Below are 52,370 nucleotides of genomic sequence, written 5' to 3' on the forward strand. Positions count from 1 at the left end.
AGCATCACTTGCGGAAACGCCCGTGACCTTGGCCGTCACCGTAATGGTCTTGCCCTCGTTCGGGTTGTCGAGCCCCGTCGTTCCCTTGACGTTTACCGTCGCAGAAACATCCAAGCCGGCAAGCACCGCGTAGTCCGAATTGTCGGGATAGCGCTCGGCATAACGGGCAAAACGCTCACTCTTCAGACGGCCGCTAATTGTGACTTTCGTGTTGTATTCGGGCTGAGTGAAGATAAGGTTCTCATGCGCGATAACCCTCGGTTTGCTCGACTTGAGCAAACGATAGGTGTTCTCCGTGCCGCCGGGGAGCTCACTGAACACGAAGCCGTAGTGGCCTGCAGCCTCTTCGGAGGAATAGCACCAGTTAACTGCATATCCCTGACCGTACACCTTCAACGGCGCATGCAAGTTCCCCGTTACATTGGACGCATCCTGCCCGTCAAGAATACCCTGAGAGAATGTTGACTTTGCAAGGCTCAGGTGGAACAGCTCGGCATCGAGCTCGTTCTGGTCCTGCGGGGCAATCGCAAAATCGAGGGTCTTACTAGCCGTGACCTCGGCGTTAGACTTATCGGTCACCGTGAGGGTGATCTTGGTCTTCGCTGCCTCGGTGCCAGGCAGCGGCTGATAGACCGTGCCCTTGTAACCGTTGAACGTGATGTCATCGGTGCTGGCGGAGTACTTGACCTCGTAATACTTGCCGTCGATTTTGAGCGTGCTCGTGCGCGGCATCTGCAGGTCGGCGGTCAAGCCGTCCTTGTTGGCGGGCGCGTCGGTGCCGGAGTACTTGATGTTGCCGTAGGTAAAGGCCGCATCGACCTTCTCCTGCAGCGCCTTCTTGTCGGCAGCGACCTTCTCGGGATCGCCCTTGACGGTCACGGTGAAGTCGCGCGAGCCGGCAAGCTTGATGTCGCCGCTCGTAACCGTAACCTTGGCGGTCAGCGTCACGTCGCGATCGCTCGATGCGCGCGAAACCTTACCCGTCTTATCTTCCCAGCTATACCCAGAAACAAACAGGCGCTCGGTGTCGGAGCTTGTCCATTCAACAGAGAATTTCTTTGCGGAACCCGCCTTGTACGGAAGCGTGACATTTTGGGTCACGCCATCGGCGGACTCGCCCGCCGCGTAGCCAATCTGCAGGGATTCGGCAGCACTGTCAAGAAGGTCTTGCAGTTTAGCCTCGTCCCAAGCAACCTGCACCGACTTGTTGGGCAGGTAATACTCGGTCTTGCCATCACGTGACAGTTCAAACGCCACATCGGCGCTACGCAGACCGTCGATGTTGTAACCGGTGTAGTCGTTGGGGTCAATGAAGAAGAACGTCACATCGCCGTTGGTCTTATCCTGGGCGTCGGAGATGCCGACCGTGGCCTTGGCGTCCTCTGCCTTAAAGGCAACGCCGTCCTCGGAGACCTTGACGTCAATATCGGTGAAGCCCAAATCGGCAAGCTGCGCCTTCAGCGCATCATTGACGTTGCCGCCCTTGGCGCTGTAATCAACAGCGATCTGCTTATTGGCATCGTTGAGCTTTTGGACTGCAGCCTCAAGCGAGCCCGCGGCGATAACCTTGTTGGTGGAGACGAGCTCGACCGTCGAGCCTCCGCTCGTGGCGACAGCCTTCAGATACTTGCCCGTGGCTGAAGCCGAAACCGTCGCCTCGGCGCCCGACATATCGGGCAGCAGCGTCCAGTCAGCCGCCGGAGCCTTCGCATCGTCTGCCGCATACCAGGCAACAGTCGCCTGGTCGGTGACATCGATGCCATTGGTGGCCGAACCGTCGGCGCGCTTGGCCTGCGCCGTCGCCTTAACGCTATCGCCCGAGACGAGATGGGTCGATTCGCTATTGATCTGCGGCGTAGTGGTCACGCGCAACAGGTTATACTCCCCCGCCGCGGTAACGCTATCGGACGAAACCCATTCAACCGTGTTGTCGAGAGCGCTCGCCGTAACTTTGATGCGCTTGCCAACAAGCGCGTCCGAAATGGTCAGGCTGCCATCGGTCGTATCGATGCCGTCGGAGAGCTCGGTCCATTCGGCATCGCCCTCGCCCTTGGCATACCACGCCATGGTGAGCTCGGCATCGTCGGGCACGTCCTTGGTCGAGCCCGACCAGCTACCCGGAACCTGCACGCTCGGTGTGATCTTTGAGCCCACGCTGAGCGTAACGTTCTTATCGGCAAGCTCAATGCCCGCCAGCTTGTACTGGCCCTTAAGCGTCACGGGGCCGAGCGGGGCAACGGACTGCGTGCCGCCGTAGGAGCTCTTCTTCTGCGTGCTGGAGACAGTATTTTCGCTCGTCACCTTCACGCGCAGGTACTTGCCGGCATAGGCGGCGTCAACGGTATAGGCGGTCTCGGTAGCACCGGGGATATCGGTATAGGCGGAGTCGTAGCTCGAGCTGCTGTTTGCATACTGCCACTGGTAGGTCACGTTATCGGTGCGGTCGATATAGTGATAGTTGGAGCCGTCCTTTTTGCGCACCTTAGTCTTGAGCGTATCGCCTACGCGCACGCCATTGGTAGCGGGAGAACCCTCGAACTGCACGTCGTAAAGCTCAACTTGGCCAGCGACGGAAACGGGACCCACCGCATAGTACGGCTTCTGCTCGCCATAGCCGCCGTTGGCCTTGGCCACGACGTAGTAGCCCTTAAGGGCGGCGGTCACCGTCAGGGTGTTACCGGTCTCACCCTTGATAGGCGTGTCGCACTTGCTTGCGGTGTTCGAGGTGCCCTTATACCACTGCCACGTGACATGCGAATCGGCGGTAACGTCGGTGGAACCCGCCTTGGCGGTCGCCGTAATCGTAGAACCAACCTCGACTTTGCCCGAAGTCGGGCTCATAGTCACGCTCGTAACATTAATTGAACCGGTAGCCGCAACGAGAGCGCCCGTGTTGTTGGCCATGCTCGAAGAGCCGATCTTCGAGGACACCTTGCACTTGAGGTACTTGCCACCTAAAGCGTCGGTAAGCTCGAGGGTCTCACCCGTGGCACCCGCAATGTCGGTATACGTGCCACTCTTGGTGTCAGAGCTCTGCCACTGATAGTTGAGCTTGCTCGCGTCGACGAACGCGCCGTACGCGCCGCCCTTCTCCTTAGCGCGGGCCTTAGCGGTATCCCCCACCGCAAAGACGCTCGTATCGTCCTTGGTATTGATGATGGACACGGCCGAAATCTCGACCGCACCGGCCTGTTTGACCTTGCTGGAAGTGGTCTTGTTCACCGTGTTGACGCCAGCGTTGGCCTCGACCCTGATGTACTTGCCCTCAAGGTCGTCGCCCACCACGAGCGAAGCACCCGTCTTGCCCTCGATCTTGGTAAAGCCCGAGTACTGCGAGGTGGATGCGGACCACGTGTAGGTAACCTTGGCGTCGGCGGGGGCTTGCTGATAATAGCTTATGTACGGAGTCGCCGTCAGGGTGTCGCCTATGCTCGGCGTGTCGCTACTCAGCTTGACGTTGTTAAGCTCCATCTGCCCGGCACCCAGCACGGGACCGGGGATGTTGTTGGCATTGATACCCGAGCCGGAAGAAACGGACGGACCATAGTAGTCCTTGCCATCAACCGTTACCCTGCAGATGAAGTATTTGCCTTCCATCGCGGCGGTGACGGTGAGCGACTGCTCGTGGCCTACGACCTCGGTGTAGTCGGCGACATTGCTGCTGGCCCTGGTCGTGCCGGCGAGCCAGGTGTAAGTCCAGGTGCCGGGATTGGCAACGGACTCAGTCGAAGTGCCGTACCAGTCGTCCTCGACCTCATCGTACATATTTGCCCAAAGCGTCTCACCGGCCTTGAGCGCGCCCGACTTCGTGGAATAGGAGCTGTCCTTATCCTTGGTATCCTGGATGAAGACCTTGGCCTCGCTCGAAAGCGTTGTGGCAGACGCGGCGGCAACGGCGTTCTTCTGCTCCGAAGCAGCAGGCGTCGCAGCAGAGTTCTCGGACTCAGTCGCGTTGCCTGCGGCGGTGTCGGCACCATTCGCGGCACTCGCAGTTGCGCCCTGATCTGCGCCGGCGTCATCGGCAGCAGCGCTCGCCGCCGCACTGTTCGCGCCGGTGTCGGCAGCGGTGCCATCGTCGGCCGCCGCGCCCTCGCCGCCCGTCGCAGCCTGCGCCACGGCCTCGGCAATGCCCTCGGCGGCCTCGGCCCAAAGTTGCGCCGGCGTGGTGCCAAAAGCCATGGCAAAAGCCAGGAACGCCACCAGACCGCGCTTGGCTACGCCACGGGCAATCGCTCCATACGGACGCCACGAGGCGCGCTGGCACTCGTCCTCAAACATATCCATTTGTCTCCTACTGTCTGCACTTGGAGCATTGCCCAGCGGCTGCCCCACGTCATCGCGCACATTGTGCTCGAGTACCCCCATCGGGGTCCCCCTTCCCTCCAGAGCCCAACGCGTACCGGCGGCTTGCGCCGCGGCCGCGTACAAGATGGGAGGCGATCCGACTTAACCTTACCGACCCGGGCGCGCCGTCCGATCTGCAACGCGACCATCCCGGGCCAAGAGGAATTACGGTTACTGGTACAGCCGGGGACTTGCACCCCGATTCTCCCAAACGCACAGGAAAACCGCGCATTCGTGCGTCTCCGCACCACCATCTAGGCCATCGATTATTACTGTCGATATGGTAGCACGCAAAAGGGGCCCGCACACAGGCGAAGCCCAAGGTAAAAGCTATGGTTTGCGATAGAAAAGGGCGGGGATGGAGTGCCGAGCAAAATAACCCGTTTCCCCGACCCCGGGAAATCGTTAATGCTTGCCGCCGTGACTGTTGCGCCAGATCTCGCGGCCCAGCATCAGCGCCAGCACCAACGCACTCACGTAGCCCATAAAGCCAATGACCGGGATACCAAACACAACCGGCTCGATGCGCGCGTAGTACACCACCGACGAACCGATAAACAGACCGGCGACCACAATTGCCATCGACATGCGGTCGATAATTCCACCCAGCTGCCGCAGTGCCTTGTCGCTGCTCATGATCTGCGTGTTCACCTTAAGCTGGCCGCGCGTGAGCATGCGCGACGCCAAGCCCAGATACTCGGCCGCCTCGAGTGAGCCTTTTGCCGCGCGATAGCTGCTGGCGGCAAGATCGCGCCCCATTTCGCGGACGCGCGCATAGGTGCTCTTCTCGTTTTTGATGTGCGTCTGGATAATCTGGATCATGTTGACGTTGGGCATGTACTCGGTCAGCAGGCCCTCGAGCGTCACCATGCCGCGCGCGAACATCGTCACCACACTCGGCAGCTCAACGTCGTTTTTGCGCGCCAGATTGAGCAGCGAGGTCAAAAACTCGCCGATATCCAGGTCCTTAAGATCGAGCCCCGCAAAGTCGGCGACAATAAAGTCCAAGTCGGACAAAAAGGCCGAATGGTCGAGCTCGGCAGAATCGCCGCGCGTCACGGCAAAGCGCATAAGCGAATCCTTGAGCTTGGGGACGTCACCCTCGGCCACGGCGAAAATCATGTCCTTGACGATACCGCGGTCGTGACTCGACATGCGCCCGACCATGCCCAGGTCGATAAAGTAGACGATGCCGTCCTTGAGGATAATGTTTCCCGCATGCGGGTCCGCATGGAAAAAGCCGTCGTCGAGCACCTGCGTCGAGTAGTCCTCGACGATCGCGGCGCCGATCTTTTCCAGGTCATAGCCCTCGGCCACCAGGCGCTCGGGATCGGCAATCGAGATGCCGTCAATGTAGTCCATAACCACGACGTGTTCGGTGCAAAGGTCCAAGTAGGATTTGGGACACGACACGCCATGCACGCTCTTATGGAACTCATAGAAATCGTTGAGGTTTTTGGCCTCGGCCAAAAAGTTGGTTTCCTCGCGAAACGAGGTCCACAGTTCCTCGACCACGCCGTGCAGGTCAACAAACTGGTCGGTGTTGACGAACTTGGAAACGATGCGCACCACCGAGCGAATGATGTCGATGTCCTGAGCCATCACCTGCTGCGCGCCGGGGCGCTGCACCTTAACGGCCACGTCCTCGCCGGTCACCAGGCGGGCGCGGTGCACCTGCGCGAGCGACGCGCTTCCGAGCGGGTTGGGGTCGATCGCGTCGAACATCTGCCCCAGGCGCTGGCCGTATTCCTCTTCTAGACACCGGAGCACTACCTCATACGGCACCGGCTCTACGTCGGAGCGCAGGCGACGCAGCTCGTCGCAAAACCGCTGCGGCAAAATCTCGGAGCGGTTCGCCAGGATCTGCCCCATCTTGACGAACATGGGGCCGAGCTCTTCGAGCAGACGACGCAGGCGCACCGGCGTGAGGTTATCCCACACGCGATACTTTTTGATCAGGCGAACGATCTGACCGATGCGTTCGCGGCGGCCCGCCGGCGTGAGCTGATACTCCTCGTCCGGCGCCATCGCGTCGGGCTCCTCGGGGACCATATCGACAGCGCGCGGCTTCTTGCGAGCGCCCGAGACGGCGGCATCGACCTCGTCGACAACCGCCGCCTCGTCACCTAAGGGATCTAGATTGTTGTAATCGGTGGTGGAATCTGCCATCTGCGCTACTACTCGGCCTCTTCGGCGTCCTCTGCATCGTCGGGCTCAACAGACTCGACGGGCACCGAAGTCACGTTGTCCTCGACCGAATCGACGATGTCGCGCACATGGGCCAGGAAGGCCGTGCGCTCGGGGGCAGTCATAACACGGACGCGGGCCAGGATGAGCTCGTCGAGCACACGCTGTGCCGCAGTCTCGCCCTGCATGCCCAGGCGCTCGGTCAGGTCGGAGATGGTGCCACCCGCCTGCTCGAACATATCGGACACGCTGCGGGCGATATCGGGGGTGCCGGCGTCCTTGCGGACCTGCTCGCCCTTGGTACCGAGGTCGTCGAGAACCTTCTTGCCGCCCTCGACGGCAACGGCGGCGGCGCCGAAGCCCACGTTGATGGCACCGTTAACAAGCTGATCGAGTTTCATAACCATGGTTGGCTCCAATCATGAACAACTGCATTGGACTTCTTGTACCCAAGATTGAGTGAACGACACAAAATCGTTTTACCGCCAAGATAGAAATCGAGCGGGCCAAAGCCTTTGACGGCGTTTGCCCCGCTCGTTCGCTGCAAGGTTGCCTTTACCTTACGTTGTCGTTCATCGCGAAGGAGTTCTTCATGGCACAGCTCGTGGTGTAGAGCACCTTGCCCAACAGAGCATCGGTCTCCACCCGCACGCGCTCGGCAAACTCCTCGTTGGCGCGGGCGAGCTCGGCGGGCGCCTCGGCTTCGGGCAGCGCGGCCACGGCGGCATCGACGTCGTGAATCTGCTTGTGGCCCATGCCGCCGACCTTCTCCTGGTAGTCCTCGACCGCACGACCGCACTCGTGGAAACGGACATCGGACAGGGCGCCGATCAGGCGGTTGGCCCAGTAGAAGTTCTCGGACGTCACACGCGCCTGGGTGTCGGCGTAGTACTCGGGCATGGTCTCGACGTTGGCATACAGCGGCACGAGCGCGTTAAACGAGTTGGAGCCAAACGCCATCCACTGCACGGCGCGATACGCCGGCTGCGCATAGGGGCGCAGCTGCAACACGGCAAGCTGGCTGTTGCGGTTGATGCCGATGGGGCGATAGGCGCCGCGCGTGGCGGGCGTGCCCTTGCTGCCATAGCAGTCGTACTCCGTGCCCTGGTAGTGGCTCGAAAGCACGTACTTAATGTCCTCGATGGTCACCTTGCGCTCGGGCACGCGGCTCCAGGGGATATCGTCGCTCTCGGGCGTGTAGTCGGCGTCGGGGCCGTCCCACACATCGCTGGGGTTGAGGCAGCGCTGCATGTACCAGGCGCGCGGCGTGTTGTAGACGTGGTCGCTGTCGCTGTGCGAGCCAAAGGCCTCGCGCGGGTTGAAGATCGCAGCCGGGCCGTCGCCATCGACGCCCAGCGTCAGGTCCAGATGCCACTCGGCCATCCAGGCACGCAGGTCGGCGGAGCACATGTGGTCGGCCTGGGCGCCCTCGGCGTCATCCAGGTCAAAGCTGTCGATACCCAGCTGGTTGGGCATGGTCACATAGGCGTCATCGGGCACGCGCTTGGCGATCCAGTGGTGGCCGCCGATGGTCTCGAGCCACCAGATCTCGTCCACGTCGCTAAAGGCGATGCCGTTGTTCTCGTAGGTGCCATAACGCTCGAGCAGGTCACCCAGAATGCGTACGCCGTCGCGGGCGGATTTGGCATATGGCAGCACCAGGGTCACCATGTCCTCCTCGCCCAGACCGCCGGGCTGCGCCGGAACATAGCCGTCCTCGTCCTCGTTGCCCTTGGCGGGCACGTAGTCGACGAGCGGGTCGGCGCCGCAAACGCGCTCGTTGGTGGTGAGCGTCTCGGTTGCGGACATGCCCACATTGAGCTCGTTGAAACCGGCCTCGGCCCAGATGCCGTGGCCCGGGACAACATCGGGGACGCTCGTGTAGCGCATGGGGTTATCGGGCAGTTCAACGGTCAGGTGACTCAGGACGCTCGTATAGACGCGCGGCTGCTCGTCGGGATGCACCACACGCATACGCTTGGGCTCAAACACCCCGTTGGACGAATCCTCGTTGCGGGCGACCAACGTCGACCCGTCGTAGCTCGCGTTCTTACCAACCAAAATCGTTGTGCACGGCATGCGCATCCTCCTTGAGCGAAGAAATCAAACGATAACAGTGTATCGCTTCGGCGCAGAAAGGGCGAAACCACGGCGCTGGCAACCCCTGTGGTCAAAAAATGCCAAATATGAGTACTGTCACCAATTTAGTAACAGCAATTTTGCTACGTATGGGTGTCGAAAGTCTACATTTGTTCAAAAATTAGATGATGTAATTCCTCATAGGTCCAATAAAATAGGCTCTCTATCGATAATAAATATCGTTAGAGAGCCTATTTGGCCTAAAATATATGTGACTATCTTGGCAACAGTACTCATATTTGGCATTTTCTGTCCACGGGGTATAGAGCTAACCCCTCAAACAGCCCAAAACGCCTATTTCGATGCGCGCTCGGCCGCCTCGATCACGTGTTTGGCGAGGATCGCCGTCGTCACAGCGCCCACGCCGCCCGGCACGGGCGTGATGGCGTTAACAACCGGCTCCGCAGCATCAAAATCGACATCCCCGACCAGCTTGCCAGCGGCCTCGTCCCAATTAATGCCAACATCGATGATCGTCTGGCCCTCGCGAACCGCATCCGCGCCAATCGTACGCGCGCGTCCAACGGCCGCAACCACAATGTTGGCAGCACGGCACTCGGCAGCAAGGTCGCGCGTATGCGTGTGGCACGTCGTCACGGTCGCATTGCGCGCCGTAAGCATGGCGGCAACAGGACGCCCGATCACCAGCGAGCGCCCGACCACAGCAACCTTAGCTCCATCCAGCTCAACGCCGTAATGATCCAGCAAAGCAAGCACGGCTTCGGCTGTGCAGGGGGCAAAACCCTCGCCGCGCCCCGAAAGCGTGGTGAGCAGCGAAGCCGGCGTCATGGAGTCAACGTCCTTGGCAGGATTGAGTGCTGCGGCAACCGAATCCTCGTCAAGGCCGGCGGGCAGCGGGCGGAACATCAGACAGCCATGAACAGACGAATCGGTATTGATGTCCTCAATGGCCGTCAACAGTTCGTCCTGCGAAACATCGGCAGAAAGCAAAACGCGACGAGCCTCAATCCCCACTTTTTCGCAGCGCTTGAGCGCACCGCGCTCGTAGGATAGGTCGTCCTCGCGTTCGCCCACACGCACGATAGCCAACGTCGGAACAACGCCTCGCTCGCGCAGGGCTGCGCAGCGAGCAGCAAGTTCCTCAGTCAACGCGCGGGCGACGGGAGCACCCTTCAGCAGTTCAGCCATGGCTACCCTCTCTTCCTTGCAGCGTCGGCGGCGCGGCGCGCCAGCGCATCGGCGCGCGGCAACCACATGTCGAGCAACTCATCACACGCCGTCTCGAGCTCCTCAGCACGAGCGCGATCCTTCATAGACGTGGTGTTCGCAAAGAGCGTCAAGCTCGCGCCCTGCATAGCAGAACGGCAGAACACGGCGCCGCACGCCACATCGGACAGCAGCTGACGCGAACCCTTGTCGGCCATGTCCTCGAGCAGCGCCAGTGCACGCCCGCAGGCATCCATAATGCGATACGGCGGCATAGCGGCCACATGCAGCGCATCCTGAATCGCGGTCGCTCGAGCCGGATCGCCACGCGGAATACCGTACGCCGCGGACACCTGCCCATAGGCACGAACGTCTTCGGCAACCAACTCGACAAGCTCCTGGGCCAGCTCATCAGCCTGGGCAAACGCGCGCGTCAGGTCATCCGCGCGATCGGCAAGCGCGGGGTTGGTCGCGCCGTAGCGCGCGACCATCCCGCACAGCGAGGCGCCCAGCGCACCCACAAAGGCGCTCGCGCTGCCGCCGCCGGGCACCGGCTCGCGCGCGGCAAGCGCCTCGGCAAACCCGCGGCAGGTCTTGTCCATCATCTCTTGGCTCATACGCATGCACCTTCAAGTCATATACATCGGTCGGGTGGCAACCGCCGACCGACCGCATCGATCACATAATGGTGCTAAGTCTAGCCCATAAGCACATGGGCGTCAGCGCACCTGGCCATCGCGGATTTCTATGGCACACGATAGGCGGCAGCGACACAAACATGGGACACATGGCCCACCTTTCGAGACTTCCGGGCAGCACAAGCTGGGGCATATCTATAAGCAAGGAACCCGTTGGAGCACGGCCGGACAACGGCCACAAGCAATGAACGGAGGCATAAGCCGCACAGCACGCAGAGACATCCGCCGCCAGCGCAATCAGCACCCCAACAGCATGCGGCGTCGTGATGTCATCGGCAGACAAGGAGGACACCACCATGAAGAAAAAGACCCTATCGATTCTTTCCCTTTGCATCGCCCTCTTTGCCGCATTTGCCCTTGTCGGCTGCGGCGGGAGCGCATCGGGCGGAGGCGGCAGCACCGCCAAGAGCGAGAGCAAGGAAAAGGCCCCCGTCGCCAAGAAGACCGACTTTATCTGGTTTAAGGTCGAGATGCCCGAGGGTGTCGGCGTAAGCGACTCCGCCGGCAAGAATGCCGACAGGGTTCAGCTCACCTTCCCCGAAGACGAGAACGCCTCGGCCGATCGCTTTATCCCCGTTTGGAAAAAAGCGCTGACGGCCGAGGAGTCCCACGCCGACCAGGCAGAAAAGAAGGGGGATACGTTCCAGTGGAAGGATGGCGGGTCCGTCGAATATAACGGCAGGACGTGGCTCGTCGGAACGTACGAAGACAACAGCGGTATCTCAACCATCCTTTTTACCGACGTTGAACCAGGAAGCGTCTACGTCCTCATCTCGAACTTCGACCAGCACAAGAAAGAAGCCGAGGCGCTCCTCAACTCCATCGAATTCCCCGATGACATGGCAGAGGCAGTTTCCGAGGCGCGCGAAGTCGAGATTTCGAGCATCGAGCTCAAGTAACGGGACACCCGCACGCGCCTACGCGCACCTGCGCACATGCGCCCCATTAAAGCAACGGGCACCCAACCCCGGGGAGGGCCGACAGGCATCGGCCCTCCCCTCTTTTGGACCCGCGCATATTGCCACTTGTCGGCGCAAATCCGGCCCTCAGAATGGGACACATGGCCCACCCTAGCGAGCCGTCCACGCGTACAGTAAAGACAGGTAATCCATGGGCGGTTACAGATCGAGGAGGACACGACCATGAAAAAGAAGGCCTTTGCGATTCTCACCCTCTGCATGAGTCTTTTTGCCGCGGTTGCCCTGGTGGGTTGCGGCGGAAGCGGTGGCGCTGCTGGCAGTGGCGGTGGCGGCGGAGCAGAAAAGCCAGCCGTGGATATGAGGACCGACTTCATTTGGTTTAAGGTCGAGGTGCCCGAGGGCGTCGAAATCACGGACGTCGCAGGCGACACCGCCGATAGGGCCCAGTTTAAGTTCACCGAGAGCGAGCACGCCAGCGATCGCTTCATCCCTGTCTTCGACTCCGACAAGAACGCCGACGAGCTGTTCGACTACGAGGCCAAATGGAAGGCCAACTTTGAGTGGACCGAGAATGACCCCGTCAAGTACAACGGCAAGACTTGGCGCAACGCTTCCTATACACACTCGGGCGGCGTGACGACTGAGTACTTCACCGAAGCAGGCGGCGGCAGCGTCTACGTGAGCATCGACAATGTCGAGGAGCACAAGGACGCCGTCGAGACCATGATGAAGTCTCTGGAGTTTGCCGACGACATCGCCGAAGCCAAGACCGAGGCCATGGACGTCAAGCTCGACGATATCGAGATCAAGCGCTAAGCGACTGGCGAGCGCAACGGGAAACACGGTCGCAGTGCAAACAAGCGACGGTACCCCAGCGCTTCGTACCCAGGGAGGGCCGGTAAACCGACCCTCCCTTTCTTATGCCGGTAGCCGACGAACGCGAGGATGCCGGACGCCGGAACCGCCCCAAATGTGGCAACAGTACGAAAACGATAAACACCCCAACACGTCCGCCCGCCGATTTATTGCGCCGCGCAGACAATTAAACCAGCATCTTTAAACATCTGGGCAGTATAGTGACCAAAACTATCGCATAACCGCACCCTGCGAATGGAGGAGTTATGACCGAACATCATGCCATCAGTCGCCGAGCGTTTACGCTGGGCCTTGGACTCGCGGCGTTGTCGCCACTTGCAAGCCTGCCCGAAACCGCCACGCTGGGCATTAGCCCGCGGACAGCCTTTGCGGACGGCACGGCCGAGTCAGCGGCCACCCTCGACAATTTCGTCATTCGCCTTCGCCCCGCGGGCTATTTTCGCACCGCGAGCGTCAACGAAGACGGCAACGTCATCGGCAACGTCTGCCACCTGTTTAATGACGGCACGTCCAGCAAGCTCATCCTTGAGCACGTAGGGACCGATGCGGACGGCACAAACTGGTATGCCATCCGCACCCTGCTCAATTTCGAAGAGCACAAGAAGACGGGCTACAGCATTTGGTCGGTCGATGGCGACTCGGACAAAGATGGAAAGGTCATCCACGTATGGAGTGGCGAGTACGACCATAAGGACAGCCGCGCCTATACGTTCGACCGCCAGTTCGACGGAACTTATATTATTCGAGACCGCATATACACGAAAAACGGTATTAACTACCTTGCCATAGAATCAAAAGGCAAAGACCAAGACAACAACAAGATTTGCCAAAAGAAATATTCCATTCCGTGGGAGCTCGAGCTTGTCGGCTACAGCATGGACAAGACCAATGCCACAGTTAGCAGCATCGACTGGACCACGTATAGCAGCTACGTCGACGGACCATGTTGGATGAGCCACGTCGAAGGCAACAAGTACCTCGACGAGCTGAGCATCCCGGGCACGCACGATTCGGGAACTTGCAGCGTGGACAACGACACCGAACCCCAATCCTCGCAAGCAAAGTGCCAGCAGGACTACATCCCCACGCAGTTGCTCGAAGGCATTCGCTATTTTGATATCCGACTCGGAAAAGGCAACGACCCCGGCATCGACCATGGAAGTTGCTACCTGCTCAAAAAAGACGGACACTTCATGCATCTCTCCGATGTCGTTGGCTACTTCAAAAAGTTATTGAACGAAAATCCGTCAGAAGCGCTCATCATGCTTGTATCCCGAGGCAACAACGAGGCTACCGACGAGAGCCTTACGACGGCTTTCGCCAAGGTTTTGGACGACAACCCCAAACTGTTCTATACGTCGAGCCGCGTTCCCACACTGAACGAGGTGCGCGGAAAGATCGTCCTGCTGCGCCGATTTGGACTCGCCGGCGACAGCGTAAGCGGCCACACGTGGGGCCTCGACCTAACCGAATGGGACAACAAATTCGCAACACACCCCAGCAGCTCCTCTATGTGTCTCGTCCAAAACGCGCAAGGCTTTGAAGCCGCAGGGGAAACAGGCGACAAAAAAGCCTATTGCACCAAGGTATATGCCCAGGACCATTACGAATACACCGGAACCGACAAGATCAGCTGGGTCGATATGGCCCTGCAGGAAACGGCCAAGCTCACCCGCAACGAGGTAGATGTCGAGGACGATAACGGGGCCAAGGAGCAAGTCCTGGAGCGCTGCTGGTCTATCAACTACACCAGCTGCACGAATCACAAGCAAGGAAGCAACCCATTTACCGCAGCGCGAGTAGTCAACGAGCATCTGTACAAGAGCCCGTACATCAATCCCAGCGGCATCGAGGATACAAAGTCAGATTACCTCAAGCACATTGGCATCATCGCATCCGACTTTGTTGATGCGGCGCTGGCCCGGAGCATCTACCAGCGCAATTACAATTACGATACGAAGCACACGCAGTCGGCTTCGTGCTGCCTCCCGACCCGCATGCGCATGACGTACGGCGACTCGCTGAGCGATGCCTCGCTCCAGGATGGCAAGACCGTTGGCGAGGGCCATTTCCGCCTTGTCGACAGCAGCAACGTACTCAACGTGGCGGCTTCGGGCCATGCGTTTGCCATCGAATATGTGGATGTCGACGCCCTGGGCAACGAGACCGTTACGGGGCTGCAGGGTTCCGTGCCCATCGATATCGACCTGCGCGCGCTGACGCCCCATTTTGAGGGGCTCGAGGGCCTTAAGGCCGGCGAGGACGTGCGCGCCAAGATTGCGGCATCACTCGAGGGCAAGCTCGAAACCGATGCCTGCACGGCCCAGCTCGAGTTTGTGCACGACGCGAACGGCGCTCCGGGCACGGCAATGGCCGAGGGCGAAACATTTGCCGCAGGAACGTACTGGGTGCGCGTGAACGGTCTCTTGGGCGACGCGGCGCAGAACTACACGCTCGCCAGCGATGGAGCCGCAAGCTTTACCGTTGCAGCCTCGGGCAACGCGGGCGGCACCGGCACCGGTACCGGCGCCAACGCAGACGGCGCCGACAAGAACGGCGGCGGCAACAAGAGCAAGGGCTCGACCGGAAAACTCGCCGACACGGGCGACGGCTCTGGTATCGCCGCCGGGCTCGCCGCTGCCGCCGTGGCGACAACGGTCGCCGGCGCGGCAATGCTTGCCAGTGACCATGAAAGTGACGAAGGCGCTAGCGAATAGGCCAACCGGCCTTTTGGGCGCATCAACTCGATGAGGGGCGCAGAACACCGTTCTGTGCCCCTGATTTTTACCTTGGCCCGAACGCCGCTATCGGCTACATCACCATGTTCAGCGCTTTCACAAATTCCTGGGCCTTCGCACGGCTACTCAGGCTAAAGACGCAAGCGGTCAACAGCCTGTTACGCAGGAAAACGTCGCGACCCTTGATCCTGTTGACCCCCGTGATGTCCTTAAGGTAGACAATCTCGGTGTGCCTGCCGCCAAAAGTGCCCTTCTTGAGCACCTCGATACGATTGGGGTAGATCTTAACGTCTTTAAACCTACCCGAACCTTTGTCCTGGAATAGCAGCGTGTTGTTGTCCATACGCGTCACTCCCGTGGGGTTCGCTAAAACTGTCTCTATTGCCACATTTTAGTCACCGCAAGGCTCCCATGCGAAGGTGCCAGACAGCACAGCAATTCGTGTCCGCGCGAGGCTTTAAACTAGATGAGATAAAGATGCATTCCACAAGAGGAAAGTGGGGCGACAGTGATGGGCGAACTGGTAAACCGTGGAGAATCGGCAATCGTGCCCGAAGGTTTTTACAAGCAGGTTTCCTCGATTCTCAACGCCGCTCGCGACAAGGCCTATACCGCCGTTAACTTTGCGATGGTTGAGGCGTATTGGGAGATCGGCAAGAGCATAGTTGATGAGCAGGGCGGAGAGGAGCGCGCCAAGTATGGAGAGGCGCTGCTCAAGGCCCTCGCAATCAGACTTACCAAGGATTTTGGTAAAGGTTTTGAAGCAAGAGAGCTGCGCAAAATGCGTCAGTTCTATCTTGCATTTCCAATTCGGGACTCACTGCGTCCCGAATTGAGCTGGACACATTACCGCAGGTTAATACGCATTCCTGACCCCGAAGCTCGCACCTGGTACATGAACGAATGCGCCGACTCTCGCTGGAGCACGCGCCAGCTCGAACGCCAGATCAACACCATGTTCCGCGAGCGCCTGCTTGCCAGCAAGGACAAGGAGGCCGTCACCCAGGAAATCCAAAAGAGCGCCCCGGCTCGTCGCCCCGAGGATATCATCCGCGACCCATATGTACTGGAGTTTTTAGGTTTCTCGGACGATACTGCGTTTCGCGAGAGCGATCTAGAGCAGGCGCTCATCACGCATCTTCAGAAGTTCCTGCTGGAGCTTGGCCGTGGTTTCGCTTTCGAGGCGCGCCAAAGGCGCATCACCTTTGATGGGCGCCATTTCTATATTGACCTTGTGTTTTACAACTATCTGATGCGCTGCTTCGTGCTCATCGACCTTAAGACGGACGATCTTACGCACCAGGACCTGGGCCAGATGCAAATGTATGTGAACTACTACACGCGCGAGCTCATGAACGAAGGCGACAATCCGCCCATAGGCATCGTGCTCTGCGCGGACAAAAGCGATTCGATCGTCGAGTACACGCTGCCCGAAGACAACGACCAAGTGTTTGCCGCCAAATACCTGCCGTATCTTCCAAGCAAGGAAGAGCTGGCGCGCGAGCTGAGTGCCGAGTACCGCGCCATCAACGAAGCGACTAATGGCGAAGCGCAAGGGTAGCAGTGAGGCTCTAGCGAGCGCGACAACGGCAACGGATCGCTCATGCGCATCGCTCCCCTGGCGTTCACCGATGCGACAGACGAAGAGGTCAGCAAGGTCTCCGCGATTACGCACGCCCACAGAACGTCGACCGACGCATGCATCATATTTGTCGAGCTGATGAGGGATGTGATGAACGACGTGCCCCCCTCGTGGGCGCTCCATCTGAAAGGCGTGCCTGAGCAGGAGATCAGGTCGGGTGGCTTCGTGCGCGACACGCTTAAGGCAGCCACCTGGTGTTTCGTCAACACTAACAGCTACGAAGATTGCGTGCTTGCCGCCGTCAACCTAGGCGACGACACCGACACCACCGCAGCCGTCGCCGGCGCCCTCGCCGGCACGGCATACGGTCTCAAAGCCATCCCACAGGAGTGGATCGACACTCTGCGCGGCAAAGAGCTGATTGAGAGCTGCCTGTTTTAAGGCGCCATTCAAGAAATAAGGCAGGAGGCATCATGGAGAGGAAGATCGCAAATATAGACGAGTTCCAAGTGGACGAAAACGGAATTCCGCTATTTCCAGTAGGACTGAAGGAGGAAACCAGCCTCTATGTCCTCCCCGACGGGCGTTACCTCCCCTGCGGGGTCTACAGGACCGCGGACGGCGGTTCGATCATTTATGAGCCATCCGAACTAAGCTTCTTCGGGCAGATGCTTGCTCAATTCAAAGAGAACTAGAGGCTTGATTGCCCGTTAGATCGACACTGCTCCAAGCCATGGGGCGGGTAGGATGTCTCCCGCCGCGGCCTGTGAGGTAGAATTACGACTGCCGCGGAATCCGCCTGCGGGCAACGCTCCGATCTCCGATTGGGGTGAAGCCTATGAACTTGTTTCTTGAAATCCTGCGCCTCTCGATGTATGTAACCGGCATCGTCCGGAACCTCTACTCGATCTGGCGGGAATATAAGCAGTAACGGATAGCGAAGGGAGTCATGCAAAGGGCCGGTCGCACCCGGCCCTTTAGACGATAGTACCTGCGTTGCCCGCGCTTCCAAAGTTGACCGACTGAGGAGCGGGTTCCGCGGCACATCCTGATTTTACCCAGTGGCAAGGCTCTTTTACAGCCGTTCCACCGTTTATTTACATCCGCCAATCAAGACGAGGCTACTACGCACCTTTATTACACACGATGTTTTCAGCCTGGTATAAACAAGTTCAATAATAGAATGCAAATCCAACCATCGTGTCTGATTACGAAAGGATTTTTGCCTTTTCTGCAGCAAACTCTTCCTCGGTAAGTACTCCACTCTCACGCAGTGCTGCAAGCCTCTCAAGCCTTGCAACTACATCAACCACTATCCGCCAGCGTCTCAATAGTCTGTGAAACCTGCGGATACCGCTCGAGCTCCTTCGATAGGGCATCGACTATCTTGGCAATATTCTTTGCATTTTTGCCCCCGTTTAATACGTTTGCCCTGACCTTAGATGACGACTTGACAGTAACGCCAGATCCGCCTTCAACTGGAACAACCGAAATACTGATATTTTCGCCCCAAGACCAAAGGCTCATACCAATCTCGGCTGCAACTGTTCTTGTTGTGGGCGATGCACTATCAACTTTTACTTTAGGCAGCTTTTCCATAGCTGCCTTCAAGGCATTAAACGTGTCGTCAGGAGAATACGGTACCTGAAGCTGAAGCTGCTGATCCGCAAAACCCATAATCTGGCCTCCGCTTCTTACAAGATTAAGGCTATCGGCAATGGTAGCACGTTCCCAGCAGTCTTAAGTTCGTCTCATGACCTTGCGATGCAGCCCGACGCCCCGGCACCACTCCCCTACTTACCAAAAATCACAGCGAACAATCCCTTGCGTTTGGGCTTTTCTTCTCGGTAGGAACCCTCAGCTGCCGCTGCAACCTGGCGCGGTTGCTCGCCACCTCCACGGCGCACGATCTGGTATAGGAAGGGCGATTTAACGTATTTGACCTCGATGGGCGTGGCATGCACGGTACTTTCGCCGGACAGATGCAGACTCGGATTGAGCGACGCCACCACATGCGTCTCGCGCTTGTCGCTAAACACCACCGCTGCCGCGCGGCTCGTCTGGCCGTTTACGGCAATGCGCACCTGCTCGCCATCGCGGCTGTCCGTCGCCGGACGATCGACAAAGTAGACCGGCACCATCACCAGACCGTCCTTTTGCTTGCGGGCCTTGCGCGCCCACATGCGAATGCTCTTTTTATTGAGCCCCAGTACCGCCTCGGCATCGTTGCCGGCAATGTCGAGCGCCAACTTATCAATGACCACCTGGTCCTTGGTAGACGCATCGACGGAGACAACGCGAAAGTCACCTTCCTGCATGGCCGGGTCAAACGGCCCAACCTTGGCAAAGTCCCACGGCTCCAAAATGCCCATAAGGCGAACATCCAGATAGTTTGCCCTGGGGTATGCCCAGTCGAGCACCTCGTAGTACACCAAGGTCTCCTTGCTCAGGCCCTTGCCCGGGAAGCTCGCCATCATACGCAGGTCCGCCAGCGCCATGGGGAAATAGAAGAGCATCATGTCGTTTTGGATCGCGTCTTCCACGTCGTGCCCGGCAAAGGCATCCGGGTACTGGCGCACCAGCTGCAGCGCGTTGGCACGTGCCTGCTGCGGTGAGATTTCGCAGGGAATACCCTGCCCCGGTACATACTCCGCACCCACGCCCATGGTCAGACGTTTGCTAAACGTACCGGGCTTGAGCAGGTCGGCAATGCCGATCTTGTTGCCGCAGGACGGGCACTCAAACACACGCTGCGTTGACTCGCCCTCAAAGGACGCGCCGCAGAAGGGGCAGGGAATGCTCACGTGCGTGGCTTCTTGGAACTCCTGCGCCGTGCCGCGGTCCTCCCATAGCAGATGCTCCAGAACCGACTGATTGCGCCAGTGCGAATTAAAGAAATACCAGTCCGGGTCCTCCGGGCGCTCGAGTTGCGACACATGCGTGAGCTTGAGCAGTCCATCCACCACCGTCAACGGCGTATGGCGAATGCCCAAAGCGCTCTTGGGCTCTCCGGCGTCCGCCTGCCACGGAATGACCGCACCGCAATAAGCGCACTCAAAGCTGCGCTTAGCTTGGTGCGAGTACATAGGGCCGCCGCAGTTTTGACATTTAATGGCAAACATCTCGTCCATGGAAACGTCCTCCTTTGCACAGGGGCTGTCGACGTTAAGTATGTCGAGCAAACAGGCACATGCCCATACCCATGTGGCCCAAAATGGACCACCCAGGCAGACGAGAAGGCTCGCTCGTTAGCACCGGCAGACTATTGCTGCATTTTCTGAGCATCGGTGCACGGCGCCCCCGCGCGAGCTACACTATCCCCTTAAACATGATTGTGAGGACGACCGCTATGCTATTTGTAAATCGGCTGGTACATACGCTTGTTCCCGGCAGCGAGGGCGAGCCGGTCGATGCCTCCTGCCGCACCAACGCGGGCTTCGCCGCAAGCCTCATCTGCATTGGCCTCAACATCACCCTGTGCCTGGCCAAGGGCATCGCAGGCCTGCTCGCCGGCTCCGTCTCCCTCATCGCCGACGCTTTCAACAACCTCTCCGATGCCTCGAGCAACATCGTGAGCCTGCTCGGGTTCCGCCTTGCCAGCCGCCCTGCAGACGAAGGCCACCCCTATGGCCACGGCCGCTACGAGTACCTAGCCGGCTTGTTTGTCGCCGTCCTGGTTTGCGCCGTCGGCATCAACCTGATCCTCGAGTCGGTCACTAAGATCATCAAGCCCTCCCCCACCGCCTACACGCTGGTCTCCCTAGCCGCTCTCGTCTTGTCCATGCTCGTCAAATTCTGGATGGCCGCATTCAACCGTGCGCTGGGCAACCGTATCGATTCCGAAACACTCATCGCCACAGCACAGGACTCCAAAAACGACGTCATCACCTCGGGATCGGTCCTGGCCGCAGCGCTTATTTCGCAGACGACCGGCTTTGACCTTGACGGCTGGGCGGGCCTGGGCGTGGGCGTCTTCATCTGCATCAGTGGCATGGGCCTGGTGCGCGACGCCATCAGCCCGTTGCTGGGGCAAGCGCCCGACCCCAAGCTCGTCCAGGCAATCCGCGACAAGATCATGTCCTATCCGCAGGTCTTGGGCACACACGACCTGATGGTGCACGACTACGGCCCCGGTCGTCAGTTTGCCAGCGCCCACGTGGAGATGCCCGGCGAGGGCGACGCGTTTGAACATCACGAGATCCTGGACACCATCGAGCACGACATCAAGCGCCAGATGGGCATTGGCATCACGTTGCACTGCGACCCCATCGCCACCACCGGCGACGACCTACGCGGCTGGGTCAAGCGTGGCGTTACGCAGATCGATCCCGCGCTCTCCATCCACGACCTGCACGAGCACGACGGGTTCGTTTCGTTTGACCTTGTGCGTCCCGACGGCTTTGACATATCCGACGAGGAGCTGCTGGAGCTCGTCACGCGCATCGTGCACGAGCGCCGACCCAATGCCTCATGCGTCGTTACGTTTGACTCGGGCTTTAGCTCGCCCGACCGTCCGGCCGAGCAGCTGTAGCCCGCTTAACAGCTAGTTTCCCTGCGTGCCCGAGATGCCGTTTTGTAGGGCGTTCCAGGCATCCGTCGCCATGCCGCCCAAGTTCTGAGCGGTGTCGCCCAGGTTCTGGGCCGTGTCGCCCAGCTCTTGGGCCTTATCCCCAAGCTCCTGTGCCTTGTTGCTCAAGTCCTCCAACGTATTGGAACTCGAGCTGTCGGTACCGCTTTGGCCGTCGGGTGAGTTGCCCGAGCTATTCTTGTGCGTGAGTTGAATTTCGAGGTTGCCGCTGTCGTTATAGTAAGCAGAAGTAACGACCCAGTTGGCATCGATGACGGGCGTTGAGCCATCATCAGTCAGGACCACGGCATTCGAAAGATTGGCGCCGCGCGACTTGAGGAGCTTCTTGGCGTTGGACCAGTACTGCCCCGGGATATCGCTCAGATCGACGGTGCTAGACGAGGCGGACTCGGTTTGCTCGGCAGCGGTATCAGCCGTTGAACTCCCTCGCTTGTTGAGCATGCCCGACACAATGGCAAACACAACCGACAGCGCAAAGAAGATCGCCAGCACGATGAGGATCTTCTTGATCACGCTCGACGAACGCGACGGCTTCTTCTCCTCGTCCTCGCCATATTGCGGAATCGACTTGGGGTACTCGCGATACGGCTCGCGCGACTCGTAGCGAGGCTGCGCCGTGCGAGGCATATACGTCGTCTGCTGAGGCTGCGGAATGGGATTTTGCGGCAGGTCATCATAGGGATTCGGCGTCGAGGCGGCATAAGAATCCTGCGGCGCGTAATCAAACGGGTCCGGAGCTGCGTCGCCATAGGAGCCTTGCGAAGATACAGCATAAGAATCCCGCGCTGTGTCGCCATAGCCCATAACCCGGGTTGGCTCGGCAGAAGGCTGCGTCGCGGCGGGGTCGGTATAACCGGGGTTGGGAACAACGCGGGTCGCATCGGCGCTATCGCCAGCCTGCGCGGAACCGTAGCCGCCCATCACGGTTGTCTTGTCCTGATCCATGCAACGATTCCTTTCCGTCGCCCGTAAGCATCAAGTTATCCATGCATTCTACCCGCGCAAAAGCCCATGATGGGCAAAGCCCGTCGGTATCTACAAGACAAGCGCGGCTAGAAACAAAAGCCCCGCCGTGCTGTGGGGCACGGCGGGGCGGACAGGCGGCAATAACGTCGCTCTTGCCTAGAACAGACCGGTGATGTTGCCGTCGTTGTCGACGTCGATGTTCTCGGCCGCGGGCACCTTGGGCAGGCCCGGCATGGTCAGAACACTGCCGGTCAGCGCGACCACAAAGTGGGCGCCGGCAGAAACCTTGAGCTCGCGCACCGTGATGCGGAAGTTCTCGGGAGCGCCCAGGGCCTTGGCGTTGTCGCTAAAGCTGTACTGCGTCTTGGCGACGCACACCGGCAGGTTGCCAAAGCCGTTCTCGCGCAGCTCGGCGAGCTGGCGCTTGGCGGCCGGCGTAAAGTCAACGCCGTCGGCGCGGTAGACCTTGGTGGCAACGGCCTCGAGGGCATCAGCGACATCAGCGCCGTCCTCATAGGCAAACTTGAGCTCGCTCGGCTGCTCAATCAGACGCATGACCTCATCGGCAAGCTCGAGCGCGCCCTCGCCGCCCTTGGCCCAGACCTCAGAAAGCTTAACGTTGACGCCGAGCTTCTGGCACTCGGACTCGATGAGCGCAAGCTCGGCCTCGGTGTCCGCCGGGAAGCGGTTGATGGCGACTACGCAGGGCAGACCATAAACGTTCTGGATGTTGTCGACGTGACGCAGCAGGTTGGGCATGCCGGCCTTGAGTGCCTCGAGGTTCTCCTCGTTGAGGTCGGCCTTGGCGACGCCACCGTTGTACTTCAGCGCACGAGCGGTCGCGACGACCACGACGGCGCTGGGGCGAACGCCCGTCATACGGCACTTGATGTCGAGGAACTTCTCGGCACCCAGATCGGCACCGAAGCCGGCCTCGGTAATGGCAACATCGCCAAAGCGCATCGCCATACGCGTGGCCATGATAGAGTTGCAGCCGTGGGCGATGTTGGCGAAGGGACCGCCGTGGACAAACGCGGGCGTGCCCTCGAGCGTTTGCACCAGGTTGGGCTTGAGCGCGTCCTTAAGCAACGCGGCCATGGCACCCTGGGCCTTAAGGTCGCGGGCACGGACGGGCTCGCCGGCAAAGCTGTAGCCGACGACGATCTCGCCCAGGCGCTCCTTGAGGTCGCTGATACTCGTAGACAGGCACAGGATTGCCATGACCTCGGAGGCGACGGTGATATCGAAGCCGTCCTCGCGCGGCACGCCCTGGGCCTTACCGCCAATACCGTCGATGACGTGGCGCAGCTGACGGTCGTTCATATCGACGACGCGCTTCCAAGTGATGCGCTTAACGTCGATACCGAGCTGGTTGCCCTGCTGGATGTGGTTATCAAGCATGGCGGCCAGCAGGTTATTGGCGGCACCGATAGCGTGGAAGTCGCCGGTAAAGTGCAGGTTGATATCCTCCATGGGGATGACCTGAGCCCAGCCGCCGCCGGCAGCACCGCCCTTAACGCCAAAGACAGGGCCGAGCGAAGGCTCGCGCAGGGCCACGGCACTCTTGACGCCGCGACGACGCAGGCCATCGGCCAGACCGATGGTCGTGGTGGTCTTGCCCTCGCCCGCAGGCGTTGGGTTGATAGCGGTCACGAGGACGAGCTTGGCCTGGTGATCAGTCGGCTCGTTGAGCAGTGAATAGTCGACCTTAGCCTTGTCGAAGCCGTACGGAATAAGGTGCTTAACGTCGACGCCGGCGTTCTTGGCCACCTCGGTAATAGGCAGCGGCGTGACAGAACGTGCGATTTCGATGTCAGTAGGCATGGGCGGTCCTTTCGTTACCGGATGAGAAAAAGACCAATTCAGCATAGCACGGGCGCGCAATAGTAAAACGCCCATAACCGATGAACGGCGATATGTTTACCCGATGCCCGGCGATAGCCCAACAGCCCGCCAAAACAAAGCGCCCTAAACGGTAGGTTCAATCCCCAGGTGCTCAAAGGTGCGAAGGGTTGCCTGACGGCCCTGCGGCGTACGAATCATCAACCCGCACTGCAGCAAATAGGGCTCATAGACATCCTCGAGCGTGCCCGGGTCCTCGCCCACCGCGCTGGCAAGGGTCGTAAGTCCCACGGCACGACCGGAGAACGTCTTGGCAAGCGTCTCCAAGATACGAATATCCATCCAGTCCAGGCCGAGCTCGTCGATCTCGAAGAACTCGAGCGCCTGACGGCAAATATCGAGCTCGATGGGGCCGTTGCCACGCACCTGCGCATAGTCGCGCACGCGCTTGAGCAAACGGTTAGCCAAGCGCGGCGTGCCACGCGAGCGTGAGCCGATCTCGAGCGCGCTCGGATGGTCTATTGTCACACCCAGGATGGACGCCGAGCGCGTCACAATCTGCGCGAGTTCTTCGACCGTGTAGTAATCCAGGCGATATGAAATGCCAAAGCGGTCGCGCAGCGGGCCAGTCAGCATACCCGAGCGGGTCGTTGCCGCCACCAGCGTAAACTTGGGGATATCCAGGCGAATCGATCGTGCGGCCGGGCCTTTACCGATCACGATATCGAGGGCAAAGTCCTCCATCGCGGGGTACAGGACCTCCTCGACCGAACGGTTGAGGCGGTGGATCTCGTCAATAAACAGCACATCACCCGGCTGCAGGTTGGTAAGGATAGCCGCCAGGTCACCGGTGCGCGCGATGGCAGGGCCACTCGTGGTCTTGATCTGAGCGCCCAGCTCGTTGGCGATAACGGTGGCCAGCGTGGTCTTGCCCAGGCCCGGAGGACCCGAGAAAATCACGTGGTCGAGCGTCTCGCCACGGCTCTGCGCCGCTTCGATCAACACGCGCAGGCTCTGCTTGATGTGCTCCTGGCCACAGTAGTCGTCCAGGCGCTGGGGGCGCAAAGTGCGGTCGACATCGAGGTCCTCGGCCGTCAGCTCCGAGCCCACCATGCGCTCGCCGTGCGCCATGGATGCCGCCGGCGAGTTGCCGGGCGTCGCCCACAGGTCCTGAGAGTCATCGGCTTCCCACATCACGCATCCATTCCGAGTCGCTTAAGCGCCGCGCCGAGCAGATCCTCGACACGCATATTCTGCCCATCATACCCGCTCAGGGCAACATCGGTCTCCTGCGGGCTAAAGCCCATGGAAAGGAGCGCCGCACGGGCGTCATCGATGGCCGAGGGAGCGGCAGCGGGCACGGGCATCGCAACCTGGCCGGGAATCACGTCGACCGGCACAAAGCCCTTGTCCTTGGCAAAGGTGCTCTTGAGCTCCAGGATCAGACGCTGAGCTGTCTTTTTGCCCACACCGGGCACCTTGGCCATGCCCTTGTCGTCCTCGACCATCACCAGCGAATACAATTGCCCCACGGTATAGGTGGAAAGCACGGCGAGCGCCAAGCGCGGGCCAACGCCCGAGACAGACACGAGCCGATCGAACATCGTGCGCTCATCCTTAGAGGAAAAACCGAAAAGTGTCATGGCGTCCTCGCGCACCTGCATACGCGTGTAGAGGCGGACCTCGCCGCCGGGCGTCGGCAACGTGGCCGCAGTGCTGCCCGAGATGCCGAGCTCAAAGCCAACGCCCGACACATCGACGACAGCAGAGCTCATCGTGGCCTCGACAAGCGTTCCGTGGAGCTGGGAGATCATCAGTATCCGGTTCCTCTCTGTTGATAGAACTCGCCGCCGGTAAGCGCCCGGGTGCGGCTGAGGTTAACGTGGCAGATGGCGCAGGCCAGGGCATCGGCGGCATGGTCGGGATGCGGGTCGTGATCGAGCTGCGTGAGCGTGCGCACCATGTAGGCGACCTGCCGCTTATCTGCGGCACCGGTACCCACCACAGCCTGCTTGATCTGCATAGGCGTGTACTCGCCGATCTCGAGCGCGCACTCCGAAAGCGCCACGAGCGCGGCACCGCGGGCATGTGCCGTGGGGATTGCCGAGCGGACATTAGCGCCAAAGTAGATGCTCTCGATGGCAGCGGTATCGGGTCGATAACGCTCCACGACACCCTTGAGGTCGCGGGCGATATGCGACAGGCGCACCGCGAGCGGACTACCCGCGCTGGTCTCGATACAACCGTAGGCACGGCAGCGAACCTCGCCACGCCGCTCCTCGATAATCCCCCAACCCGTATGGGCCAAACCGGGGTCGATACCCAAAATGACCAAGCCAACCTCCCCTCGCCACAAGTACGGCGCAAGACAAGGCCTCGCGCACTATTCACGAACGTCTGTTCTAGAATAACACAACAGCGACCGTATCTAACAAGCAAGGTTGAACCATAGGTTGAGCATAAGTCAGCGAGCGAGTCCCTGCCGTGGCAAGGTGTCGCGAAAGAGGAGCGCCGCGTACTTCTGTACGCAAGCGACGGTTTGAGCGGCAGATTGCCCGACAGGGGCTCGCGCAGCGTCGACTCGTTACGCGGTTTGGCAAAACCGCGTAACCTTGGCCCCGTCCCCAGTTTAGTTCTGCGAGAAGAATGGGAACTGTCGGGGATCCACCGGCGGATGCGGCATCGGACCACCCTGGGGACCACCTTGCGAGCCGCCCTGACCGCCCATCATCTTATCGATGGCGTCCTGAACCTCGCCCTCGAACTTCTTCATGCCCTCGTGCAAACGACGCTGACCGTCCTCGGAGCGCAGCTCCTCCATCTGCTCGGGCGAAATACCCAGTAGCTCGCCCAGCACGCCCATCATCTCGTTTCGCATGCGCTCACTCGTATCCTCGTCAGCAAAACGGCGCACCTCGGCGCGCGCCAGCGAATCGACCGACATACGCTCCTTGCCATTAAGCCCCAGGTCGGACCAGGCGAGCATGTACGGCCAAGAGCGCTCGGCAAACGAGCGGGACGAGACGATCGGTGCCGTCGGCAATATGCGGCGGGCAGCCTCACCCTGTCGAACGAGCATCAGCAGCAGCGAGCAGGCCTCAGGCTTGCCAGCGGCCATCGGGATGTCGTCGAAAGATCGATTGCGGTCCACGTGCGCCTCGAGCGCACCATCGACCTCACCCGGTTCGAGCCCACCGAGCAGCTGCGCCGCGCGGTCGAGCATGTCGACCGGACCGTCGAGCGTCGAGAGCGCTTGCGCCAGCACGCGTTCCATGCAATCCTCCACCGCGTTGAGCGTCACGAGCTCTTGGGGCACCACGGCAGACGTGCGGTTGCGCACACGTGCCACAAACTCAAGCGTCGACAGATACACATCGCCAAAGGGCGCAAAGTCGCCCTGGTAGCCGCCGGAAAGGGCGGGCGCCGCCAGCGCGTACTCGGTTTTGGACAGCGGGCTCAGCGCCATCGCACCCAGCTCGAGCGCCGTGTCCTCCAGCATGAGGCCCAACGTGCGCGAGCGCAGACGCTCGGCATCGCCCGCCGACACGTCGCGATCGAGCACACGCGCCGCATCCGGTGCATCGCGCTCGACGGTGCGAATGTGCAGACGCTCGGCGATGGCGCGGACGGCGGCACAGCGGGCGGCCTCCACCTCCTCCTGCGCCGGCGTAAAAATACGGTTGCGCCCCAGCACCAGGCCAATCACATTACGCGGGCCCAGAGCGTCGACGGCCAGCGCCGCCAGCAGGGACGACGGCAAGTCACCCTCGAGTGCCACCACAGCACGCGACGCACCGTGGGCTCGGGCGTTGTCGCGCACAGCGAGCACCAGCGCCTGCCACAGCCACTCCTCGGAACGAAACTCGGGCAGTTCGTGATCTTCCAGGGCATCGAGCATCACGCCGCGCTGAATCTCCTGAACCAGCAGGCTCTCCTCAAAACACGGCGCCTGGGCCACCACGCGGCCGCAGTCGTCGAGCACAAACGAACCGCCGGTATACACCGACTCGTCATAGGCACCGACCGGCGCCATGCAGGCAAACCACACGCTGCGCTTGGATGCGATCTTGCGGTAGGCGCCGCTGCGTACGGCGGCAATGGCAGCAGTCTCGCGGTCGGTCATGTCAAACGCGTTGAATTGGAAATACGCAATGAGGTCGACGCCGGTCGGCAGCATCTCGAGTTCGCGGTCCAGGTCAAACACCACGGCGATGCGCACGCCGTCCACGTCAAACACCGGCGGCGCCCAGCGCGTATCATTGTTCTCGCCGCGCTGCAGGGCAATGCTCGAACGCGCCGGCACCACATGACCGTCCTTGAGCATCATGTAGTCGAGCAGCGGCTGACCCTCAAACGAAACCGCCGCGGGCACGATGCAGATCATGTCAAGCTCCTGGATGCGCTCGGCGACACCAGTCAAGCCGGCAAGCATGTCGTGCTCAAAGTCGGCAGCGCCCACCAGGCCCCCGGGCATGGCGCCCATAAAGAGCGGAGCCGGAACGCACAGCACGCGCGCCCCGCGCCCGTGGGCCAGACGAGCCTGGTCCTCGATGCGGCCGCAAATGCCCTCAATATCACCCAGGCGCATATCGATCTGTGCAAGCGCGAACTTCATGGCTCAGCCCTTTCCGTCGTAAACCATCGTTGTCGCAGTAAAAGCGCCGGCCGCATAATGCAGTCGGCGCTCGCATGTGCATATGCTAGCTATGATACCCCGAGCGGGGGCGCGCTCCTAGAACGTCGCGGACCACAGCCCGTGCAGGTTGCAGTAGGCATAGACGGTACCGGTCTTGGAACCGCCGGCAAAAAACGTCGCGGGCTTCATGCCGGGCTCAAGGTAATGGATCTCCAGACGGCCCTCAGCCTCAAGGGCGATCCACTCAATATAGTGCTCGGGCAGGCTGGGATGTTCGACCGAGCCCACGCGTGCGCGGATCACGTGACCGTCGCGCTCGGTCTCGACAACAGGCACGTGCTTCTCGTGCGCCGCGTCCTCGGTGTTCGCGGTCAGCTCCGTGCAGCCGGCAGGGGTTGCAACGTCGTTGCCAAGGGCGGCGATGAGCTTACCGTCGGGGTCCTTAAAGAATTTCGCCATGATGTTCTCCTTTTCTGATGTGCCAATGTTCTTGATGGTTCTTATGCCCAAAGGCAGACAAACCATCCACGGCATTGCAAATGAACACATAACGGATCAGGCAAGCGGTCGGGCCAAAATGCGTCGACCGTCCTGCCCACTCCAGCAGTCCCACCCCGCGCGCGGCTAGCGACCGTCACCGCCGAGCAGTGCCAGAACATCCTCGCGCGTGAACAGCGCCGACGAGATGCCGTCGCCGCCAAGCACGCTGTTGACCAGGTCGCGCTTGGACTCCTGCATCTGCATAATGCGTTCCTCGATCGTGTCCTTGGCGATGAGCTTGTACACGGTCACGGTATGTTGCTGGCCAATACGATGCGCGCGGTCGGTCGCTTGGTCCTGCGCCGCCACGTTCCACCACGGGTCGTAGTGAATGACCACGTCGGCCGCCGTCAGGTTGAGGCCCACGCCGCCCGCCTTGAGCGAAATCAAAAAGACCGGAACCTCGCCCGCTTGGAACTGCGCGACCATCTTGGCGCGGCTCTCCTTAGACGAAGCGCCCGTGAGCTTAAGGAAGGCGATGTCCTCCTTGGCCAAGCGCTTGCCGATGATATCGAGCATGCCCGTAAACTGGCTGAACAACAGGATGCGATGCCCGCCGTCGAGTGCGCCGTGCACGAGCTCCATGCACGTATCGAGCTTGGCGCTCCCCGCCTTGTAATCCTCGTAGTGTAGACGCGGGTCGCAGCAGATCTGGCGCAGCTTGGTGAGCTCGGCGAGCACTTTGAGCTTGTCTTTTTTAAACTCGGATGCCTCGCGGTGCTGCACCTGCTGGGCGATGCGGTCCTGGTTGGCCAGGTAGAGCTTGCGCTGCTCGCCGGTGAGCTGTGCCATGACGGTGTCCTCGATCTTTTCGGGTAGATCGGCCACCACGTCTTCCTTTACGCGGCGTAGCACAAACGGCGACACGAGCGCCTGCAGGCGAGCGGCACTGTCACCCTCGGCGTGCTCGACCGGGCTCTCAAAGCGCTTGGCAAACGACTCGCGCGTCCCCAAAAGGCCCGGCATCAAAAAGTCGAAGATGCTCCAGAGCTCGGACAGGCGGTTTTCGATGGGCGTGCCCGTCAGGGCAAAGCGCACGCCGGCAGGCAGGCGCTTGGCAGCGCGCGCCACCTGCGTGAGCGGATTTTTAATGTACTGTGCCTCATCGAGCACCACGCGGGCAAAATCCTGCTCGACGTACTCGTCGATATCGCGCCGCATAAGGTCATACGACGTTACGACCACGTTATGCTCGGCCACGCCGGCAATCTGTACACGACGTTGAGCCTTGGCGCCCACAATGGCGCACACATCGAGCGACGGGGCAAAGCGCTCCAGCTCGGCAGTCCAGTTGTACACGAGTGAGGCCGGGCATACCACGAGCGTGGGCTTGGTGTCCCCCGCCTCCACGCGCGCCAGGATATGCGCGATCATCTGGAGCGTTTTGCCCAGGCCCATGTCGTCGGCCAAGATGCCGCCAAGGCCCAGGTGTTCGAGCGAGCCGAGCCACTGGTATCCGTCGACCTGGTAGCCGCGCATCGTTGCCTTGAGCGATGCCGGCACCGTAAAGTCCATCTTGCCGAGCGTGTCCAGGCGCTCGACGGTGCGGCGGAACGCAGCGTCGCGATCGGCCTCGAGCGCCGGCGTGCGTGCGAGCATGCTATCGACAAAAAGGGTACTCGACGCGGGAAGCGACACGCCGTCGAGCAGGTCGACGGCATCGACGCCTAGGTCCTCGGCAAGACCAAACGCGGCACGCGCTCCCTCATCCAGGCGCACGATGTCGCCGGACGTCAGGCGCGCGAACGTCTGGTGGCGCTTGTACGAGTCCAGATAGATGGCAAGATCTGCCGCCGAAAGGCCGCTCGCGCCCAGTTCGACATCGAGCAGGTTACTCTTGACGGTCGCGCGCACCGAGAGCTTGGGCGCAGGGCGGACCGAAATCTGGCGCAGACGGTCGCTGAGCATGACCTCGCCCAGCTCGGACAGGGCAGACAGGCCCTCGGTCAGCAAGTGGAACAGGCTCTCGTCATCGCGCTCCTCAAACGCCAGGCCGCCCTCGTAGAAATCGAAGTACATGGCAGCCGTGTCCATAACGCGAAACTCCGCCAGCGTATCGCGGGGCGGAACGCCGGGGCGTTGCTCTTCGAAAGGACTGCCCGGAGCACCAAGACTAAAGAGATCAGCCGACCAATCGCCGTAGGTAACCGTAATTTTGCAGGTCACAAGACCATCGTCGACGCCGATTGCCATGGCAAAGCTCGCCTCGGGTGCCACAGTATCGAGCGCGGCGGGCGCGGTGAGGTCGGTATAGTCGCGCAAAATGGGCAGCGCCATACGGCAGAACTCACCCACCTGCTCGGCGGCAATATGGGCGGGCGTGCGGCACGGCAGCAAGCGCGACAAAAAAGGTGCGGCATGCTGAGCAAATGCAGCGTCGGTACGGCGCGCGCGGCGCGTGTCAACCAAGTAGGCGGCATCGCCCGACGCAAAGCAGTACATATCGGCGGGCAGGCGCAGGTCATAGCTACCACCAGCCGCCGGCGCGATTTTGGCGGCAAGCAGCGGTGGGCGCTTAGCGGATGCCTCGTCCTCCCCTTGCGGAGACAGCTCAACCGCCACGTCGTAGGTGCGATGCGTCGTCATCCCCCGCGACCAGGCGGGCTCAAAGGAGATGGTCTGGCCGCGCAGCAGGTCCAGCACATATACGATGCTATGCTCGGACAGCGGCAACTGACGCTCGGCAACAAAACCGCTGCGGGCAAAGTCGTACGACGCCGAACGCGAGCTTGTGATGTCATCGAGATAGGCAACTGTCGTCACAACAAGGTTGAGCAGCTTTGCCGATGTTTCGTCAAAGGCCTCAGGTGAATGGACAAACGTGAGCTTCTTGCCATAGGAGAACGTGCCGCCGCGCACGTAGGCATCGGCCATGCCGTCGATGTCCTTGACCACGTAGGAGACCGATCCACAGCGAATGCGGAACTCGAGCGCCCAGCTAAAGCGGTCAGCGAACAGCGGATTGTAGTACGGCACCAACGAGGGCTCCAATGCCGCTTTGGGGGCGTCGGGATCAACGGCACCGGCAAGCTTGCGGCGCATGCTCGCCAGCTCATCCATGCGCGCGTCCGAAAGATCGGAAAGCGCCGCCACAAGGCTCGGGCTCGTGGGGACGGGCGCCGGGAAGGGAAAGTTGGGGTTGACGGCCGGCGCGGCGGACGCGGCACGCGCGGGCTGTTTCGGCTGCGCCGTAAACGTGCGAACCGGCGTGCGCAAACCTTCGACGGGCTCGGCGCCGCTGGCATCCAAATACGCCAGCGCCGTGGCAATAGCGTGCTTACACATACCGGGATAGCGGTATGCGGCGGGGCAGTCGCAGTCGTAGTCGATAACCTCGTGCTCGTCCATGTCGAGCGCCACGTGCGTCTTGTACAGGTCACCGCGCGAGCCGCGCACCGTGCCCTCAACCGTCACGTTTTTGGAGAAGCGCGAGCCGCTGTCCTCGATCGACAGCACGGCACCGTTGAGCATGAGCGAACGCCCCTTCATAAAGGTGCCGCTCAACGCCGCCTCTTTGCGAAGCGCCTGCACAAACGTCCCCTGCGCCATCACTTCCTCCAATCTCACCCGGGGTAGCTTAGATCACCGTCACGCGGCCCTGGTTACCCACAATGGCCTTGGCCTCGGCCAGCAGCGGAATCGAACGCGCGTTGACCTTGGCAGGTACCTCGGCACGCAGCACGCGCCCGTCCACCTGCTCGATAAAGATCTCCACGCGGTCGCCGCCCGGGTTAGCGGTGAGCACCGTGGCCAGGCGCGCCATATTGCCCTGGCTAAAGCGGCTGTTGGGCACCATGACCTCAAACACCTTGGGCTTGTTGTTCTCCTCGTTGAGCTCGAGCGGCACGATCTCCTGCGCGATGATCTGGTCGCCGCGGTCCGAGCGCTCGAGCTTGCCCTTAATGCGCACAAAGGCATCGGACAGCTGCGCGCCGGTCTCGGGATCGACCTCGCCGTACAGGTACCCCTCGGCCTCTTTATAGGTCTTGGGGAACACGACGACGGTGGCCTCGCCTTCCATGTCCTCGAGCTGCACGATGCCCATGGGGTCACCGTTTTTGGTCACGCGCTTGGACACGCTCGAGACCATGCCGGCCCACCACAGCGCCTTGCCCTCGGGAATTTCCTGGTTGATGGTGCCGCCCGTAGGATTCTGAACTTCGTAGCCGGTGTCGATCTGCGAGAACGAGAAGTCACGCGCCTTGGCTAGTGCATACTCAAACGGGCGTAGCGGGTGGTCCGAGACATAGATGCCCAGAACCTCCTTCTCCTGACTCAACTTAAGGTGGCGGTCCCATTCCTGGCCATCCGGATCGGGCACGCTCACCTCAAAGCCCGAGCCCTCAACGTCGCCAAACATATCGAAGAACGACGTCTGGCCGCTCGCGCGATCCTTCTGGCGCTTTACCGCGGCATCGATGATGTTCTCGGGGTTGTTCTTGTCCACAAAGTGCATCATCTGGCGACGCGGATACCCCGTGGAGTCGAAGGCGCCTGCCTTGATGAGCGATTCGATCACGCGGCGGTTGGCCTGGCTCGAGTCCACGCGCTCGACAAAATCGTGCAGCGTCTTAAACGGACCGCCCGCCTCGCGCTCGGCGATAATCGCCTGCGCCACGCCGGTGCCCACGCCGCGGATGCCGGCCAGACCAAAGCGCACGCCCTCCTTGGTAGCCGTGAACTCGGTACCGGACTCATTGACATCTGGCGAAAGCACGGGGATGCCGTCGTGACGGCACGCCGAGACGTAATGAACGATCTTGTCGGTCTTGCCCGTGTAGGACGTCAGAACGGCCGCCATGTACTCGTGCGGATAGTGCGCCTTGAGCCACGCCGTCTGCATAACCAGGATGGCGTAGCCGGCGGAGTGCGACTTGTTAAAGGCGTAAGATGCGAACTCGAGAACATCGTCCCAAATCTTCTGGGCGACCTCGCGCGTGTAGTTGTTCTTGATAGCGCCGTTCATCCAGTGGTCGTAGGTGGTCTCGTCCGAGCCATCCTCCCAGTGCAGCACCGTCGACGTGAGCAGCTTGATCTTTTTCTTAGCCACGGGTTTACGGATACGCGAGTCCGATTCGCCCTTGGAGAAGCCGCACATCTCGACGGAGATGAGCATAACCTGTTCCTGGTAGACCATGGTGCCGTAGGTTTCGCCCAGGATGTCGTCCAGGCGGTCGTCGTAGGAGACGGCCGGCTCCTTGCCGTTCATACGGTTGATGTAGGACGAAACCATGCCGGCGCCCAGCGGGCCCGGGCGGTACAGGGCGATCAATGCCACGACGTGCTTGTACTCGGTGGGCTTCATGTTCTTGATCGTGGCCGTCATGCCGGCGGACTCGACCTGGAAGACGCCGGCGGTATGGCCGGAGCCCATGAGCTTATAGATCTCGGGGTCGTCAAAGGGGATCTCTTCCTCTTTGATGTCGATGCCGAAGTTCTTTTTGATGTTTGCCTTGGCCTTGGAGATAACAGTCAGCGTACGCAGGCCCAAGAAGTCCATCTTGAGCAGGCCCATGTCGGCAACGGTATGGCCCTCGTACTGGGTAATCTCGACGCCGCCCTTGGTGTCGAGCTTGGTGGGCACGTGCTCGTTGACGGGGTCGCGGCAGATCAGAACGGCGCACGCGTGCACGCCCTCGCCACGGGTGAGGCCCTCGATTGAGAGCGCCGTGTCGATGATGCGGCGGGCGTCGTCGTCCTTTTTATAGGCCTCGGCAAAATCGGGGTTAAACAGGTCCTCTTTGCCGGGTTGCTTTTCGAGCACCTGCTTGAGCTTGACCTTGGGGTCGCTCGAGACCATCTTGGACAGACGCTGGCCCATGTAGACCGGGTAGTCCAGGACGCGAGCGGCGTCGTTGATGGCCTGCTTGGCCTTAATGGTCGAGTAGGTGATGACGTGGGTGACCTTCTCGGGGCCGTAGAGCTGGCGAACGTGCTCCACGACCTCGAGGCGCCGCTCATCGTCGAAGTCCATATCGATATCGGGCATCTCGGTACGCTGCGGGGACAGGAACCTCTCGAACATCAGGCCGTTCTCGAGCGGGTCGAACGCGGTGATGTTCATGGCGTAGGCGACGATAGCGCCGGCGGCCGAGCCACGACCGGGGCCGACGCCGATGCCGTTGTCCTTGGCCCATTGCACGTACTCGGCGACGATGAGGAAGTAGGCGGCAAAGCCCTTGTCGCAAATGACCTTGTATTCGTACTCAAAGCGCTCTTTGATGTTGACGCCACCGATCTCGCGCGTGGCCCAGTCGTCACCATAGTGCTGGCGCAGGCCCTTCTCGCACTCGCGGCGGAACTGGCTCTCGTGCGTCTCGCCGGGATCGAGCAACGGGAAGCGCGGCAGGATGATGGAGTCCCAGTCCAGCTCAACGTAGCACTTGTCGGCGATCTCGAGCGTGTTGTCGCAGGCCTCAGGGCAATACGGGAACATCGCCCGCATCTCCTCCTCGGTCTTCATGTAAAACTCCGAACCGGTCATGCGCATGCGGTTGGGGTCATCGACCTTGGCGTTCATGCCGATGCACATGATGACGTCCTGCACCGGCGCGTCCTCGCGGCGCAGGTAGTGGAAGTCGTTGGTGGCGATGACCTTGACACCCACCTGCTTGGCGATATCGATGAGCGTGCGGTCCATCTGCTCATCGGTCAGGCCGTTGTCGGTGGTGATGCCGTGTTCCTGAATCTCGATGTAAAAGTCGCCGGGGTCAAAGGTATCGCGGAAGGTCTCGGCCCACTTGATGGCGCCTTCCATGTCGCCGCGGTCGATGTATTTGGGGATGATGCCCGCGATGCAGGCGCTCGTGCAGATCATGCCCTTGGCGTGGCGGCGCAGGTTGTCGAGCGTCACGCGCGGCTTGTAGTAAAAGCCCTGCACGGCTGCCTCGGAAACCGTCTGCATCAGGTTGACGTAGCCCTCCTGGTCCTTGGCCAGAAGGATCATGTGGTAGAGCTCGGGCTTGTGGTCGCGGGCGAGCGTCTCGTCCGGCGTAAAGTAGACCTCGCAGCCAAAGATGGGTTTGATGACCAGGGGCGGCTTGAGCTCGTCGATGTTGCCCTTCTCGTCCCACATGGCCATGTCCTTCACATACTGGGCATGCTCGCGCGGGTTTGCCTCGGGATCGGGCTCCACCAGCTCGTCGCGGCGATCCTTTTCCAAGAAGGCCTTGTCGTGGCTCCACGTCTTGTACTCGGGCGTGTTGTGGTTGACGGCGTCGCAGGCCAGCGCCAGGTCGGGCACGCCGTACATGTAGCCGTGGTCGGTAATGGCCACGGCGGGCATGCCCAGCTCAACGGCACGATTGACCATATCCTGGATACGGGTTGCGCCGTCGAGCATGGAGAAAACAGTGTGATTGTGCAGATGGACGAATGCCATGTGATGAGCTCCGATGCGGGTTCGTGTTCTGACTGAACGATTTTACCCCACGGCACGGACAGCACCCGAACCTAGCCAAACCCACACGGGTAGTCAATTTGGGACCTTCAAAAAGGGAATGAGGGCATCCCGATGCATCGAGTATTACTGGAACCCCGGCGATACGCTGAATGATTTGTGACGAATAGTCATGTCCATCAAGAAGGCTCGACGCTTCGGGCAGCTCGTCAATCGATATATCAATTCTTGGAGACATGTATTCCTACCATTTTTAAAGAAACAACGGCGGTAATTGCTATCGCGATTGCGCCAATAACACCGAGCGCTATCTGAATGGGATATAACCCCAACACATATCCAAATATGGAGAAAAACATTGCAGAAAAGAGAGCCCTTACCAGAGACGCGACGGAAAGGATCGTCGCGCGGAGATCGTCCGCTATAGCGTCTTGGATTAAGTTTTCCGAAGTGATGTACACCACTTCTGGGAGAAAACAAAGCACCATGCTAAGGCCAAACAAACACAGCGGATTTGAAGCGAACCACGGAAGAATCATGAAAAGACCAGCTTCGATTAGCATCGAGCCGAGCATGGTATTTCTTTTCCCGAAACGCGATGAGAAGAAATCTGCTGCAATGTAGGCCGTCGCATTTACTGCATAGGATGCACCGAAAAAGATTCCTATTATGGAGACGGGAGCATCAAATGCGTCGAATACCAACTGATTCAAGTTGTAATAACTCCCATAGAATCCGTCGAGCATGCTTGTGCCGATTAGAAGAAGCAATACCGCAAAAGCGGATTCTCCAATGCACCAGGTTTCGCGTCTGAAGATCTTGGCTACGTCAAACCTTTCCTCCCCAGAGTTTTTGGAATGGGTCGTTTCCATCCTCTCAATGGGATACAGAAGGAAAAGCTGCAGAAGATAGAAAACGGAAACGCATACGTAGAGGGCACTCCAAGATATTTGGGCAATGAATGATCCAAGTACGATTGCCACTCCCGTAGCGATTGATTGTGCGGCAAGCAGCCGAGCATTGATGGTGAGGAAGCGCTCTCCTTGACCGGCATTCCGGGCAATTTCATATAAAAGTGCTTGTTCTGATCCCGATTGAAGGGAGTAGGCGAGTGCCTCAACAAGGGAAAGTACGACAAGAAAGGGGCCTGAGAGCAACAGCATGCCAGCCGTATGGAAGAAAAGCAGCAGCACGCCCACTTGAATCGAAAACTTCTTTCCAAAGAAATCGCCTATCAGCCCTGTTGGCAGCTCGAGGACGACCGTTGCAATGTTAAACAGAGCTTGATAAAGCGCGATTTCCGTGACAGACATTCCTTTCTCCGCAAGGAAAAGTAGAAACACTCCCCGATTTAAAACAAATCCCGCGAGAACGAAAAAGGCGGAATAGATGTGCAGTTGCGTAGCGGCATTCTTATTCATTTGGCACTTCCATCAACTAATTTTGCCGGGCCGCTCGCTACTGACTCGAAGCCCGAAGTGTTCACGGTTTCCGATGAAGAGCTACCTTGCCTTTTTGCGGCCTGGGCACGCTTCTCGTACTTATTGCCGTTGAGCCTGTTGCGGCTGGAGCGCTTGCCCGTGGCGTTTTCGATATCCTGCATGATGGACCCCGCCAGGGCGTCAAAAAGCTCCTCCGGCGTCACCCCAAGCGTTTTGGCGAGCTGCATATGGCTCCTTATTCGTTTGAACCGTTCGAGCTATTGTACCGTCCCAGACTCTCCCATGCGTTGCGGTGCTATTTGGACGACTGAGGGCTTTATCCGGGGCGGCCGCGTGGGTTTGCCCAAAGTAGCTAAAAAGCCCCATCCCAAAAAGACTGCGGTGGAATCGATAGGGATTCCACCGCAGGTTGTTGAGGGCTAAAGGTTGTAGGTGACCACTTGGGGCTCGCAGGGGTTGGCGGGGTCGACCTGCTCCACGCGGACGAACTTGACCGTCACGGCCTCAAAGCCCGCCTTGTGCAGAACATCGGCGTAGACGCGCGCCTGCAGGGCGTGCTTCTCCTGCAGCTGATCCGGCGTCTCGTCCGGTGTGCCGCCCGTCTTGTAGTCGATGACCAGCGCGCATGACGAATCCGCCGGGTTCGTCGCCAAAGCGTCGATGGCGCCCTCGGCATATGCACCATAGCGAGCGATGTCCTCGTCCTCGCAGCCCAGCGAAAAGAACGGCACCTCGGCGCGAACGCACGGCCACGCGAGCAGGTCGGTACGAACAGCCGACTTGAGCCAGCGGTCCAGGGCAACGTCGAAGCGTTCGCGCTGCTCCGGCGTCAGGCGCCACAGACGCGCCAGCGCTTCGGCGCGCGCGGTGGGCAGCTCATCGGCACCCATCTCGATGAGCCACTGGCAGGCAGCGTGGAAGGCCGAGCCCAGCGCCATGGGATTGCCGGCGGGCTCGACAGCAGCCACGTCCGCATCCGTCGTCTCCGAGCCATCCGACTCCGCATCATCGCCAGCCTCGTCCATGGGCACGCGCGCCTCGGCGGCATGGTCCTCGGCCTCGGCATGGAGCGCTGCCGCGATTGACGAGTAGCTATACGAGTCACGCGCCGGGAACGGGCAGGTGCCCATGCGCACGCCCACCGCCTGGGGATACACAAGCTCAAACGCATCGGGCTCGGGGTCGGCAGGACCGGGAACGGCGGCGTGGGCATCTGCACCGGCGCCCTCCGGCTCCGCATCGCCGCGGACAAGCCTGCCCTCGGCATCCAGTGAAGCGTTGGCCTCAAACGCCTGCTCGCCAAAGGTAAAGTCCGAAAGCGAAATGAGCTCGTAGTCACCCGGCTGGGAGTTGTCGAACACCAGGCGGTCGGCATCGAGCTGCGGCATGTCCAGAGCGTCGGTCGGCAGAATACGACGCAGCACGTCGTAGGTCAGATCGGTCTCGACGTCGAAGGTCGGCGTCGTCACCTTGCCACGGCTCACGCCGGCATCCATCGCCAAGATCACCAGCTCTCGCGCACGCGTCATGGCAACATAGAGCAAGCGGGCCCGCTCCTCGAGCGAAAGCTGCAGGTCATCGTTGCGCAGGCGAGCAAATGCCTCGGCGGGAGAACCCGTCGCACAGACGTCCTCCATGAGCTCCGGCGGCAGCCACAGCGACGTGCCCTTGCCCTTAAACACATGCTCAAACTGCTTTTTAACGTCGTCGCCCTTTACGAACGTGCCGTCCGCAAGTTTAACGCCGTCGAAGCGTGCCGGCAGCGCCACGACCTGCGCTCCGCCCTCGACACGCCCCATCTGAGCCGCACCGGACGATTTGCGCACGCCAAAGCACTCCGCAACCGCCACGACCGGATACTCCAGGCCCTTGGATGCATGCACGGTCATGATGCGCACCGCGCCGTCGCCCTCCTCGTTGAGGGCGCCTGGGGCTTCCTTGCCCGCCAAGAAGCGGTCGAAGGCCAGCGCGATGGAACGCGGCGAGTTACCGAACTCGGCCTCAGCCTCAGCCACGGCATCGAGCGCCTTGAGCACGTTGGCGGCGATGGCCTTGCCCTCGGGACCACGCTGCGCCAGACGCACGAACCAGCCCGAAGCGTTGACCACGTCGCGCGCGATGGCGGCGAACGAATCGCGACCCACACGACGAAGCGCATACCGCAGCACCTCGCGGGCGCGCGTCACGAGCGGCAAGTCTTGCAAACCCGGCACGTCGAAATCGCTCATGATGCCCGCGTCGATATTCCGGCGCGAGGTCTCCCCCGTCTCGCTATCGAGCTTGGTCGCCAGCGCCAGGAACTCCTGGGCGCCGAGCGCAAACATCGGCGAGGCCAGCAACGGCATGAGGCCCTGCGCGGTATCGGCCGGGTTGGCGAGCGCGCAGACTAGGGCGCGCACCGTCTGCACCTCGGCTGCCTGCGCAAAGACCGAGCCGCCTGCGATCACGCAGTCGAGCCCTTGGTCGCGGAATGCCTGCGCATAGACGTCGGCGTTGGTCATGCGGCCCAGCAGCAGCACCATGCCGCCCTGGGGCTGGCCGGCATCGGCAAGCGCGCGGAAGCGTTCGGCGATCGCACGGGCCTTGGCCTGCGTGCGCTCCTGCGTACTGCCGCCGGCAACAAAGAGGGCCTGGCGACGCGAGGCGTCCGCCACCAGCGTGTCCTTGCGGCCGTCGCTCGCCTCAAGATCCAAAAAGCCCTGCATCAGGCCGCCGTCATCGCCGTCGAAGACGCGTGCCACGTAACGCAGCACCTCGTCATGGCTGCGGAAGTTGCGCACAAGTTTAACGAGCTCGCCAGCAGGGGCGTCGGCCACGGCAGTCGCCTCGGACGCCGTCGTCGATCCCACCTTGCGCTCCTGGCGGCGGAAGACCTCGACCTCGGCACCACGGAAGCGATAGATTGACTGCTGCGCATCGCCCACGGTGCACAGCGCGCGCTCCCCCGCACCCGTCAGGTAACGGATCAGATCGACCTGCATCTGGTCGGTATCCTGAAACTCATCGATCATGACCATCTTAAAGCGGCCCTCGTATGCCGCTCGGATGGCCGGGTAATCGCGCAGGGCCTCATAGGCCATGCGCAGCAAGTCGTTGTTGTCGAGGGCAGACTGGGCAGCCTTGAGCGCGCGATACTCAGCCTCTACAGAGCGGGCCAAGCCCACCAGTGCATCAAGCGCCGGGCCACCACAGGCAAGCACGATATTGATAAACGCATCGGCGGCCTCGGCCTTGAGCAGCTCGACCTGCTCCTTGGGGAACGCCTTGCTCGCCCGCGGCATGGTGCACGACATCATGAGTCGCGCCGCGTCGGCCATGGTTTTGCCGCTCGCCTCAAACGCGTCGATGGCGTCGAGTGCCACTTGTGCCTTCTCGGTCGCGGCCTTGCTCGCACCCAACGCCGCGCGATAGGCATCGGCGAGTGCCGAGGTATCGGCCTGGCCGCGCGCCACGCGCACATCGTCCATGCCGCCCGGCAGCTGACTCGATAGCTCCAACAGGTCGCGCACCAGGCCTTTAATGGTGGTGCCGGCGCCAAACGGCCCGCCCTCGCCCGCCATGGGATACCAGGCGTAGAGGGCGTTGAGCGATGCCGCGAGCTCGGGGACGGCATCGGGTGCCGTCGCGCGGGCCAGCACGTGCTCAACAGCCTGGTCCATAAGCTCGTCGGTATCGGTGAGCACCGTGAACTCGGGGTCGATGCCCAGCTCCAACGCGTGTGCGCGCAGGATACGAGAGCACATGCCGTGAATGGTCGAGATCCACGCATCGTCGACGGTCAGGGCCTCCTCGTCCATGCCCTCGTCGATGAGCGCGCGGCGCACGCGGTCACGGATCTCGGCCGCGGCATCTTTGGTAAAGGTAATGGCGAGCACCTGGTCCAGATGCTCAACGAACGGACCGGATTCGGGCGAAAGCGCGTAGACGATGCGGCGCGTGAGGGTAAAGGTCTTGCCCGAACCGGCGCCCGCCGAGACAAACAGCGGACGGTCGAGCGTTTTGACGATCTGCAGCTGTTGCGGCATCAAAGTCGAAAGATCCATGGTCTACACGTCCCTCCTTACAAACGTTCCTTCGTGGTTATACGAGCAGCGCGCATGCGCGGCCTGAGCCGACGTCGGGTCGACGGCGGCAACGTTGCCTGCCTCGAGCTCGCGCAGGCGCCCGGCGATGCCGGCCTCCACGCGATCGAGCAGGGCGTCGAAGTCCATGCTGCCACCCTCGCCGGGAAAGCCCTTCTTAAGGCCTGGGATGCGGCCGTCGCCGCGCTCTTCCTCAAGCAACTCGGCGCTCGCCGCACCGCGCAGCGCGGGCTTGCCGCCCTTGGTCGAAAAATAGAGCGCGGCGCGGGTATCCAGATCCAGCGCCCGCCGCATGGCCTGCGCGTAGATGAGTGTCTGGGTATGGGGCGGCAGCCAGCGCGGGTCGTCGATGGGGGCCTCGCCCGACTCCTCGTCGCGCACCGTGGGGTCGGCGAGCTTAAACTCCTCGACACCCGAACGATGCTTATAGTCGATTACCACGGCGCGATTCTCGACATCCACATCAACGCGGTCGATGCGCCCGCCAAGCGGCCAACCGGCATACTCGACCTGGAGCTCGTTGAACGCAAACTCCAGGTAGCGCGGCGCGAAGGGCGCGAGCGCCTCGGACTCGTAGGCAAGCACACCCTCCAGCTGCGGCAAAATCTCGGCCACCTGGCGCTCCTCCACCGGGGAGAGCGGCACGAGCGGGCCCTCGGCACCGCGCTTGCCCGCATGCTCGGCCAAGGTCTCGTCAAAGACCTCGCGCAGCAGCTCCTTCGCGCGTGGCAGATTCATGGGTGTCACGCGCTCCATGCCCTCCTGGGGCAGACGGGCATGCAAGTGTTCCAGCACGTCGTGGACAAAGTTGCCCTTCTCCATATTGCCAAAGCCAGCGTCGATCGACTGGGGCTTCACGCGGTACGAGACGAACCAGCATAGCGGGCAGGTCGAATAGGCCTCGATCTGCGAGGCAGACGTCAGGCGCGGCACCAGCGGCGCATCCTCGCCCTCGCCATCGCGACGACGCAGGACCAAATACGGAATGGCTTCATCGCTCAGATGCTGAGGAGCTTCGCAGGTCACGCGCTCGCGCCTAAGACCTTCGCCTGCCGCGGGATCGAAGTCCCTTACGATATCGCCCTCACCCACACACTTCGCCTTGTCGGCGCCAACGGCCTTAGCGTCGTCAGCGGCCTTGTCGGCGTCAGCGGCCTTAGCATCGTTAGCGGCCTCGGCATGCGCCCGCAACTCGGTCCACACGGCCGCCGGATAGCACTCGCGCGCCTGACGATCGTGGGTCACACGGGCGAGCGCGACCGGACCGCTCGCCGCCTGCATTGCACGGCCAAAGCGCACGCGCAGCAGGGCGGCGGGCTCCAAAGATACGCCGTCGCGGCGCAGCTCGGCCGTCAGCGTGGCCAGCGGCCCCTCTTCGTGTGAGAGCGGATAGCTGTCCAGATCGACATCGGCAAACAGCACGGCATCGTAGCTGCCGGGGCGCAGAGCCGCCGCATCGGCAAGCGAAGCAAAGCGAACCTGGGCGCGTGGCGCACGGTCAACCTCGTAGGTCTCGTAATCGTAGGCGGCGCTACGCTTGTCCACCTTGGTTCGAATGTCATCGAGCACGGGCACGGTCGCGGCCTGCGACACGTCGAGCGCACGGGCGCCATTCATAAGGATGTCGATGACGTGGCGCAGCAGGGCCACCTCCGCCTGGCGACGGGCCTGACCGTCGAGACCGCCAAGTGCGCGATCGGGCAGTGCCTCGGCAACGGCAAGCATGGCCTTGAGCGCCGTCACGGGTTTGTCGCGCCACAGCGCCTGGAACACGTCCGAGATCACGCACGGCACGTTCTTAAACCAGTTCTCGTCGCTCGCCGCTTTACGCGCGCCCCTCACCTGGCCCTGCACGCTCTGCAGCAGGCTCTTGACGCCCGCAGTGGTCTTGCTGCGCGACAGTCGCATATTCTTGTCGAACGTGCGCGCGCTGGCGGCGCCGGCACCCGAAAGCGGGCTGTAAATCCAGTCGGTAAGCTCCGGAGCGGGCCACCACTCAGTCTTAGAAGCTGCCCCTTCGTCGGCGGCCTTCATACGCTCGATCAGGTTGGCGAGCGCCGTGAACTGCCTGCCCGCAATGGATTGGGAAAACGCCGTGAACTCGGCCGTCTCGGCAGCAACGTGGCGCGCCGCCAAACGAGCGGCAAGCTCGCCGAACAGCTGGGGTGCCCGGGCAGAAACAACGAGCACGCGTACGGGGTCGGCGGGTGTTGCAGCAGCTTTATCGTCCTTGGACTCCTTGTGCGCTTTCACCAACTTATCGATGACGTCCGCATAAGCATGGGCACGGGCATGGGGGCCGGCGACCTCAATAAAGGCAGGCTGAGCAGCGGACTTGGAGGCAGTCTGGGGCGCGGCGGCGCCCTCCCCCAGCGGCGCGATCTCAAACAGCACACCGCGGACATCAAATGCCGCGGCAAGCTCCTCGCGCATCGCCGCTTGCTCGCGGGCAAGCAGCACGACAACCTCTCCCCCGTTGTTTGCCACGGCGGACAGCAGCTCGAGCAGGCTATACGTAAATGACGTGACGCCGCGCACGCAAACGGCGCGGGCGCACCCCGGCAGGTTGTCGGCCAAAGCGCCGGCCATAATGTCAGCCGCCTCGCAGGGCTCGACCATATCTCGACGGTCCAAACCGCGCGCATAGGCGCACAAAAGTTCAAACACGCGAGCCTCGGCGTCGCTTTTGGGCTTGGGCTTGCAAACGTTGTCGCAGCAACGCTCGGTGCCTGTCCCTGCCACACCCGGCAGCACATCGCGAGCCATACGCGCGAGCATACGCACCGTGCCCTGGCTGCGCGAAAGCGGCTGCAGGTCGGCGTCGTCGAGGCGCGCTACCATGTCCGAAAACAGCATCTGGCGCTGCAGGTTGTCGACGAAACCGCGCCCGTCGCCCAAAAGCTCCCAAAGCGAGCGAAGCCACGATGTAGGCGTCTTGTAGTCAATACCCAGCGAAACGCCGGCTTCCGCCGCATCATGACGGCACAGGTCGAGCTCGGCAAACGTTGGCGCCAGCAGCACGGCACGCCCGTGGCGGGCAATAAGGTCGGCAAGCAGCGCCGCCTCGGCATCGCTCAAATCCGCGCCGGCGTTGGTGGTATAGATTCGAACAGGCATGGTCCTCCACTCAAACCGTTCGCAATATTCAATGCTTCCATCCTACCCGCCCGCGCGGACAGATTTGCCCCACGCCAACAGATTTGACCCCTTGGAGACAGAGGAAAATGGATCACCGAGGAGGTCAGTCTAACCCAGTGATCCGTTTTCCTCCGTCCCCAAAGGATCAAAAAACCGCCCCCGAAGGGACGGTTCTGCGCAATTCGTTTGTTGCCGCTGGCCTACTCGCCATCCTCCAGCTTGATGAGGATCTTGCGATAGCCGCCGTACTCGCCGTTGAGTGCCTTGGACACGCGGCTCACCGTAGTGGACGAAGCGCCGGTGCGGGCCTGAACCTCAACATAAGGCTCGCCCTCATCCAGATAACGCGCAACCTGCAGACGTTGCGAAAGATCGCAGATCTCGCGCGGCGTGCAGATATCGGTCAAAAACGCCTGGATATCCTTCTCGTCATCCAAAAGACTAAATGCGTGGACCAGCTGCTTGACATCAGGCTTGTCAAACATGTTCTCGATATTCATCGATCACCGCCAAACCCGCCATAAGGCATCGAAGTTGATACTGACATCGGGCATCGTTCGCCCGTTCTATGCAATAGGGCAACGCCTGTGGCTTTTGCCCGTAGCAGTGTAGCACACCACCAAACTAAAGCGACAAGACTCTCTGCCAGCGGCGCGTTTTTCAGGACGAACGCCGTTTTGAAACCGAATGCGCACGTAAGCTCCACGAATATCTGAGACAATGGGCGGCCGAACAAGGCGGCACACCCGAGCGGCCGTCCAAGCTGCCGCAGCAAACCGCTTCACGCGACACCGACGCACCCTGCGCAAGAAAGGATTCACACCATGCGCTTTATGCTTAACTGGCTCTTTACCTCGATCGCCATCGCGATTGCCACGTTCCTCGTCCCCGGCATCCAGCCCTTCGGTTTTGCCGAGGCCTGGGTCTGTTTCGCCTTCGTGGGACTGTTCCTGAACATCGTCGATTCGCTCGTCAAGCCGTTTCTGACGGTTATCTCGCTGCCGCTCACGATCATTACGCTGGGTATTTTTCAGCTCGTAGTCAACAGCTTTATGCTCGAGCTGGCCAGCTATCTGTCGGTCAATCTGCTGGGCGCGGGTATCTCCATCGCCAGCTTTGGATCGGCCTTTATGGGCAGCATCCTGGTGTCCATCATGCGCAGCATCCTCGACAGCATCGCCGAGGGCTAAAACGGCCATTCCGGCCGCGCCCGTCTCAACAGCCCAAAACGAAGGCCGCCCATCACAAAAATGGGCGGCCTTCTTATTTGCCAAGTCTCAAAGGGCGAGAGAATCTGCCATTTCCACCCCGTCCCCAAATGGCAGGTGGGCTAGATCACGTAGTCGTAGCCATGGTTGGGAGCGACAAGTTGATCGAGCGTCACGCCGTCGAGGTAGTCGTTGATGAGCTTGTCCAGGTTCTTCCACACGTCGAGCGTGGGGCACTCATCAGCTCGCGAGCAACCCTTGCAGTCGCCATCCAGGCAGGCGACCGGCGCCAGACTGCCCTCGGTCAGGCGCAAGATCTCGCCCACCGTGTACTGCTCGGGCGGGCGCGTGAGCACATAGCCGCCGCCCTTGCCGCGCATGCCCGAGAGCATGTTGGCGCGCACGAGCGTCGCCAGAATATTCTCGAGGTACTTCTCCGAAATACCCTGACGCGCCGCAATCTCTTTAAGCGGGATACGGCCTGTCGCCTGGTGCTCGGCTAGGTCAACCATAACGCGCAGGGCGTACCTGCCCTTAGTAGAAACCAACATATATAGTGCTGCCTTTCGGTCTTTTAGTCCGTTGAAATTCTAGCCGAAAAATTGGCTTTGAAAATACCCGTTCCGGTCAAGATGGTTAATCAACTTGCAATAATCTCCTATTTCCTATTGCATTACTAGGCTTTGGTGTCTACTATGCTTCCCAACAGCTAAACGAACAACCTATAAGGTTTATGGGTTTAGCTGCTAGACGCACCGTAAAACCACACGGTATCCAGTCATTTGAACACTTTGGAGGTTCATCATGAGCAAGGTTTACACGTCCATCGATCAGCTTATCGGCCACACCCCGCTTCTGGAGCTCACCCACTTTGAGGCCGATGAGGACCTCAAGGCCCGCGTGCTCGTCAAGCTGGAATACTTCAACCCCGCCGGGTCCGTTAAAGACCGCGTCGCCAAGAACATGATTGACGAGGCCGAGAAGGCAGGCAAGCTCGTGCGCGGCGGTGACTACACCATCATCGAGCCCACGAGCGGCAACACCGGCGTCGGCATCGCCTCGGTGGCGGCGGCTCGCGGCTACAAGGTGGTCATCACCATGCCCGAGACCATGTCCGTCGAGCGCCGCAAGCTGATGCAGGCATACGGTGCGCAGCTCGTGCTCACCGACGGCTCCAAGGGCATGAAGGGCGCTATCGCCAAGGCCGAGGAGCTGCAGAAGGAGACCCCCAACAGCATCATCGCCGGCCAGTTTGTGAACCCCGCCAACCCCGCCATCCATAAGGCCACGACCGGCCCCGAGATCTGGGACGACACCGACGGCAAGGTCGACATCTTCGTCGCCGGCGTTGGCACCGGCGGCACCGTGACCGGCGTGGGCGAGTTCCTCAAGGAGCAGAACCCCGAGATTCAGGTCGTCGCCGTCGAGCCCGCCACCTCCCCGGTGCTCTCCAAGGGCCAGGCCGGCCCGCATAAGATCCAGGGTATCGGTGCCGGCTTTGTGCCCGACGTCCTCGACACCCAGGTCTACGACGAGATCATCCCCGTCGAGAACGACGACGCCTTTGCCACCGGCCGCGCCGTGGGCCACAAGGAGGGCGTGCTCGTGGGCATTTCGTCCGGCGCCGCCGTGTGGGCCGCCCTGCAGCTGGCCAAGCGCCCCGAGAACGAGGGCAAGACCATCGTGGCGCTGCTCGCCGACACCGGCGAGCGCTACCTGTCCACGGCACTCTTCCAGGACTAGAGCTCTCGTTCTTAGAACGAGTCCAAGGCACGCCGGTCTCCCCTCTCTTCTGGCAGCCTGAGCTCATCCCAACAGGGTGTCCCACAGGACGCCCGAACTTGCTACAATGTCTGCGGCGCGGAACCAGCCTCCCGCGCCGCTTTTCTTTTTTGGCCGCATGCCACCAAGGAGAACCTCCCCATGCACAACAAGCGCGTGCTCGTCGCCATGAGCGGCGGCGTCGATTCCAGCGTGACCGCGTATCTGCTCAAAAGTCAGGGTTACGAATGTGTCGGTGCCACCATGCGCCTCACCTGCCCCGCGCCCGATCCCACCACAGGCATGAGTAAGGTCGACCGCGACATCGCCGATGCAAAGGCCGTCGCCGAGCGCCTGGGGATACCCCATCACGTGCTCGACTTGCAGCAAACCTTCGACCGCAACGTTGTCGAGCGTTTTATGAACGCCTACCAGGAGGGGCTGACGCCCAATCCGTGTATCATCTGCAACCGCCATATTAAGTTTGGCGCGTTGCTGGATGCGGCGCTGGATATGGGCTGCGACTACATCGCCACAGGCCACTATGCCAAAACGAGCCAGGCGCCCGACGGCACCTGGCAGCTGCATCGCGGCGAGGACCCCAAAAAGGACCAGAGTTACTTTTTGTATTCGCTCACGCAGGAGCGCCTGGCGCACACGATCTTTCCGCTGGCAGGCCTAGACAAAGAGCGCGACGTGCGCCGCATAGCCGCCGAGCAGGGCTTTACCAACGCCCAGAAGGCCGAAAGCGAGGACATCTGCTTTATTCCAGACGGTGACTACGCGGGCTATATCGAGCGCCGTTGCGGACATCTCGCTGCACCGGGCGACATTGTGTGGCGCGACGGCAGCGTGGTCGGGCGCCACAACGGCGCGCTGCGCTACACCATCGGCCAGCGCAAGGGCCTGGGCGTCGCGATGGCACATCCCGTGTACGTAACGGGTGTCGACGCCGTCAACAACACCGTGCATCTGGGCGAGGCAGAGGACCTGACGGCCACGGCGCTCACGGCCAACGACTGGATCTGGAGCGCCCCTGCCGACCGCATGGAGGCCGAGCTGGATGCCGGCGGCATCCGCGTGGGCGCCAAGTACCGCTACCGACAGAAAGACCAGGCAGCGATCCTTACGTGCGGCGAAGACGGGCAAATGTTGCTGACCTTTGACGAGCCGCAGCGCGCCATCGCCCCCGGCCAAGCCGTTGTAGTCTATCGCGGCGACATCGTCCTGGGCGGCGGCACCGTGACCGGCGCACTTAAGTAGCCGCGGGTTTATCGCTGCACGTGTCGAAGCACCTCAACAGCGGCACCAACCTCGATTACGCGACGCTCGAGGCCGCGGCGGATGGCCTCGAGTCGACCCTCCGCCGTGGCCCATTTGCTCTGCGAAAGAATCTCGATCGCCTCATCAACAAATCCGTTGAGCCGCGATGAATCGAACCAATCGAGCAAATCCGCAAGCGCCAGCTGGACGGAAGGGTCGGGCCCAAACGGCTTAGCGGAAAACCCAAACTCCCCAGCTGCGAGCACGGCAGTTGGCACGTTGTACCACAGGCAGTTGCCGCTATCGAACAGCGGAGCAGGTTTTATCTCCAGGGTGTCGACATTGCGGATGATGCCGAAGTTTCGCCAATGGCGGTCGCTGTTGGCCAAAAGGGCATCGCAAACGATCATCTGCGACATAGACCTTCTCACAGCGGCCTCATCGGCACCATGCTTGCCAAGGCAGCGACAGTATCGATCGTATGTCGAGTTTCCCCGCTGGCCACCAAGTGCGCCCTTAACGTAAACAGCCGGAACGTATTCCTCGCGGCCGTCAAGAAAATCCTCGCACAGGCACGCAGGGCCATCGAACATCCGCTCAACCGTATAAGGAACAAACTCGCCCTCCGACAGCAAGCGACGATGCAGAGCCGTTGCAACCGCCTCGTTAAAGGGCCGTTGGTCGTCCATGCCGCATCCCTTGACCAGAACGCGAACACCGTTGCGAATCATCCACGATTTAGGGAGCTCGCCCTCGGACGTGTTATCAGGATTTTTAAGACCGATGCCTTCCAGCCAACCCGAACGCTCTTCGGGCGCCGATCGCTCAAATTCGTTCTCAAAGTAATTGATGTTTTGCCATTTGAGTTCGGCGCAATCGGCCGGCCGCAGCCAATAGCAATCCGAAAGCGATAGGCCCAGGCACTGAACCGGCACCTCAATGCCACTGGCAATTCCCAGTTCACGATAGCGCGAGACGAGTCCGGGGCGGACGTCAGGCACCGACCGATGGCTCCACCACACGTTGAGCTCCCGTTTATTCACCGTAGGAGAAGAACTCGAGCACGTGCCAAACGGCATCCTCTGCGCATCGAGCACCTCGGCGATTTCGAAGGGAAACTCACGTGTCGGATCAAATGAGACATGCGCGACCTCATGGTCGGCCGACATCAGCGTAAACTTGCGCCCCACATCGGCCGCAGGACGGCGTCCACGTTTGCGGACCTTTTGATAAGCGAGCGCAGAATCATACTCAACCATCTTCCGTCCGCCCACAATATCGCACGCGAGCGTTCCCGATGCGGCAAGTTGCGATATGCGGGCTTTCGTAACGCCCAACAGGCGGGCGGCATCACCCATAGATAAGTACTCAGATGTATTCATATGCCGCATCACCTCGTTAAGTAATTTACGCGTTTAGTTAACATATTACATACATCATAATACTAAACGACCTAAAGCGAAAAAAGGCCCGAGAAATCGGGCCTTAGTGATTGGTCAGCCGAGTCGCAAGCTGCTCCCCTAGCGCTGCACGTAGGCGCGGACGAGCTCGTAGGTGTTGCGCACACCGTCGATGTGGCTGCGCTCGTAGTTGTGGCTCGCGTACACGCCGGGGCCGATCAGGCCATGGCGAATGTCGTAGCCGGCCGAGAGTGTGGCCTCGACGTCGGAGCCGTAGTGCGGATACACGTCGATGGCGTAATCGAGCTCCAGCTCGCGCGCGATGTTGGACAGCGTGGTCACCAGGTCGTAGTTGTACGGACCGCCCGAATCCTTGGCGCAAATCGAAACCATGCGCTCGGTGCAACCCAGGTCGTCGCCCACGCAGCCCATGTCCACGCTGATCATCTCGCGTGTGTCGTCCGGCACAAAGGCACCGCCGTGGCCGACCTCCTCGTACACCGTAAAGAGCAGCGATACCTTGCGCGAAAGCGTCACCTCGCCGCCAGCAACGGCGCGGGCCAGGCCCAGCAGAATCGACGCCGACAGCTTGTCGTCCAAGAAGCGGCTCTTGATGTAGCCGCTCTCCGTCACCGTGGTACGCGGATCCATAGCGATGATGTCGCCGGTCTGAATACCCAGCTCGAGCACATCGTCCTTGCTGTCAACGTTCTCGTCGAGCAGGATTTCCATGTTCTTCTCGATGGTCTTGACCGGCTCATCGGCCACATGCGCCGAAGGCTCGGTATTGAGGACCACGCCCGTATACACATTGCCGTCACGCGTGTAGACGGTGCAGTTCTCGCCATCGGCCGTAGACCACTGATGTCCGCCGAGCGTCGTGGGGCGCAGGCGACCATTGTCCTTAATGGAGCGTACCATGGCGCCCAGGGTATCGACATGGCTCGCCAGTACGAGCGGCTCACCCTCGCCACCAAGCTCAACCAACACGTTGCCCTTATTGGAACGCTCGGGCCCAAACCCCATCTCGCGCAACGTTTCCATCAGATAATCAGTCGCCGCACGGGTATAGCCCGTAGGCGAAGCAATAGAAGTCAGTGCCTTCAACTGGTCAGTAATATAGGAGAGCGTAGAATCCATCTTGGACACCAAAGTCACCCTTTCATATCGAATTAAACCCACAGCAACAATACCACCGCGAACCATCTTTTTACCTAGCGAGATGACCCATCGAGCTCGCCAGGACTGCGCCCGCCACGATAAGCAGATACAAGGCGCCATCCAACAATGCGCCCCTCACATCCCGCCTTTCCGGCACCCCGGCATCTGAGAAAAGAACGCAGGCGATCCCGGGCTTCCCTCCGGGCGCATTCCGCAGGACGTAAAAGACCCCGCCGCGCAATGAACTGCGTCCCAAATCTTGGACGCCCTAAATAGCGACTAGGCCGCGAGGG

36 protein-coding genes and 1 pseudogene (1 of these 37 cut by a window edge) are annotated in these 52,370 nt (G+C 60.8%); 10 read left to right on the plus strand and 27 right to left on the minus strand.

What is annotated here, in order from left to right; genetic code table 11:
• The 6 genes from DWX63_RS01795 to DWX63_RS01820 all read right to left on the minus strand — a co-directional run.
• On the minus strand, positions 1–4,284 hold the 5' portion of the coding sequence (locus DWX63_RS01795; protein ID WP_158559589.1) for an InlB B-repeat-containing protein. It extends 2,196 nt beyond the left edge of the window; only the first 4,284 of its 6,480 coding nucleotides appear in the window; the start codon lies at positions 4,282–4,284; its stop codon lies beyond the left edge, outside the window.
• 465 nt (positions 4,285–4,749) lie between these two features.
• Positions 4,750–6,513 carry an AarF/ABC1/UbiB kinase family protein gene (locus DWX63_RS01800; RefSeq protein WP_117842629.1) on the minus strand — a complete coding sequence of 588 codons (1,764 nt, stop codon included), beginning with the start codon at positions 6,511–6,513 and terminating at the stop codon, positions 4,750–4,752.
• Positions 6,514–6,521: 8 nt separating this feature from the next.
• Positions 6,522–6,938, minus strand: coding sequence for a hypothetical protein (locus tag DWX63_RS01805; RefSeq protein ID WP_117637319.1), 417 nt, complete (start codon positions 6,936–6,938; stop codon positions 6,522–6,524).
• A 148-nt stretch (positions 6,939–7,086) separates the two neighbouring features.
• Positions 7,087–8,610 carry a C69 family dipeptidase gene (locus tag DWX63_RS01810; RefSeq protein ID WP_117842630.1) on the minus strand — a complete coding sequence of 508 codons (1,524 nt, stop codon included), beginning with the start codon at positions 8,608–8,610 and terminating at the stop codon, positions 7,087–7,089.
• 354 nt (positions 8,611–8,964) lie between these two features.
• Positions 8,965–9,819 (minus strand): bifunctional 5,10-methylenetetrahydrofolate dehydrogenase/5,10-methenyltetrahydrofolate cyclohydrolase, encoded by an 855-nt coding sequence (locus tag DWX63_RS01815; RefSeq protein ID WP_117842631.1) that lies wholly within the window; start codon positions 9,817–9,819, stop codon positions 8,965–8,967.
• Positions 9,820–9,821: 2 nt separating this feature from the next.
• Positions 9,822–10,454, minus strand: a complete 633-nt coding sequence (locus tag DWX63_RS01820; protein WP_158559590.1) for a cyclodeaminase/cyclohydrolase family protein — start codon at positions 10,452–10,454, stop codon at positions 9,822–9,824.
• 377 nt (positions 10,455–10,831) lie between these two features.
• On the opposite strand from DWX63_RS01820, the gene DWX63_RS01825 reads away from it, so the two are divergent.
• From DWX63_RS01825 to DWX63_RS01835, 3 genes are all read left to right on the plus strand, one after another.
• The gene (locus DWX63_RS01825; protein ID WP_117842633.1) at positions 10,832–11,434 is read left to right on the plus strand and encodes a hypothetical protein; all 603 of its coding nucleotides are present in this window, start codon (positions 10,832–10,834) and stop codon (positions 11,432–11,434) included.
• 243 nt (positions 11,435–11,677) lie between these two features.
• Positions 11,678–12,271, plus strand: coding sequence for a hypothetical protein (locus tag DWX63_RS01830; protein ID WP_117842634.1), 594 nt, complete (start codon positions 11,678–11,680; stop codon positions 12,269–12,271).
• Between the two features lie 305 nt (positions 12,272–12,576).
• The gene (locus tag DWX63_RS01835; protein ID WP_117842635.1) at positions 12,577–15,048 is read left to right on the plus strand and encodes a phosphatidylinositol-specific phospholipase C; all 2,472 of its coding nucleotides are present in this window, start codon (positions 12,577–12,579) and stop codon (positions 15,046–15,048) included.
• A 94-nt stretch (positions 15,049–15,142) separates the two neighbouring features.
• Here the strand turns inward: DWX63_RS01835 and DWX63_RS01840 are convergent, their stop codons facing one another.
• Positions 15,143–15,412 carry a hypothetical protein gene (locus tag DWX63_RS01840; RefSeq protein WP_117842636.1) on the minus strand — a complete coding sequence of 90 codons (270 nt, stop codon included), beginning with the start codon at positions 15,410–15,412 and terminating at the stop codon, positions 15,143–15,145.
• 168 nt (positions 15,413–15,580) lie between these two features.
• On the opposite strand from DWX63_RS01840, the gene DWX63_RS01845 reads away from it, so the two are divergent.
• The 3 genes and pseudogenes from DWX63_RS01845 to DWX63_RS01855 all read left to right on the plus strand — a co-directional run bounded on the left by DWX63_RS01845 (position 15,581) and on the right by DWX63_RS01855 (position 17,346).
• On the plus strand, positions 15,581–16,630 hold the full coding sequence (locus DWX63_RS01845) for a YhcG family protein (protein ID WP_117842637.1): 1,050 nt from the start codon (positions 15,581–15,583) through the stop codon (positions 16,628–16,630).
• 27 nt (positions 16,631–16,657) lie between these two features.
• Positions 16,658–17,092 (plus strand): annotated as a pseudogene (locus tag DWX63_RS01850) (ADP-ribosylglycohydrolase family protein); the annotation flags it as partial.
• A gap of 32 nt (positions 17,093–17,124) precedes the next feature.
• Positions 17,125–17,346 (plus strand): hypothetical protein, encoded by a 222-nt coding sequence (locus DWX63_RS01855; RefSeq protein ID WP_117776781.1) that lies wholly within the window; start codon positions 17,125–17,127, stop codon positions 17,344–17,346.
• 513 nt (positions 17,347–17,859) lie between these two features.
• Here the strand turns inward: DWX63_RS01855 and DWX63_RS11655 are convergent.
• The 3 genes from DWX63_RS11655 to DWX63_RS01870 all read right to left on the minus strand — a co-directional run bounded on the left by DWX63_RS11655 (position 17,860) and on the right by DWX63_RS01870 (position 19,782).
• A complete protein-coding gene (locus tag DWX63_RS11655; RefSeq protein WP_117764911.1) occupies positions 17,860–18,030 on the minus strand; it encodes an SHOCT domain-containing protein in 171 nt (56 codons plus the stop codon).
• On the minus strand, positions 17,957–18,328 hold the full coding sequence (locus DWX63_RS01865; protein ID WP_055250926.1) for a DUF1499 domain-containing protein: 372 nt from the start codon (positions 18,326–18,328) through the stop codon (positions 17,957–17,959). Before DWX63_RS01865 ends, DWX63_RS11655 begins: the two co-directional genes overlap by 74 nt.
• A 116-nt stretch (positions 18,329–18,444) precedes the next feature.
• Positions 18,445–19,782 carry a hypothetical protein gene (locus DWX63_RS01870; RefSeq protein ID WP_117842638.1) on the minus strand — a complete coding sequence of 446 codons (1,338 nt, stop codon included), beginning with the start codon at positions 19,780–19,782 and terminating at the stop codon, positions 18,445–18,447.
• Between the two features lie 218 nt (positions 19,783–20,000).
• Here DWX63_RS01870 and DWX63_RS01875 point away from each other — a divergent pair, with 218 nt between their 5' ends.
• Positions 20,001–21,182, plus strand: a complete 1,182-nt coding sequence (locus DWX63_RS01875) for a cation diffusion facilitator family transporter (protein ID WP_117842639.1) — start codon at positions 20,001–20,003, stop codon at positions 21,180–21,182.
• A gap of 12 nt (positions 21,183–21,194) precedes the next feature.
• On the opposite strand, the gene DWX63_RS01880 is transcribed toward DWX63_RS01875, so the two are convergent.
• From DWX63_RS01880 to DWX63_RS01945, 14 genes are all read right to left on the minus strand, one after another.
• Entirely contained in the window at positions 21,195–22,184 is a 990-nt protein-coding gene (locus tag DWX63_RS01880) for a hypothetical protein (RefSeq protein WP_117776915.1), read from the minus strand.
• 177 nt (positions 22,185–22,361) lie between these two features.
• Positions 22,362–24,029, minus strand: a complete 1,668-nt coding sequence (locus tag DWX63_RS01885; protein ID WP_117776914.1) for a formate--tetrahydrofolate ligase — start codon at positions 24,027–24,029, stop codon at positions 22,362–22,364.
• A 144-nt stretch (positions 24,030–24,173) separates the two neighbouring features.
• Positions 24,174–25,241: a Holliday junction branch migration DNA helicase RuvB gene (gene ruvB, locus DWX63_RS01890; RefSeq protein ID WP_117776913.1), complete on the minus strand. Its 1,068-nt coding sequence runs from the start codon at positions 25,239–25,241 to the stop codon at positions 24,174–24,176.
• Positions 25,241–25,861 (minus strand): Holliday junction branch migration protein RuvA, encoded by a 621-nt coding sequence (gene ruvA, locus DWX63_RS01895; protein WP_117776912.1) that lies wholly within the window; start codon positions 25,859–25,861, stop codon positions 25,241–25,243. The genes ruvB and ruvA overlap by 1 nt, the downstream gene beginning before the upstream one ends.
• Complete coding sequence (gene ruvC / locus DWX63_RS01900; protein ID WP_035137351.1) at positions 25,861–26,382, minus strand: crossover junction endodeoxyribonuclease RuvC; 522 nt, start codon at positions 26,380–26,382, stop codon at positions 25,861–25,863. Before ruvC ends, ruvA begins: the two co-directional genes overlap by 1 nt.
• A gap of 294 nt (positions 26,383–26,676) precedes the next feature.
• Positions 26,677–28,662 carry a hypothetical protein gene (locus DWX63_RS01905; protein WP_117629581.1) on the minus strand — a complete coding sequence of 662 codons (1,986 nt, stop codon included), beginning with the start codon at positions 28,660–28,662 and terminating at the stop codon, positions 26,677–26,679.
• A gap of 117 nt (positions 28,663–28,779) precedes the next feature.
• On the minus strand, positions 28,780–29,142 hold the full coding sequence (locus tag DWX63_RS01910) for a desulfoferrodoxin family protein (protein ID WP_117629580.1): 363 nt from the start codon (positions 29,140–29,142) through the stop codon (positions 28,780–28,782).
• A gap of 165 nt (positions 29,143–29,307) precedes the next feature.
• Positions 29,308–32,772 (minus strand): SNF2-related protein, encoded by a 3,465-nt coding sequence (locus DWX63_RS01915; RefSeq protein ID WP_117842640.1) that lies wholly within the window; start codon positions 32,770–32,772, stop codon positions 29,308–29,310.
• Between the two features lie 28 nt (positions 32,773–32,800).
• On the minus strand, positions 32,801–36,604 hold the full coding sequence (gene dnaE / locus DWX63_RS01920; protein ID WP_117842641.1) for a DNA polymerase III subunit alpha: 3,804 nt from the start codon (positions 36,602–36,604) through the stop codon (positions 32,801–32,803).
• 239 nt (positions 36,605–36,843) lie between these two features.
• Entirely contained in the window at positions 36,844–38,043 is a 1,200-nt protein-coding gene (locus DWX63_RS01925) for an MFS transporter (RefSeq protein ID WP_117842642.1), read from the minus strand.
• Complete coding sequence (locus DWX63_RS01930) at positions 38,040–38,291, minus strand: DUF3284 domain-containing protein (protein WP_117842643.1); 252 nt, start codon at positions 38,289–38,291, stop codon at positions 38,040–38,042. The genes DWX63_RS01925 and DWX63_RS01930 overlap by 4 nt, the downstream gene beginning before the upstream one ends.
• 192 nt (positions 38,292–38,483) lie before the next feature.
• On the minus strand, positions 38,484–42,107 hold the full coding sequence (locus DWX63_RS01935) for a UvrD-helicase domain-containing protein (RefSeq protein WP_117842644.1): 3,624 nt from the start codon (positions 42,105–42,107) through the stop codon (positions 38,484–38,486).
• Positions 42,108–42,110: 3 nt separating this feature from the next.
• A complete protein-coding gene (locus DWX63_RS01940; RefSeq protein ID WP_117842645.1) occupies positions 42,111–45,263 on the minus strand; it encodes a PD-(D/E)XK nuclease family protein in 3,153 nt (1,050 codons plus the stop codon).
• A 221-nt stretch (positions 45,264–45,484) separates the two neighbouring features.
• A complete protein-coding gene (locus tag DWX63_RS01945; protein WP_022094855.1) occupies positions 45,485–45,784 on the minus strand; it encodes a YerC/YecD family TrpR-related protein in 300 nt (99 codons plus the stop codon).
• Between the two features lie 324 nt (positions 45,785–46,108).
• Here DWX63_RS01945 and DWX63_RS01950 point away from each other — a divergent pair, with 324 nt between their 5' ends.
• Positions 46,109–46,474: a phage holin family protein gene (locus DWX63_RS01950; RefSeq protein ID WP_055250947.1), complete on the plus strand. Its 366-nt coding sequence runs from the start codon at positions 46,109–46,111 to the stop codon at positions 46,472–46,474.
• 140 nt (positions 46,475–46,614) lie between these two features.
• Here the strand turns inward: DWX63_RS01950 and DWX63_RS01955 are convergent, their stop codons facing one another.
• The gene (locus tag DWX63_RS01955; RefSeq protein WP_117842646.1) at positions 46,615–47,043 is read right to left on the minus strand and encodes an Rrf2 family transcriptional regulator; all 429 of its coding nucleotides are present in this window, start codon (positions 47,041–47,043) and stop codon (positions 46,615–46,617) included.
• A gap of 253 nt (positions 47,044–47,296) precedes the next feature.
• Between DWX63_RS01955 and cysK the strand changes: the two genes are divergently transcribed.
• Positions 47,297–48,235, plus strand: a complete 939-nt coding sequence (gene cysK, locus DWX63_RS01960) for a cysteine synthase A (RefSeq protein WP_117842647.1) — start codon at positions 47,297–47,299, stop codon at positions 48,233–48,235.
• A gap of 57 nt (positions 48,236–48,292) precedes the next feature.
• Positions 48,293–49,516, plus strand: a complete 1,224-nt coding sequence (mnmA, locus tag DWX63_RS01965) for a tRNA 2-thiouridine(34) synthase MnmA (protein WP_255413228.1) — start codon at positions 48,293–48,295, stop codon at positions 49,514–49,516.
• An 8-nt stretch (positions 49,517–49,524) separates the two neighbouring features.
• Here mnmA and DWX63_RS01970 read toward each other — a convergent pair whose 3' ends face one another.
• Together DWX63_RS01970 and DWX63_RS01975 are read right to left on the minus strand one after the other, a co-directional pair.
• A complete protein-coding gene (locus DWX63_RS01970) occupies positions 49,525–50,898 on the minus strand; it encodes a DNA-binding protein (protein ID WP_147336047.1) in 1,374 nt (457 codons plus the stop codon).
• Positions 50,899–51,036: 138 nt separating this feature from the next.
• Entirely contained in the window at positions 51,037–52,056 is a 1,020-nt protein-coding gene (locus DWX63_RS01975; RefSeq protein ID WP_117842655.1) for a M42 family metallopeptidase, read from the minus strand.
• Between the last annotated feature and the right edge of the window lie 314 nt (positions 52,057–52,370).

It is taken from the genome of Collinsella sp. AF20-14LB (assembly GCF_003459505.1).
In the GTDB taxonomy this organism is placed as follows: domain Bacteria; phylum Actinomycetota; class Coriobacteriia; order Coriobacteriales; family Coriobacteriaceae; genus Collinsella.

Bases quoted from the DNA above. Each gene is read 5' to 3' on its own strand.
- DWX63_RS01800 (WP_117842629.1), bottom strand. From the start codon at position 6,513: ATGGCAGATTCCACCACCGATTACAACAATCTAGATCCCTTAGGTGAC.
- DWX63_RS01805 (WP_117637319.1), bottom strand. From the start codon at position 6,938: ATGGTTATGAAACTCGATCAGCTTGTTAACGGTGCCATCAACGTGGGC.
- DWX63_RS01810 (WP_117842630.1), bottom strand. From the start codon at position 8,610: ATGCCGTGCACAACGATTTTGGTTGGTAAGAACGCGAGCTACGACGGG.
- DWX63_RS01815 (WP_117842631.1), bottom strand. From the start codon at position 9,819: ATGGCTGAACTGCTGAAGGGTGCTCCCGTCGCCCGCGCGTTGACTGAG.
- DWX63_RS01820 (WP_158559590.1), bottom strand. From the start codon at position 10,454: ATGAGCCAAGAGATGATGGACAAGACCTGCCGCGGGTTTGCCGAGGCG.
- DWX63_RS01825 (WP_117842633.1), top strand. From the start codon at position 10,832: ATGAAGAAAAAGACCCTATCGATTCTTTCCCTTTGCATCGCCCTCTTT.
- DWX63_RS01830 (WP_117842634.1), top strand. From the start codon at position 11,678: ATGAAAAAGAAGGCCTTTGCGATTCTCACCCTCTGCATGAGTCTTTTT.
- DWX63_RS01835 (WP_117842635.1), top strand. From the start codon at position 12,577: ATGACCGAACATCATGCCATCAGTCGCCGAGCGTTTACGCTGGGCCTT.
- DWX63_RS01840 (WP_117842636.1), bottom strand. From the start codon at position 15,412: ATGGACAACAACACGCTGCTATTCCAGGACAAAGGTTCGGGTAGGTTT.
- DWX63_RS01845 (WP_117842637.1), top strand. From the start codon at position 15,581: ATGGGCGAACTGGTAAACCGTGGAGAATCGGCAATCGTGCCCGAAGGT.
- DWX63_RS01855 (WP_117776781.1), top strand. From the start codon at position 17,125: ATGGAGAGGAAGATCGCAAATATAGACGAGTTCCAAGTGGACGAAAAC.
- DWX63_RS11655 (WP_117764911.1), bottom strand. From the start codon at position 18,030: ATGCCCTATCGAAGGAGCTCGAGCGGTATCCGCAGGTTTCACAGACTA.
- DWX63_RS01865 (WP_055250926.1), bottom strand. From the start codon at position 18,328: ATGGGTTTTGCGGATCAGCAGCTTCAGCTTCAGGTACCGTATTCTCCT.
- DWX63_RS01870 (WP_117842638.1), bottom strand. From the start codon at position 19,782: ATGGACGAGATGTTTGCCATTAAATGTCAAAACTGCGGCGGCCCTATG.
- DWX63_RS01875 (WP_117842639.1), top strand. From the start codon at position 20,001: ATGCTATTTGTAAATCGGCTGGTACATACGCTTGTTCCCGGCAGCGAG.
- DWX63_RS01880 (WP_117776915.1), bottom strand. From the start codon at position 22,184: ATGGATCAGGACAAGACAACCGTGATGGGCGGCTACGGTTCCGCGCAG.
- DWX63_RS01885 (WP_117776914.1), bottom strand. From the start codon at position 24,029: ATGCCTACTGACATCGAAATCGCACGTTCTGTCACGCCGCTGCCTATT.
- ruvB (WP_117776913.1), bottom strand. From the start codon at position 25,241: ATGTGGGAAGCCGATGACTCTCAGGACCTGTGGGCGACGCCCGGCAAC.
- ruvA (WP_117776912.1), bottom strand. From the start codon at position 25,861: ATGATCTCCCAGCTCCACGGAACGCTTGTCGAGGCCACGATGAGCTCT.
- DWX63_RS01905 (WP_117629581.1), bottom strand. From the start codon at position 28,662: ATGAAGTTCGCGCTTGCACAGATCGATATGCGCCTGGGTGATATTGAG.
- DWX63_RS01910 (WP_117629580.1), bottom strand. From the start codon at position 29,142: ATGGCGAAATTCTTTAAGGACCCCGACGGTAAGCTCATCGCCGCCCTT.
- DWX63_RS01915 (WP_117842640.1), bottom strand. From the start codon at position 32,772: ATGGCGCAGGGGACGTTTGTGCAGGCGCTTCGCAAAGAGGCGGCGTTG.
- dnaE (WP_117842641.1), bottom strand. From the start codon at position 36,604: ATGGCATTCGTCCATCTGCACAATCACACTGTTTTCTCCATGCTCGAC.
- DWX63_RS01925 (WP_117842642.1), bottom strand. From the start codon at position 38,043: ATGAATAAGAATGCCGCTACGCAACTGCACATCTATTCCGCCTTTTTC.
- DWX63_RS01930 (WP_117842643.1), bottom strand. From the start codon at position 38,291: ATGCAGCTCGCCAAAACGCTTGGGGTGACGCCGGAGGAGCTTTTTGAC.
- DWX63_RS01935 (WP_117842644.1), bottom strand. From the start codon at position 42,107: ATGGATCTTTCGACTTTGATGCCGCAACAGCTGCAGATCGTCAAAACG.
- DWX63_RS01940 (WP_117842645.1), bottom strand. From the start codon at position 45,263: ATGCCTGTTCGAATCTATACCACCAACGCCGGCGCGGATTTGAGCGAT.
- DWX63_RS01945 (WP_022094855.1), bottom strand. From the start codon at position 45,784: ATGAATATCGAGAACATGTTTGACAAGCCTGATGTCAAGCAGCTGGTC.
- DWX63_RS01950 (WP_055250947.1), top strand. From the start codon at position 46,109: ATGCGCTTTATGCTTAACTGGCTCTTTACCTCGATCGCCATCGCGATT.
- DWX63_RS01955 (WP_117842646.1), bottom strand. From the start codon at position 47,043: ATGTTGGTTTCTACTAAGGGCAGGTACGCCCTGCGCGTTATGGTTGAC.
- cysK (WP_117842647.1), top strand. From the start codon at position 47,297: ATGAGCAAGGTTTACACGTCCATCGATCAGCTTATCGGCCACACCCCG.
- DWX63_RS01970 (WP_147336047.1), bottom strand. From the start codon at position 50,898: ATGAATACATCTGAGTACTTATCTATGGGTGATGCCGCCCGCCTGTTG.
- DWX63_RS01975 (WP_117842655.1), bottom strand. From the start codon at position 52,056: ATGGATTCTACGCTCTCCTATATTACTGACCAGTTGAAGGCACTGACT.